This is a genomic window from Rhodococcus sp. NPDC003383 (assembly GCF_053589115.1).
The window spans coordinates 1-56,066 of record NZ_JBSFRG010000034.1; the positions used below are offsets into that span (position 1 = coordinate 1).

Sequence of the window (56,066 nt, forward strand, 5' to 3'; positions counted from 1 at the left end):
GGGTCAGCGGCAGGGATTCGACCCGGTCCGGGCCGATGCGGTGTGCGGCGGAGGTGTTGGAGGTGCCGAAGTCGACCGCCAGGACCCAACTCATCGTGTGCTTTTCCCCCTCGAGAATGTCCGGTTCGGGCCGGATGCCGTAATCGGGCGGCAGCCTATGGGACGCGGCGCCGCCGGCACCCGCGGGGCCCGCAGGTGCCGGCGGCGCCGGAAACGACAGCCCGATCAGGCCGGTCAGGCCAGGTCGGAGTAGTCCGCGTCCGAGGACGCACCGGAATCGAACGCGCTGGTGTCGATGTAGTCGTCGGCGATGCCGTCGCCGTCGTAGTCGACGGCACCGGTGCCGAGATCCACGGTCGCATCGATTCCGCCGTCGCGGTCGAGATCGAAGACCGCCTCGTCGAAGGTGCCGTCGCCGTCGACGTCGATCGCGGCGGCGTCGATGTAGCCGTCGCCGTCGGTGTCGGCGCTGATCATGTCGACGGTGCCGTCGCCGTCGAGGTCGATGACCTCCGCGTCGCCGACCCCGTCTCCGTCGGTGTCGAGAACCTGCACGGTGCTGCCGTCCTCGTCGACGATCTCGTCGAGGACGACCGGCTGACCGGCACCGAGGGCATCGGTCGAGGTGGAGCCCGTGCTGACGGCGTTGCTGCTCGAGGCGGAAGCCGACGACGCGCTGTCGGAGGAATCGGAGGCGGACGAGTTGCGGCCGTACGACGAATCCGCGCCGGAGGCCGCCGAGGAACCGTAGGACGAGTCCGAGCTGGACGAGCCGGACGAGTCGTAGCGCTCGTAGCGCTCGTAGGACTCGTAGCTGGTCGAGCCTTCCTGAGCGGCCGAGGACGAGCCGTAGGAGGAGTCGTGGTCGTACGACGAATTGTCGCCGTACGAGGAATCCGAGCTGGTACCGGCAGTGGACTGCGAGTCCTGGCGGTTCGCGTTGCTCGAGCTGGTGCTGTCGGAGAAGGATCCGCGGTTTGCCATGTCGGTGCTGCCTTTCGCTCGTCGGGTATCGGGGATAGGAGCAGCCGGCAGGGCGGAAAGTTCCGGCCGGTTTCACCGAAAATTTCCTGCGGCGTGGACCACGCAACGAAATCCCAGGTCAGCGCAGGAAACACAGCCGAAGCTGTGTCGCAACTCACAGAATTCGAGCCGATCGGGCGGGAGATTCGCGCGATCCGCGCACCTGGCCCCGCACAAGACGCGAACCGTCCAGTAAGTTACACCCGGAAAGTTACGGAGGGGGCCGTCATGAGTGAAGCGGAATTGATCGAGCGGAGCCGGGCAGGGGACCAGGCTGCCTTCGCCGAACTCGTCGCACGGTCACGCGACCAGACCTGGGCGGTGTGCCTGCAGATCACCGGTCACCGGCACGACGCCGAGGACGCCCTGCAGGACACTCTGACCGCGGCATGGCAGAACCTCGCCTCGTTCCGGGGCACCGCCCGTTTCGGAACCTGGCTGTACCGCATCGCCACCAACGCGTCGCTGGCGATCGTGCGCAAACGCCGCGAAACCCCCGAGGACGAAATCGACAACGGCGAGCACACGGGACGATCCGTCGCCGACAGCATCGCCGATACGGACATGGTCCGGCAGGCACTGGCAGCGCTGCCCGAGCAGTTCCGCGTCGCCGTGGTGCTGCGCGAGTACGCCGACATGAGCTACGCGGAGATAGCGGAGCATCAGGGCATCCCGGTCCAGACCGTCAAGAGCCGGATCAACCGGGCACGGGCGCAACTCGTCGAGAAGCTGGCACCGTCGATGCTCGACGTGGACGCACTCGAGCCCTGAGCCCGCTGCCCGGCACTCGCCCGGCGCATCGACTCCGGCGACGCCCGCGGCAGCGCCGGGTTCGGCAGGTGTACGCTGCCCGGGCTCGCGCGCGCTAACGTCGTCGGTGTGCGTGCACCTGCACAGGGGCGAGTCGGGAATCGGAGGACGTGGTGACGATGACGAACGACCGGGAGCCGTCGCTGTGGGACCTCCTCGGCCTCGATCCGCAGGCGACCGTCTCCCCGCTGCCCGACGACGCATGGGCTCGTGCCGTGCGGATCGCGACCGACCCGGACACCCCGCCCGCCGGCGCCGATCTGATCCCGGCCGACGATCCGGACGATCTCGACATCGATCCGATGGTGGTCGACGTCGACCTCGACGCCGACGAGGATGTGCCGGACCTGCAGGGTCACCACGAATCGACATTCGACCCCGAGGACACCGCATTCGACGACGCCGCGACCGGCGACCTCGACGAGCCCTACGCCCACCCCGAGCCGGGCTACCCAGGCGACCCGGACCTCGCCTGAGGGCCGGGTCCCCGTTCACACCGTCGGTTCCAGGACCGGACGATCGACGTGTAGGCCTGGGTGAGCGACACCAGCGCCGCGTCCTCGGCCGCCGATCGGGTGCTCAGACTCTGCGTCTGCACCGACACGAGGCGTTCCTGCGCGATCGTCCGCAGCTGCTCCGGCGGGGCCGACGGATCGGCGCCGAGGGCCTCGGCGACGGTGGCGCCGCGCAGCAGCTGCGTCAGCTCCGTCACCGCGGGCGCGGACGGGTCGGTCTCCAGCAGGGACCGCAACGACCGCAGCAGACCCACCTGGACCAGCGCCGGATCGGACTTCAGCTCGGAGACGATCTGCCGGATACCGTCCCGGGCAGGATGGGTGTACGCCAGCGCGTCGAGTTCGGCGACGATCCGCCCGGCACGGTGCAGGACCGCGAAACGCCGCAGGGACCGGTCGAGCACCGCGCGCAGCGGATCGATGCCGGAGGCCGCGGTCAGCCACTGGTTGACCTGATGGGCGCCGCCGCGCGCCGGACCGCGGCCGTGCACGAGCCCGTACTCCCCGACCATGTCGATGAGCCGGAACACGCGGTCCCGGGGAACGGGAAGCGCACCGTCGCCGACGTCGAGCAGATCGAACAGCTCGAGCGGCGCGAACGGCGCCAGGGCGGCCAGGTCCCGGGCGTCGTTCTCGGTGAACGCACCGGTGTGCGAGGTCTGGGCGAGCAGGCCGGCCACCGGAACCACCGCGCCGACCACGTCCGCGAGCCGGCGTGACAGCACCCCGGCGTGCTCGACGGCATGCCCGATCGGGTCGCGGTGGCCGAGCACGCCACGCCCGAAGCCGTCGGCGCGGGACAGCACCCCGAGCGTGTTCAACGGGGTGAACCCGAGTCGCTGCAGGAACGAGATCTCGTCGGCGCGGGGCATCGAATCGAACAGGAACACCGCGGCGTCGGCGTCGACGGACGCCGAGCGGGTCTGTTCGAACCCGTCGATGAGGGCGCGTTCGGTCGCCGCGGCGTTCGCGACGGTCAGCGTCGCCAGGCCCGGGGTGTCGACGAGCGTGATCCGCGTCAGCGCCTGCGACGGCAGGTGCCGGTGCACGTAGGCGACCTCGGTCTCGGGCACGCCGAGGTCGGCGGTCGCGCCGAAGGTCAGCCGCACCGGCCGGCGGGATCCGTCGAGCTTCACGACCTCCGCGCGGGAGGGCGCACCGTTCTCGTACACGGTGACGACGCTGGTGGCCTCGAGCGCCGCGGTCTCGGCGACCGGCGCCCCGATCAGCGCGTTGACCAGCGTGGACTTGCCGGCCTTGAGCCGGCCCACGACGACGATGCGCGGCGGCGACCACAGGATCGCGCCGATCCGGTCGGCGTGCCCGACGAGATCACCGCCGAACGACGCGAGCCGGTGCAGCGCGGCGTCGATGCGGTGGTGGATCGGGTCGGTGGCGTCGGTGACCGGCGCGTTCATGCCGGGACCGCCGTGGTCGACGGGGCACCGAGCGCAGCCTCGATGGGCGTGATCTTCCCGCGCGTGATGCGCAGGTTCTTCTCCAACCGGGTGACATTCGCCTCGCGCGCGGCGGCGTCGGCCTGCGCGGACCGCTTCGCCTCCTCGATCTGCTTCTGCAGCACGGTGATCCGCTCCTGGAGGTTGCGGCGACGGCCGAGCACGATCTCGGGGCGGGTCGTGGCGAGCGTCGCATCGAGCATGCGGGTCGTGGCGGTCCGGGCGGTCGCGATCGTCTCCCGCAGCCAGGTGAGCAGGTTCGTCTTGCCGGCCCGCATCGCCCGGAATCCGAGGTTGACGGCCACCCACACCACACCGGCGACCGCGCCGACGCCGATCACCGCACCGAGCATGGTGGTGCCGATCATGCCCATCGACAGGACGCTCGGATCGAGCAGACCCTGGCGTTTCGAGGTGACCTCGTTGGTGACGAGGGGGTCGGTGCGCATCGACGCGACCGCGATCTCGCGGATGCGTTCCCACTCCTCGGTGCTGTCGAACAGTTCGGTGGTGATCCGCTCGAGGTCGGTGAGGAACCCTTCTGCGGTCATGGCCATCGCCTCGAGCAGGTCGGTCTGGATGCGGGCGGTGAACACCTGCGGCGACTTGCGCAGCACCTCCATCGACGACTTGTTGATGCGGGTGGTCCAGTCCTCGCGGACCCGGGTGAGGTGTTCGTCGAGCCGGGTCGCGGCCTGCTGCCGGGCCAGCGTGAGGTCGCGCTGCAGATGCTGCTCCCAGTGCTGCGCCTCGTCCTTGAGGTTGCGGAGCCGTTCGAGTTCGGCGCTCAGATCCGGGATCGCGGCCTCCCCCGCCCTGACGACGGCGAGTTCGTCCTCGATGGCGCGTTCGACCTCCCGCAGTCCTTCGAGGCAGATGCGCAGGGCGTCGGTTGCCGGTGACTGTTCCGCGGCGGTGAGGCTCTTCTCGATGGCCGACCACAGCGCGGGAATCCCGGAGAACGTCACCGCCCGGTCGCGCAGTGCGTCGGGGAGCCCGGCGTCCTGCGCGGCGAGCGCGCGGACGCTCGAGACGGGCACGACCGGGATGTCGCGGCCGACGTGCTTCGCGATCGAGCGCCGGTTCTCGGCGACGATATCCGCCCAGCGGGTGGTGGCCTTGTCCGTCTTGGTGACGGCGACCACGACGTTCTCGACGCCGGCGGCGCTCTCGCGCAGGAACTGCATCTCCGGTTCGGTGATGGTGGTCGAGGCGTCGCACACCATCACGAGCACGGCGGCCTGATCGGCGGACTGGCGGGCCAGTCCCGCATGCCGGGGGTCGAGGCCGCCGACGCCGGGAGTGTCGACGATGGTGGCGGTCTCGAGCCGCCGCGATGCGACGGGCACCACCGCGGCGACCGGCAGCGCCTCGACCGCCGGATCGGTGACGTACCGCCCGCCCGTGGTCGTCCAGTCGGCGAGCTCGGCGTGCGGGATCCGCCGGTTGCCGTCCGGGAACACCAGTTCCGCTGTGCCCTCCGGGTTCTCGGCGTCGGCCGGCACGAACCGGATGGACACGGCGGTGGCGTTCTCCACGTCGTCCACCGTGATGCCGTCGCGGCCGATCAACGCGTTGACCAGCATGCTCTTTCCCCGTTTGATCTCGCCGACCACGACGACCGATCGCGTACGCCCTTCGCCCGACAGCTTGCGTTCGGCACGGTCGGCAAGTGCGTTGCGGCCGTAGGCCCGCAGCACCTTGCCGGCCCCGGTCACAAGGTCGGCCACCCCCGATTCAGCAGACACGGATCACGACCCTACCGAGTCCCGCGGTTTCGGCAGCGGTGCGTACCCGTGGAAAGCTGGGACCATGCGGATGGAGCGACTGGGCGACGGAGGCAGCCCCGCACGAGTGCTCCGAGCGCTCGGCGTCCGCGCCCGCGACCTCGGAATCGCCCCGCCCGCTGCGCTGACCGGCTTGTGGTTCGGCGCCGCCGCCGTGATCGCGCCCAGTCTCGCCACCTCCCCCGCCCCGGTCCGGGGCACCTTCACCCGGGCGGATCGGACGACCGGTCGGATCGCCCGGGAAGACGGGCCGCTGATCGGGGGCGGATGGATCGGTTATCTCGCGTATCCGGACCGGGTCCCGACGACCCCGGCACTGCCGGTCGCGGCGGGCGGGTGGACCGACGTCGTGCTGCGGCTCGACGACTCCGGCTGCTGGTGGTACGAAACGCTGACGGACGAGCCGTGCCCACCGGATCTGGCCGCCGCCGTGCACGATCCGGATCCTACGGTGCCGGACTGGCGGATCGACTGGACCCCACCGGACCGGGCGACGCACCGGCACGGCGTCGAACAGTGCCTCGACGCGATCCGGGCCGGGGAGGTGTACCAGGCGTGCGTGTGCACCCGCTTCACCGGCACCTGGTCAGGGAACCCGCTCGCGTTCTTCGCCGACGCCGTCGAGACCACCCGCCCGAATCGGGCCGCCTACCTGCAAGGACCGTGGGGCGCGGTGGCGTCCCTGTCACCCGAACTGTTCCTGGCCTGCCACGGCGACCGCGTCGAGTCCTCCCCCATCAAGGGCACGCTCCCGTTGCACCGCGACCCCGCCGATCTGCGAGCCTCCGTCAAGGACGTCGCCGAGAACGTGATGATCGTCGATCTGGTGCGCAACGACCTCGGCCGGGTCGCCGAGACCGGCACCGTCACCGTCACCGACCTGCTCGGCGTGCATCCGGCACCCGGCGTGTGGCATCTGGTGTCGACCGTCGCTGCGACTCTCGGGCCGGACGTCACCGCCGACGCGCTGCTCGACGCCGCGTTCCCGCCCGCGTCGGTCACCGGATGCCCCAAGCTCCGGGCGCGAGACCTGCTGCAGGACTGGGAAGAGCTGCCGCGCGGCGTGTACTGCGGCACCGTCGGCATGGCGAGTCCCGTCGCCGGGCTCGAACTGAACGTCGCCATCCGCACCGTCGAATTCGCCGGGAACGAGTGCGCGCTCGGCGTCGGCGGCGGCATCACCATCGATTCCGATCCGGACGCCGAATGGCAGGAATGCCTCGACAAGGCCGCGAGCATCCTGCAGCTCAGTCCCCGCACACGTCCAGTCCCCCGGGCAGCTCGAACTGCAGGAACACCGCGCTGATCTCTCCGGCGGTCGACGAACAGATGCGCTCGGTGATCTCGTCCGCGTCGAGACCCCACGTCCGGATCACGCCGTCGCCACCCGCCGCGGCGACCGTGCCGTCCGGCAGGAACCGCACCTGCCAGCGGCCGACGCCGGTGTCGGTGATCGGACCGCCCATCGCGTGCATCGCCCGCGGAGCCGCCACGTCCCACAACCGGACGGTGCCGTCGTCGCTGCCGCTGGCCACCACGCCACCGCCGGGTGCCACCGACACCGAATAGACGGTCCCGGTGTGTCCCCGCAGCGGTGTGCTCCGCGCGGTGAAACCGCCGTCGTCGCCGCGGTCCCAGATGATCACCGTGTGGTCGTCGCCGCCGGTCGCCAGCACCGAACCGTCCGCACCGAACGCCACGCCGTTGACACCGGCCGTGTGCCCACCGGTCACCGGCACCGCGACCGGCCGGTCCGGGTCCGTGATGTCCCACGCGTAGATCTCTCCGTCCGCGCTCGCGACGACGAGGCTGCGGCCGTCCGAGCTCACCGCGGCGCTCCGCACGAGGTTCGTCGGACCGGTCAACGGAGCGCCGCGCGGCACCGGACGCACCGGATCGGTCACATTCCACAGGGTCACCGACTGGTCGTCCGCGCCGGTCACCAACGTCCTGCCGTCCGGGGTGAACGCCAGCTCCGAGGTGAACCGGGTGCCGAGCCGGACGGGTTCACCGAGCGGCCGCGGACGTTCCGGGTCGGCCACGTCCCACAGGCGGACACTGCCCCCGGAGGTGGGAGCGGTCGCCAGGATCGTCCCGGCCGGTGACAATGCGACGACGTTCGCGCCGCCGAGCGGACGCGGCAGGTCGATCGCCGTGGCCTGGCTCCAGCGGCCGCCGTCGTCGATGCGCCACAGGTTCACCACCGAGTCGTAGCCCCCGGTCGCGGCGAGCCTGCCGGACCGGTCGACGGACGGCAGGGTCAGGGCGGCATCGGCGACACCGACGCGTTCGCGCGGCAACGTCCACATCCGGATCTTGGAATCCTGCCCGCCGGTGACGACGGTCCGGCCGTCGGGTGTCACGGTCAACACGGGCAATCCGCCGCCGTTGCCGGTCAGTCCCGGTTTCAGTTCGTCGACGATCCCGGCGACCGGGTCGACGGACCACAACTTCGCGGTGCCGTCCCACGACGCGGACGCGACCGTGCGCCCGTCGGGCAGGAACGTCACCCTCCACACGCCCCCGGTGTGCGCGCGGGTCGGGGCGCCCAGCAGTCGCGGCGCCGCGACGACGGTGGTGTCGAACAGGTGGAGCATGCCGTCGTCGCTGCTCACGACAAGTCTCGTGCCGGTGGGGTCGAAGTCCGCCGAGTGCGCGACGTCGCCGAACCCGGTGAGCGGCGCTCCGATCGGAGTGGGGTCGGTCGGGTCGCTGACGTCCCACAGCCGCACGCTGCGGTCGTCGCTGGTGGTCGCGAGGACCGAGCCGTCGGTCCGGAAGACCGCGGTGCGCACGGCGCCGTCGTGGGCGTTCAGCACGGTCACCGGGAAATCCGGGGTGGTCGTGTCGATGAGCGCGACGGTGCCGTCGTCGTACGGTACCGCCAGCAGCCGGCCGGTCGGCGAGTACCGCACGTTGTGCACGGCGAGGCCCTCGGGCCCGTGGTGTTCGAGCAGCAGGACCGGACGGGCGCGGTCGGTGACATCCCAGATCCACACGCTGCCGTCGCCACCACCGGCGGCGAGGCGCCGGCCGTCGGGACTGAACGACACCGACGCCATGTAGTCGGGCAGCGCGGTCAGCGGCTCCCCGATCGGTTTCGGGTCGGCGCGGTCGGACAGGTCCCACAACCGGACGGAACCGTCGTCGCTGGCCGAGGCGAGGGTGGCTCCGTCCGGTGAGACCGCCACCCCGTACACGGGTCCGGTGTGCCCGTCCAGGGTCCGCGCGAGCGGGGTCCCCTGGGTGGCGACGAGTCGGGAATAAGCGACATCGCTGTCGGGCTGCAGATGGGCCGCGACCAGCGACAGGTCCGCCGATGTCGTCGGATCGTCGTCGCGCATGGCGTCGGCGAGCGCGATGATCTGCTGGAACTCGGCGGCGCTGCGTTCCTCTTCGGCCCGGTTCTTCGCCGTCCACGCCAGCGTGCCCGTGACGAACGAGACGATCGTCGAGATCGCGAGACCGGCGAGAACCATCCGCCGCCACCGCGCGGCCCGTTCGATCTCCCGCCGGGAGGCGGCGAGGAAATCGACGGCGGTGGGGCTCAGGGCCGAGCCCACTTCCCCTCGGCCGTTGCCGACGCGGGTCAGCCGCGCGTCCTGCTCACGGACCAGATCCATGCGTCCGCGCTGGTAGAGCATGCTCTTGTTGCGGCCGGTCTCCACCCAGTTCGCGGCGTCCGCCTCGAGCTGCTGACGCAGTGCCGCCGACGAGCGGTCCTCCTGAATCCAGGACTTCAGGCGCGGCCACGCCTCGATCACGGCGTCGTGGATCAGCTCGGCATGTCCCGCATCGACGACGACCACGCGGGCGGACACGAAATGGTCGAGGACGCGGCTCGCGGTGGCGCGGTCGCCGAGAGCGAGCAGCTGGGCGAGCGGCCGGGCGATCTTCACGTCGGTGCCGGTGTTGGTGACGTACACCAGGTGCACCAGCATCTCCCGGGCCAGCTGCCTGCCTCGATCGTCGAGCTCCTCCCATGCGCGCTCGGCGCTCGCGGCGATCGAACCGCGCACCCCTCCGGTCGCGCGGTAGCCGGCGACGGTGAGGTTCCCGCCCCGGCGGCGATCCCACATGGTGTCGAGCAGGTGCGACAGCAACGGCAGTTCCGTGCCGCTGAGCTCACCCCCGGTGAGCACTCCGAGGTCGTTGAGGATGAGATCGGCCAGGCCGGATTCGAGTTTGACCCCGACGAGCTTGGCCGGTTCGGTGATCACCTCCTCGAGGTTCTCGCGGCGCAGCGGTCGCACCGTCTTGGTGCGGCGTTCGAGCGCGCGGGCCAGAACCGGATAGGACACCGCCTGCTCGTAGAAGTCCGAGCGCATCGTCGCCACGACGGTAGCCGGGGCGTCCTCGTGCTCGACGGTGGTCGAGGCCCGTTCGAGGACCCCGAGAAACTGGGAGCGTTCGTCGCGGTCGTCGCACTGGGTGAACAGTTCCTCGATCTGGTCGACGACGATCAGCAGCGACGAACACCCCATGCGGGTGGCCGCCGCCCGGATCGCCCGCTGGACGGCGACGGCGTCGGCACGCTGCGCGGCGGGGTCGGCGAGTTCGGGGATCGCCTCGGCGAGACGGCCGAGCGGGTGTCGCCCCGGGGTGAGCACGACGGGGCGCTGGTCACCGTCCCCGCACAGTTCCGGGATCAGCCCCGCCTGCACGAGCGACGACTTGCCGACGCCGGATGCCCCGGTCACGATCACCGGTCCGTGCCCGTGCGCCGCGACGGTGATGTCGGCGAGTGTGCGCACGCTCTCGGCGCGGCCGAAGAACAGCCACGCATCCTTCTCCCGGTACGCGGACAGTCCCCGGTACGGGCGCACTCCGGCCTGGGGCACCGGTGCAGGCTCGGGTGTTTCGGCCGTCCGGCCCGGTCCCGACGACGTTCCGCGGGCACAGTCCCACCAGTTCTGCCACTGCTTCAGCGAGTAGAGGCCGGGGGTGGGCGGTTCGGGGTTCAGGGCGCGGGCCGCCCGGACGAGTGCGACGAGCACGGGACGCACGGTCTCGAAGCTGGCGGGCAGACGCTTCCCGGAACGCCAGTCGCTGAGCCGCTGCACGGACACCGTGCGGTCGCTGCCCATGGCCCGGGCGAGGGCCGCGGATTCCGTTTCTACCTTCTTCAGGGGCGGCCGGCCCGCGGCGGCGAAGAGCATGCGCAACTGGTCCGCGAAGAACTGCCGAGGGTCGGGTTCGTCGCGGCCGTCGTCCTCTGCCATCCGCTTCCGCACCTTCCGGTTCGTCGGAGATTCCCCTGGGATTCCAGGAAAACTCCGCTGCGGAAAATTTCCTCACCCACTGTGACCTGGGATGATATCCGTTCCGCAGGGTCCGGTAGTTGGTCGGGTCGCATTTCGGCGGAAGAGTGGTCACCGAAGCGAGAACGGTCTCGCTACCAGCGTGGCCCCACGCCGGTGGGAATTGAAGTTCGAGGGGTAGTTCCTGTCGGCGTGGGGAAGCGGTGGATCGGGTCCTGAGGGTGACCATGATCAGAATCGTCGACCGGATTTCCGGCTGGGTGCCCCCGTCGTTCGTCGTAGCAGGTACGGTCGCTGCGTCGGTGGTGCTGATACTCGCGCTCGCCTAGGCGCACAGGGCTGCGCCACCCCGCCCGTTGCCGGGCGGGGTGCACACGAGGGTCTCGGAGCCGGTTCGGCTCCTTACACAGACCCGGGCATCCGGGTCAGCGCGTCGGTGTCATGCGACGCGAGCGCCCCATGAGATCGGTTCCCATCGCGGCGGTCGCGAGACCCAGCAGGCAGATCACGATGCCGCAGACGACGTTGGACCAGATCATCCCGGTGGTGGTGGTCACGCCGGCGACCACCCACGGGGAGACGATCAGCCAGACCCCGAGCAACGGTGCCACGAACGTCATCCCGTGGGTGCGGGCGAGCGCCGAGCCGAATGCGACTGCCAGCAGGGCGACGGCGAGGCCGGTGAACAGGTTGCTCATCGTCAGGTTCATCTCGCCGCTGAAGCCGACGATCCAGGCGGAGCACGCCGCGTAGAGACCGGCGATCATCAGCAGTCCGTCGGCCACCTGCGCCGGGGGCTGTTCGGCCGCCATGTCGTAGCGCGCGCGCATTTCGAGAATGTCCGGGTGGGTGCGCATCGCATCGTGTGCAGATGTCGACATCGTTCTCATCTCCCTGGCCGGCGCACAGGACCGCGGCCTTGTGCGCCGTATCGGTCGTTGGACGGGGAAGATTGCTCAGCGATCAGGAGGATCGCGAAGGAAGCAGATCACCCATAGACGCCTCCGGAGTCCGTTGTGTGGTAATTCAATTCCACACCTCACTGCGCCCGAGCGAAAGGGGTACGCGGCCCCGCTCGGCGATGCGCCGGCGCCGCTCAGTCGCGCGCCGCGTGTTCGGCCGCGGCCTCGTCCTCCAGGTCCTTGCGGAACGCGGCGTACCGGGCCCGATGCTCCGGACGACGACGGATCAGCGCCCACGCGACCGCCAGCACCACGAACCAGATCGGGGTCACCATCAGCGCCTCGCGGGTGTCCGTCTCCTGGGTGAGCGCCCAGACGATGAACGCGAAGAAGGCGTAGACGACCCACACCATCGGCACACCGCCGGGCATCTTGAACGTCGACGCCGCGTGCAGGTCCGGACGGCGCTTCCGGTACCGCAGGTAGCTCGCCAGGATGATCGACCACACGAACATGAACAGCAGCGCCGAGATCGTCGTGACGAGGGTGAACGCCTCGATGACCGAGTCACCGGCGAACAGCAGCACGATCGCGGACAGCAGGAACATGCACGAGAACATCAGCGCGTTCGCCGGGACCCGGCGCCGGTTGAGTCTGCCCAGCGCCGCCGGCGCGTCACCCTCCTGCGCGAGCCCGTACACCATCCGCGACGTCGAGTAGATGCCCGAGTTCGCGGACGACGCCGCCGACGTGAGCACGACGAAGTTGATGACCGACGCGGCGATACCGAGGCCGGCGAGGGTGAACATCGCCACGAACGGGCTGCGACCGGCCTCGATCTCCCGCCACGGCGTCACCGCCATGATGACGACCAGCGCGGCGACATAGAACAACAGCACGCGGATCGGGATCGAGTTGATCGCCTTCGGGAGGTTCTTCTCCGGGTCCTTGGCCTCGGCGGCGGTGGTACCGACCAGCTCGATCCCGACGAACGCGAACACCGCGATCTGGAAACCGGCGACGAACCCCATCGGGCCGGTCGGGAAGAACCCGCCGTCGTTCCACAAGTTGTCGAAACCGGCGGTCGCACCGTTGGGGGCCGTGAAGCCGTCGATGATCATGACCAGGCCGACCACGATGAGACTGACGATCGCGACGATCTTGATGAGGGCGAACCAGAACTCGGTCTCGCCGAAGGCTCGCACGGTCGGCAGGTTCAGCAGCAGCAACGCCAGGATCGCCGCCAGGGCGGGAATCCACAGCGGCACGTCCGACCACCAATAACGCACGTAACCGGAGATCGCGACGATGTCGGCGATGCCGGTGACGATCCAGCAGAACCAGTACGTCCAGCCCGTGAAGAACCCGGCCCACGGCCCCAGCAGGTCGGCCGCGAAGTCCGCGAACGACTTGTAGTGCAGGTTCGACAGCAACAGCTCGCCCATCGCCCGCATGACGAAGAACAGCATGAACCCGATGATCATGTACACGAAGATCACCGACGGACCGGCCAGGGAGATCGTCTTGCCCGACCCCATGAACAGTCCGGTTCCGATGGCACCACCGATCGCGATGAGCTGGATGTGCCGGTTGGACAGCTGCCGCGAAAGATGCGGTTCGTCGGTCGACAGGGGTTCGGGTGGAGCACTCACTGCGACGAGTCTACGGACGGGTTCATTCCTGCCGTGAGGCGAGTACCGCGTCGTACAGCTCGCGCTTCGAGACACCGGCGGTCGCGGCCTGCCCGCACGCGTCCTTCAGGCGCATCCCGCTCGCCACGAGGCGTTCGACCTCCTCGACGAGATCGGCGGGGTCGGCGACCTGCTGCGATGCCCCTTCGAGCACCACGGTGATCTCGCCGCGGGCACCGTCGACGGCCCAGTCCGCGAGCTCGGCGAGCGTGCCGCGCCGCACCTCCTCGTAGGTCTTGGTCAGCTCCCGGCACACCGCGGCGCGGCGGTCGCCGCCCAGCACCGCGACCGCGTCGGCCAGGCACGCCGCCAGCCGGTGCGGCGCTTCGAAGAACACCACCGCGCGCGGTTCCGTCACGAGCGTCTGCAGCCAGGCGCGGCGCGGACCGGACTTGCGCGGCGGGAAACCGTCGAAGCAGAACCGTTCGACGGGCAGCCCCGACAGTGCGAGCGCCGTGGTCACCGCGGACGGGCCGGGCAGGCACGTGACGGGCAGATCCGCGGCGACGCACGCGGACACCAGCCGGTACCCGGGGTCGCTGACCGACGGCATGCCCGCGTCGGTGACCAGCAGCACGGTCAGTCCCGACTCGATGTCCGCGATCAGCGCCGGGGCGCGCGTGACTTCCACCTGGTCGTAGAAGCTGACGACGCGACCGGTGATGGTCACCCCGAGGGCCGCAGCGAGCGACCGGGTGCGGCGGGTGTCCTCGGCGGCGACGACGTCGGCCGTCGCGAGGGCTTCGCGGAGCCGGCTCGAGGCGTCGCCGATGTCACCCATCGGCGTGGCCGCCAGCACGAGCCGTCCTTGTCCCGGGTTCTCTGCCTGCATGCGTATCAGCCTACGATCGGACCGTGACCGTGACGGACGAGCGCCCCGCCGAGGCCCCCGACCGTCGCCTGCTGAGTCCCGGGCCGCTGGTGCCCCCGGTCGATCCGGGTCCCACCGACCGCGCCCGCGGCTGGGTGGTGACCCTGTTCGTCACCGCGCTCGCCGCGATCACCCGGTTCGCGATGCTCCACTACCCCACCGACGCGAAGACGCCGGTGTTCGACGAGAAGCACTACGTGCCGCAGGGCTGGCAGGTGCTCACCGGCGGCTGGATCGAGGACAACCCCGGCTACGGACTGGTGGTGCATCCACCGGTCGGGAAACAGCTCATCGCGCTCGGCGAGGCCCTGTTCGGTTACAACGGGTGGGGCTGGCGGTTCTCGTCGGCGGTCGCCGGCACGATCCTGGTGCTGCTGGTGGTGCGCATCGTGCGGCGGCTGACCCGGTCGACACTGCTCGGCGCGCTCGCCGGGGTGCTGCTCGTCGTCGACGGGGTCACGTTCGTCTCGTCCCGGATGGGGATGCTCGACGTCTTCCAGGCGATGTTCGTCGTCGGTGCGTTCGGTTGCCTGATCGTGGACCGCGACGACGTGCGTGCCCGCATGGCGCGGGTGGCCGCGGAGGACCGTATCGGGGTCAGCACCTGGGGTCCGCGGCTCGGGGTCCGCTGGTGGCGGTTCGGCGCGGGTGTGCTGCTGGGCCTGGCCGTCGGCACCAAGTGGTCCGGGGTCTATTTCATCGCGTTCTTCGGGTTGATGTCGGTGGCGTTCGACGTCGCCGCGCGCCGCGCCTACGGGGTGCGGCGGCCGTGGGTGGGCACCGCGCTGCGCGATATCGGTCCGGCGCTGTACGCGCTGGTGCTGATCCCACTGGGTGTGTATCTGGCGAGCTACTGGGCGTGGTTCGCCAGTGAAACGGGGGTGGACCGGCACGCGGTGGGCACGAAGATCGGCACCGACGGCCCGTTCTCGTTCGTGCCGGATTCGCTGCGGTCGCTGTGGTACTACAGCGCGAACGTGCTCGAGTTCCACTCCGGACTGACCAATTCGGCGGGCAACCACCATCCGTGGGAGTCGAAGCCGTGGACGTGGCCGATGGGCCTGCGGCCGATGCTGTACTACTTCGCCGAGGGCGACCGCATCCGCGGGTGCGGCGAGGAACAATGCGTCAAGGCCGTGATGCTGATCGGCACGCCCGCCCTGTGGTGGGTGTCGCTGGCGATGGTCGCGTGGGGGCTGTGGCAGATCGTGGTGCGACGCGACTGGCGGTGGGCGGCCGTGTTCACCGGCTACGGCGCGGCACTGCTGCCCTGGTTCGCGACCCTCGACCGGCAGATGTACTACTTCTATGCGGTGCCGTTGGCGCCGTTCCTGGTGATGGGCGTGGCGCTCGTGCTCGGGGACGTGCTCGGCCCGGCCCGGGCGTCGCGGGAAAGACGCTCGACGGGTCTGCTCGTCGTGTGCCTGTACGTGGGTCTGGTGGTCGCGAACTTCGTGTGGTTGTGGCCGATCCTGACGGCGCTTCCGATCACGGTCGAGGAGTGGCACGACCAGCTGTGGCTGCCGAGCTGGCGCTGACCGCGCCCGGTACCGGTCCGCCCGATACCGGTTTGCTCAGTACCAGTCGTCGAACAACGCCGTGTCCGGTGTGCCGGGCCGGCGATCGTCCTCGGTGTAGTGGATGCCCCCGAAGTTCGTGGCGACCCTGCGGGCCACCGCAGGCATGAGCCGGCGCATCGCATCGATCCGCTCCTCCAGGTGGGCCGGGTCGAACGGCGCCGCCGGGATCTCCCCGGTCCCGACCAGCCGGTCCTCGACGACCAGCGCGCGCACGCTCGGCCCGCCGCGCAACCCGTCGACCCAGTGCGCGGCGCCGGTCCGATCGGCGATCCGGTGCAGCAGCGGGATCCACACCCGCACCGCGGGAACGGTGCGGTCGACGATCACGAAGATCACCTGCGAGTCGAGCACCAGCACGAAGTCGCCGTCGGCGTCGATGCTGGCGGGCCGGCCCAGCACGTGGGCGAGCGCGTCGCCCACGCGGCTGCGCAGCTCGTCGTACCATTGCCCGCCGTCGACACCCGGATACGGTCCGACCTGCACGAACGCCGGTTCGATAACGTCCCACCGGTCGCGCAGCACGCCCACCACCCAGGACGCGACGGCATCTGGGTCGCCGATCGTCGACGGCGTGTCGGGCGGGCACCGTCGCGGCGCGGACGACCCGCACTCCCACGGCGGGGCGAGGATGCGGGCGCCGACCCCGAGACCGGGGCGGTTCTCGATCCGCACCCCCGCGGCCGGTGTCAGCGCCGTGTCCGCGCGTAGCTCCAGACCGTCGCCGAGGGGCAGCTCGGCGATGCTCCCGGCCATCTGGGTCCGGAACCTGGCCCAGGCGAGCTCGACCGATTCGTCGAAGTGGCCGATGTCGTTCACGAACATCTCCTCTCGCAGTGAAACCGCGGGCAGCGTCACGGTACTGCGAGGGTCCGACAATCAGGTGGCGGCGCGCGTGCCGCGGAGCCACCGATCGCGGGTACGCGGCATCCCGCTGGCGCCGTCCGCGGTGGGACGCACCGCGAGGACCTGATGGACGGTGAGCCGGTTCGGTGCTTCGAACCCGAGGGCGCTCGCCGTCAGGTACAGCAGCCAGGTGCGGGCCCGTTCCTCACCGGCCAGCCGCACCGCCTCGTCCCACGATCCGAGCAGGTTCGACACCCAGGCGCGCAGGGTCAGCGCATAGTGTTCGCGCAGCGATTCGCTGTCGCGCACCTCGAGTCCGGCTCGTTCGAAGGCGTCGATCGTCTTACCGAGCGGCAGCACCTCTCCGTCCGGGAAGATGTAGTGGTCGATGAACGACGGGGCACGACCGGGCCTGTCCGGCAACGACCGCACCCGCGCGATCGCGTGGTTGAGCAACCGGCCACCGGGCCGCAGCAGGGCGTGCAACTCCGCCGCGTACAGCGGCAGGTTCACCAGCCCCACGTGCTCGGACATGCCGACGCTCGCGATCGCGTCGAAGGGACCGTCGTCGATGTCGCGGTAGTCCTGCAACCGGATCTCGATCCGATCGGACAATCCGGCCTCGGCGATCCGTTTCGTCGCCAGGTCGCGCTGTTCGCGGCTGAGCGTCACCCCGACCACGTCGACCCCGTAGTCGCGGGCGGCGTGCATCGCCAGCGAACCCCAGCCACAGCCGACGTCGAGCAGCCGCATCCCCGGAGCAAGTCCCAGCTTGCGGCACACCAGATCGCACTTGTCGCGCTGTGCGGTGTCCAGCCGGGCGTCGTCGTCCACCCAGTAGCCGCACGAATAGACCATGGTCGAGCCGAGGAACAGCCGGTAGAAGTCGTTGCCGACGTCGTAGTGGTGCGACACCACGAGCGAGTCGCGGTCGCGGCTGTGCCGGATCCCCCGGCGGCGGCGGATCTCGACGGCGGGTGGTCGCGGCGGCGGCCCGACCGCGCCGAGCCGCACAAGAGTCGCCGCGGCACGCGCGAGGGTGCGGGGGCGCAGGCCGGCGAGCCGATGGTCCCCGATCCGGTCGACCACTTCCGGGATGCCTAGCAGGGGGAACAGATCGTCGACGTCGAGATCACCGGAGATGTAGGCGCGGGTCAGGCCGAGTTCGTTGGGCGCCCACAGCATGCGACGCAGGGCGCGACGGCGGTTCACGACGACACGCGCGGCCGCGTCGGGCGGGCCGGCCTCGGACCCGTCCCAGCAGCGGACACGGACGGGTAGGTCGACACCGATCAGGGCTTCGAAGGCCGACAAGAGCCGGGGTGCTGCCGACTTCATGATCATCACTGTCGCGCACCGGCCACGGCGGCGCACGGTGAACGATCAACCTTTCTCGACCGACTCCGGCGGCGCCGCAAGGACCCCCACGGTCCGGCCCCGCTCGACCATGTCGACGATCGCGAATCCCGCCTCCGACAGCAGGGCGCTGATCCGCATCGAGATCGGTCCGGTCGCGGTGCCCGGCGGGGGTTCGTCGAACACCCACAGTTCACCGCCGGGGCGCAGCAGCGCGGCCGCTGCGGCGGGCACGGCCGGGTCGCCGGAACGGAAAGCGGGCACATCGATCGCGAAGATCAGGTCGAACGGACCGCCATCGACGTCCGGGAACCGGGCCACCCGCAACTCGACCCCGGCCGCCGCCTCGTTGCGCCGACGCGCGCGGTCGATCTGCGTCGCCGAACCGTCCACCCCGAGGATCGTGCCGTCGGGGCCGATGCGCTCGTGCACCAGCGACACGGCCACTCCTCCCCCGCATCCGATCTCGAGCACCCGCATGCCGGGACGCGGGGCCATCGCCTCGACCGCGAACGCGATACGGTCCGGGACGGCGGTCATCCGGTGCGCCGCAGCGTCGGCCGGCGCCCGCCGAGGAGCGGATCTCGCGACAGGTCACGGTAGAGGGAGATGCACAACCCGACCATGACGACCACGAACGGTGCCGCGGCGATGATCGTCATGGTCTGGAGAGCACCGAGCGCTTCCGACCCGCCGGTCCACAGCAGTAGCGCGGCCACCCCGCCGGTGAGCGCGCCCCAGAACACGACGATCCATCGGCCGGGCGAGAGCGTCCCGCGTTGGGTGAGGGTGCCCATCACCATCGACGCGGCATCGGCACCCGAGACGAAGAAGATCGCGACGAGCAGCATCACGACGAACGTCGACACCCCGACGAGCGGCAGGTTGCCGAGCATCCCGAACAACTGCCCCTCGAGGCTGCCTGCGCCGGCGATGTCGTGGCCGTCCTGCTGCTGGCCGATGGCCGCCCCGCCGAACACCGCGAACCACAACAGGCTCACGATGCTGGGCACGATGATGACACCGACGACGAACTGGCGGATGGTCCGGCCCCGGCTGATGCGGGCCAGGAACATGCCGACGAACGGGGTCCACGAGATCCACCACGCCCAGTAGAAGATCGTCCACGACGAAAGCCATTCGCCCGCTTCGGCGCTCGAGGCGGCAGTGCGTGCGGACATGCGAGCCAGGTCCGAGGCGTAGGCGCCGAGGGTCGTCGGGATCAGGTTGAGGATCAGCACCGTCGGCCCCAGCACGAACACGAACAGCGCGAGGCTCAGCGCCAGCACCATGTTGATGTTCGACAGCCACTGGATGCCCTTGGCGACGCCGGACACCGCCGAGGCGATGAACGCGCACGTCAGGATCGCGACGATCGCGACGAGCAGCAGGACGCCGGTCTCCTCCATCCAGCCCGTGACCTCGAATCCGGAACCGATCTGCAGGGCTCCGAGCCCGAGCGAGGCGGCGGTGCCGAACAACGTCGCGTACAGCGCGAGGATGTCGATGACCTTGCCGAGCGGGCCCTCCGCGCGGCTGCCGAGCAGCGGCACGAACGCCGAGCTGATCAGCTGCTTCCGGCCTTTGCGGTAGGTGCCGTACGCGATCGACAGACCCACGACCGCGTAGATCGACCACGGGTGCAGACTCCAGTGGAACATGGTCGTGGCCATCGCCGGTCCGGCGCCACCGGCGCTGCGGGGCGGCGGCGTCACGAAGTGCGAGAGCGGTTCGGCGACCCCGTAGAACATCAGGCCGATGCCCATGCCGGCGCTGAACATCATCGCGATCCAGCTCACCGTGCGGAACTCGGGCTTCTCGCCGTCCTTGCCGAGCGGAATCGTCCCGTACCTGCTCATCGCGAGCCACAGCGCGAAGATCACGAATCCGCTGGCGGTGAGGACGAACAGCCAGCCGAGGTCCACGACGAGCCAGTCCAGTACCCGGCCGGTCACCGTGTTCAGGTTCTCGGGGGCGGTCAGGCCCCACACGACGATCGCGACGACCAGGGCCGCGGCGACACCGAACACGACGCGGTCCGTCGAGGGTCGCCGGTCCCGGTCCGCCGCGGGTGACGCCGGACCGGGTGGGCCGACGCCGGGTGGTGTCTGCGGCCGGGGCGTCCCGGGCGCAGCAGTCGAACCGGTTCGATCCGCAGGCACGGCCATGGATCAACGCTCGCCCTCGAACGGGTGCGGCGCAAGCACCTGCGACCGGGAAAGGTCCTCCCGAACCGGTCGTTTCCGACTCGGGGAACGAATCGGACACTCGGGAGGTGTCAGGCTCCGCGGACCGCGGCGACCACGAACTCGAGGATCTCGTCGTCCGACATGCCGAGGGCCCGCAACTCCGCGACGTAGGCGGTGGTCGCGCGCTGGGCGAGGGTGAGCGTCGGATCACCCGACGCGGCCGTCGCGACGAACGTGCCCGCGCGCCCGCGCGTCTCGAGGACCCCGGCCTGTTCGAGTTCCCGATAGGTCTTCGCGACGGTGTTCGGCGCGATCCCGAGATGCTCGGCGAGAGCGCGCACGGTCGGGAGTTTGGTGCCGGCGATCAGTTCGTCGCGGCGGACCAGCTCGACGATGCGACGGCGCAACTGTTCGAACGGTGGGGTCTGAGAGCTCTGGTCGATGGCGATGTCGAGCACGCGAGCAATGTACCAGCGCACAACGCACCGGCCCCGGGCATGCTGCCCGGGGCCGGTGGGAAGTGCGTATGGAGTGTGACCGATCAGACACGCGCCTTGTCGTGATCGTCGTCGTCCGAACCCTTCGCGTACGTGCCCTTCTCGAGCAGGTCGCGGATCTGGATGAGCAGGTCCGTCTCGCTCAGCGGCTTGTCCTCGGACTCCTTCGGCGGAGCGAAACGGTTCTTCGCGGCGTTGACCGGGACGATGAGCACGAAGTACACGACCGCGGCGATGATCACGAAGTTGATCACCGCGGTGACGACCGCACCGATGTTGATGAAAGTCTCAGGGCTGGAAGTGATCTGGAATCCCCAGCCGTACTCGTTGGCACCACCGACCGCCGCGACGAGCGGGTTGACGATGTTGTTGGTGAACGCGGTGACGATCGCGGTGAACGCGGCACCGACGACGACGGCGACCGCCAGTTCCACCACGTTCCCACGCAGCAGGAAATCCCTGAACCCCTTGAGCATGTACCCGGCTCCTCCCAATCGGCATTACGCATGTATTGACGGCGGAAAATCGTAGGGGGCGGGCGGGCAACCTTCAAACGGGACATGCCACGGGTGACGGCGAACACGGCAAGCATTGCAGGGACGCCCGATGCGGCACGCGGCACAATAACGGCCATGGCCAAGACCGCGACGATCTACCACAACCCGCGCTGCAGCACGTCCCGCAACACCTTGAAGGTCCTCCAGGAGGCCGGCCTCGAACCGACCATCGTCAAGTACCTCGAGACCCCGCCGTCCCGCGACGGCCTGCGCAAGCTGCTCGACGATGCGGGCCTGAAGCCCAGCGAGGCGATCCGCCGGAAGGAAGCGCTGTTCACCGAACTGAACCTCGCCGACGCGTCCGAGGACGAACTGATCGATGCGATGGTCGACAACCCGATCCTCATCGAGCGGCCGATCGTCGTCACCGACAAGGGCACCGTGCTCGCGCGCCCGGTCGACAAGGTCCGCGAGATCCTCTGACGGCACGCGCCCACGTCTCCGGCCGGAGACGTGGGCGTTCTTCTCGGACTACGCGTCGTTCTACTCGGACTGTGCGTGCCGGCCCGCCCGGCTGCCCCGGTACGCGGCCCGGCGCGCCGCAGCGATCCACCCCGGCCACATGTCCACCTCGGCCGGGCAGTTGAGCACCGGATCGAACGCGGGTCGCTCACCGTCACCCGGCAGTGTCTCCACGACGAGCTGCCCGGCGGGTGCCACCTCGCCTCCCGCAGATTTCAGCGACAACCCGAAGCGCAACGTGCCGCTGTCGGCCAGCGCGTCCGCATCCGCCGACTCCGGGAGCCCGGCTTCCGGTTCCGCCACCACCCATCGCAGATCCGGGTGCTCGCGCGTGCGGAACGCGGTGACGCTGCTGTAGTGGGCGCCCGACCAGCTCCGCGCCGGCGACAACAGCACGGGCACACGCCCGTGTGCGGTGACCAGCAGGATGTCCCACAGCCCGACGCTCAGGTGCAGCCGCACCGCCACGCCGAGGAAGTCGGGAAGCATTGCGGGAAGCCCGATTCCGCGGGACAACCGGACAGTGACCGGCACCTGCCCCTGCGTCGGCCACCAGCTCGACACCAGCTCGGCGTGCCCCCGAGCGAGAACGCCGTGCGGATGGAAGATGCGCGCGTGCCGCACCGCCGAGGCCGCCGCGAACGGCGCCTCGAGGACCGCGTCGAGCTGTTTCATCCCACCCAGATACCCACCCGACGCGGTTTCAATCACCCGCCCCTTTTCCCGAGCGCACCCGCCCCCTTTCCCGAGCGCCCACCTCCTTTTCCCGAGCGCCCGCCCCCTCTTCCCGAGCGAATGTATCGCTCGGTCGGTTGAAGGAGACGAGCGATACATTCGCTCGGAAGAAGTAAAGGGGCGGAGGGTCAGAGCACGGCCCGTGCGAGCGGGCACGACATGCACCGCGGCCCGCCCCGGCCCGATCCCAGTTCCGACCCGGCGATCCGCAGCACCTCGATACCCGCTGCCTCGAGCCGCGCGTTCGTCTCGACGTTCCGCTCGTACGCGACGACCACTCCCGGCGCGACCGCGAGGGTGTTGTTGCCGTCGTCCCACTGTTCCCGTTCGGCGACGACCGAGTCCAGGCCGGTGTCGATGACACGGAGCTTGTCGATACCCATCGCCTCGGCCGCGGCCTCGAGGAACGGTCGCGGCCCGTCGATGCGGGCGTCGCCGTCGTCCCGGCGGATCGTGAAGGCCTCGAGCGTGTCCCGGATCGCCGGATACATGACGACCGCGTCGATGTCGACCATCGTGCACACGGTGTCCAGGTGCATCGACGCCCGCTGCTGCGCGATCGGCACCGCCAGCACCGTGTGTGCCAGGCCGTCCTCGAACACACTGCGCGCCAATGCTTCCGCACCGGCCGGTGAGGTGCGCTCCCCCACGCCGACGGCGATGACCCCCGGCGCGAGCAGCAGCACGTCGCCGCCTTCGACGGGCGCGGTGTGCGATTCGTAGGCGCGGCGCACCCCGAGGAACCGTGGGTGGAACGCGTAGATGAGGTCGGTGAGCGAGGCCTCGCGCCGACGGGCGGGCAGCGCGAGCGTCGGGATCGCGACGCGCGGCCCGATCCAGAACGACGAGTCGCGGGTGAACAGCAGATTCGGCAGGGGATCGATCACGAAGTCGCCGCCGTGGTGCATGAGCCGCACCAGCGACGGCGGGCCGGCCGTGCCGGTTTCGGGCAGTTCGTCGAACGTCATTCCCGCGACCAGAATCCGGGTCAGTTCCGGGGCCGGCAGCGTCCGCAGGTGCGCGGCCAGGTCCTGCGCGAGCGCGTGCCCGAGCCTGCGCGGGTCGACGGCCGAGGAAATCCCCTGGATGCGCGCGGCGCCGCTGACCTCGAGGGTTTCGCGGAGCAGATCTGCGAGCAGCAGCACCTCGACCCCACGGCTGCGCAGCAGCTCGGCGAAGGCGTCGTGTTCCTCCTGGGCGCGCGCCACCCACGGCAACGCGTCGAACAGCAACTGGTCGTTGTTGCGGGGCGTCAGCCGCTCGAGTTCCGCACCGGGCCGGTGCAGCAGGACCGTCGTGAGGGCCCCGACCTCGGAATCGACACACAACTGCGCATTCATGCGTCAACGGTAGTGCCGCTGCCCGGCGGGTGGGAGGATCGACGTGCCCATACGCGAGCGAGGAGCACCACACGTGACGGATTCGGACCCGCTCGGCGAACTTGCACCGTTCGCCGGCCGATGGGTCGGCGGCGGCGACGGCCACTACCCCACCATCGACGACTTCGCCTACGACGAGACGATCGAGTTCACGTCGATTCCCGGAAAACCGTTCCTGATGTACGTCAGCCGCACCCGTGCCCGCGACGACGGGCGCCCGCTGCACACCGAGAACGGCTACCTGCGCCGCAGTGGTCACGAAGTGGAACTTCTGGTGTCGCAGCCCACCGGCTTCGTCGAGATCCAGCGGTCGCGGCTCACGCACGGCGTCCTCGATTTCACCGCCGTGCATCTCGAGCGGTCACCGGACGCGAAGCCCGTGCACGAGCTGCGCCGCCGGTTCGTCCTCGACGGCGACACCCTCACCTACGACCTGTGGATGGCGCACGACTCGACGCCGCTGACCCATCATCTGCACGCACAACTCACGCGGCACACGACGAGCTAGACCCGGTGTGCCGTTGTGGCGGTGGGAGGCGCCACAAAGGCACACGGGGCGCGAAGCGCCCGGCCGCTCACACCGGCGGCAGCAGCACCTTGCTGAAGTAGTCGTTGGCCTTCTGCATCGTGTACTCGTACGGGGGCGCGAACTTGCGGGCCCACCAGTAGCCGAACCGGATGTCGAACGACGTGTAGACGAGGAATCGGTTGCGCTTGACACCGGCGAGGATCCGCTTCGCCGCCAGCTCCGGGGTGATCCCGTGCGCCGAGAACCTGCGGGTGAATGCCTGGATGCGCGGATCCTTGCGGTCGAACCCGGCGATCTCGGCGGCGTCGACGAGGGGCGTGCGCACCGCACCGGGCACCACGAGGCTCACCCCGATCCGGTGCCGTTTCAGGTCGTGGCGCAACACCTCGGAGACACCGCGCACCCCGAACTTCGCGGCGCTGTACGCGGCGTGCCACGGAAGCGCGAGCAGTCCGGCCGCGGAGGACACGTTGACCAGCTGCCCGCCACGGCCCGCCTCGATCATCGACGGTACGAAGCACTCGATGACGTGGATGGGCCCCATCAGATTGACGTCGACCATCTTCTTCCAGTGCCGGTGCTCGAGGTTTTCGACGGTGCCCCACACCGACGTGCCGGCGATGTTCATCACGACGTCGACGCTGCCGAACCGCTCGTGGACCTCGTCGGCGAAGGCCCGCACGGCCTCGAAATCCGTGATGTCGAAGGCGCTGTGGTGCAGGACCTCTCCGCCGCGGGAACCGATGAGCGCCACCACGTCGTCGAGGCCCGCCTCGTCGATGTCGGTGAGCAACAGACGAGCGCCCTCGTCCGCGGCGGCGATCGCGACCGCCCTGCCGATACCGCTCGCAGCACCGGTGACGACGGTCAGTGCCCCCTTGAACGACTTGATCCCCAACTCGTCTCCTCAGTCACGAAGGTGCGGAGTCGCCAGCCTACGTGACCCCCGAGCGCTACGCAGGACCGCTCGGACGCCGTGGGCGCGGCGTCAGCGAGAGGCCCGCGGGCGAGAGACTGAGCCGTTCGTGGATGCGCAGCCGATAGCCGGGATCGGGCACGAGGTCGTACTCGCGCAGGATCGTGCCGAGCACGAGAACTGCTTCGTGCACTGCGAATTGCCGTCCGATACAGGCCCGGGCACCGGTGCCGAACGGCTTGTAGACGTGCGGTGGGCGCAGCCGGATCCGATCGGGAAGAAACCGGTCCGGATCGAATCGGTCGGGGTCGTCGCCCCACACCGGATCACGGTGCAGCGCAAGCACGAGAACCACGACCCAGTCGCCGGCCTGCATGCTGTACCGGCCGCCGAGCACGGTGTCGGTGCGAGCCTCGCGGGCGAACGCCGGAACCGGGGGCCACAACCGCAGTGTCTCGTCGACGATCCGTCGGAGCAACCTCAGCTTGGGCACCTGCTCGAATTCGGGGGTCCCGCTGCCCCACACCGCGTCGACCTCGGCACGGGCCGACGCATACAACTCCGGATCCTGCGAGAGATAGTGCAACGCGAACGCGAGCAGAGCGGCGGTGGTCTCGTGCCCGGCGAGCAGGAACGTCAGCGCCTGGTAGCGGATGTTGTCGCGGTCCAGGCGGTTCGGGTCGTCCCGGCGGGCCGCGTCGAGCATGATCTCGAGCAGATCGGTGTCCGGCGCGGGACCGGACCGGACTCGCGCGCGAATGATCTCGTCGATCGAGTCGTGCAGGAACGCCAGATCGGCGGCGTTCCTGCGATCCGCGAACCCGTAGGCGATGCGGCGCAGCCCCGGGACGTTCCGCAGCGTCCGGCGCTGAGCATGAACGAGGCTCCGGGCCATCGCCGCGCGTGCGGGATGGGCACTGGCACGGTCGAACGAGCCGAACGAGTGCCCGAGTCCTGCCCGCCCCACGGTCTCGAACGCGACCTTGATCATGTCCTCGACCACGTCGACCGGCCGGCCGGCGCTCCGGTTCCAGTACCCGACCAGGTCGGACGCGACATCGCACATCACCGCGTGATAGCTGCGCATCGCCGACCGGGTGAACGCCGGCGTCAGCAGCGCATGGGCACGGGCCCAGTTCTTTTCGTGGTTGTAGGCGGTGAACAGTGCGTCGCCACCGATCCCGCGTAGCGCCTCCACACCCGGCGCGACGTGCTTGGCGAATCGCGTCTCGTCGGACAGCTCGGCGACCAGGTCGACTCCCGACACCAGGACGAAGCGGTGCCCGAGGGCGCGTCGCTCGAAGATCGGCCCGAGCCGGCGACTCATCGTCCAGGAATCCTGGATGGCTCGGTGCGGTGACACCACGAGCACGTCCCCCAGTATCGGCACCCGCCACCGTGGGTGCGGCAGACCGGTCGATTCCATGGTCAGTGCGACCATCGGAGCCCCTTCCCCCTGCAAATCCGGACCCGGCTCTCGAGGACGGTACGCGGCTTTCCAAGAGCAGAGAGGCGCATTCCGCCATTTCGTCCTGAATTCGCCCCCGGCGCCGGTAGCCTGGGCCCACCTTCGCCCCTGCCATCCGAGGACGGCCACATGGCGTCAGACCTGTGGGTTGTGATCCCGGCCTACAACGAGGCCCCCGGCATCACAGCCACCCTCACCGCACTCCGGCACCAGCGCAATCGCGAGTTCCGCGTGGTCGTCGTCGACAACGGCTCGACCGACTCCACCGTCGAGATCGTCGACGAATTCGCCTCCGCACACCCGGACCTGGACCTCACCCTGATCCACGAACCGCAGAAGGGCACCGGAGCCGCCGCGGACACCGGCATGCGCTACGCCATCGAGGCGGGGGCCGTGCGGCTGGCACGGACCGACGCGGACTGCGTGCCCGAACCCGACTGGACCGAGCAGATCGAGGCGGCCTTCGACGGCGGCCTGCGCAGCATCGCGGGACAACTGCTGCCCCGCACCGACGAGGGCCTGTCCCCCGCCCGGCTGGTGCTCATGCGCATCGTCATCGAGATCGGATCGCTCGTCGCCAAGGTCCGGAGGATCAACCGCGGCCCGCAGTTCCTCGGAACCTACGTCCTCACACCCGGATGCAACATGGCGATCACCGCGGAGCTGTACGAGGCCGCGGGGGGCTTTCCGCGCACCCGGATCCAGGACGAGCACGAGGACCGGTACCTGCACAACCGGGTGCGCACCCTGACCACCGACTACGGTCTGCGCCGCTCGGTCCGCGTCCGCATGTCCACGCGACGGTTCTCCGCCTGGGGAATCCGCAACACGCTGCGCTGGTACGCCGAGCATCGGTTCCGGCCGGAGGCGGTGGACATCCGGTGACAAGGGGGGACATCCGATGAGGGGGACATCCGATGACGGATAACCGTTCGGGAAGTGGCGTGGCCGATCTGTGCGTGGTGATCCCGGCCCTCGACGAGGAAGCCCGCATAGGGCAGACGCTGAGCGCGCTGGCCGCGCAACGGTACCGGGACTTCGACGTCGTCGTCGTGGACAACATGTCCACCGACCGCACGGTGCAGCGGGTACGGGAGTTCTCCGCCGCCCATCCCGACATGTCCGTCGAGGTCGTCGAGGAACCGGAGAAGGGCACCGGGGCGGCTGCCGACACCGGGATGCGTTTCGCCGCGGCACGCGGCGCGACCCGCCTCGCGCGGACCGACGCCGACTGCCTCCCCGATACGAACTGGACCGCGGAACTCACCGCGGGGTTCGACGCGGGACTGCGGATGATCGCCGGCCGGATGCGTCCCCGCACCGACGAGGGGCTGTCGTGGTCACAGATGCTCGGGATGCGCACGATGTTCGTGCTCGGTACCTACCTCGGCAAGCTGAACCCCGACTTTCGCGGCCCGCAGTTCCACGGGCCGTACATCCTCACCCCGGGCTGCAACATGGCGATCACCGCGGAGCTGTACGAGGCCGCCGGCGGGTTTCCGCGCACCCGCATCGAGGACGAGCACGAGGACAAGGCCCTGCACGGCAGGGTGCGCACGCTGACCTCGGAATACGGCAAGCGCCGCGGGGCGGTCGTCTACGGGTCGTGCCGCCGCATCGCGGCGTGGGGGTACCGCAACACCTTCCTGTGGTACTACGACCACCGCTTCCGCCCGGAACACGTGGACATCCGGTGAGGTGCGCGGTGGCCGTCAGAGACGCTGCGCCATCTCCTCCTGGTACTGGCGGATCGTTTCCTCGATCTGCTCGGCGTCGTCTGTTCGGTTCTCGTGCCGTGCTGTCTCGGCGCGCTCGCGGAGCACCCGAATCGCACGCCGAAGTTCGTCGTCACTCATTCTGTGTTCCATGTCACCCAGTCTTCCCAATTTCGTTGTGACCTGCCACCGGATCGGATGCCGTTGCGATAACGGTCCAGCCGGCGGTCACGGATCGGGACGCCGAGCGCGAGGCCGGGACTACTCGGCGGCAGCGGCTTCGGTCTGCGCGTTCCAGACGAGTTCCCACAGGTGGCCGTCGGGGTCGGCGACGTATCCGGTGTACGAGCCGTCCTGCTCCTCGGCGGGGCCGGGCACCGAGCCGCCGGCCTCTCGCGCCCGCTCGATGGTTCGGTCCACTTCCTCCTTGTCGGCGATCGCGCAGGAGAAGATGCAGGTACCCGGCACCGGCTGTCCGCCGTCCTCGACGCCTCCGCGGACGGCGTACAGCGCGTACTCCTGCCGTTCGATCAGGAACAGTGAGAGGTTCGGCAACTCGATCGGGATGATCCCCTCGTCGATGCCCGGCGTCTCGAGCCCCAGTCCGTCGCGGTAGAACCGCAGCGTGCGCGTCAGATCGGTGACCGGCACGGAGACGACAACGGTTATGGGCCTCACGACGCGTCCTCCTCGATCGGGGTCTCGGGTGCCACCCAGTACACCCCGGTCGAGACAGCGGCGCACGATATCCGCCGTTCCGGGCAAATACATCGCACCGGTCCGACTGGGCCGAATACGAAGAAACCCTGCGCCCGTATCGGGCGCAGGGTTGAAACCTCGTCGAGATGGTGGAGCTGAGGGGAATCGAACCCCTGACCTCTTCGATGCGAACGAAGCGCGCTACCAACTGCGCCACAGCCCCATCGGTCCCTCTCGGAACCGCTCGCAAACTCTAGCAAACCGATTGCCCATGCACGAAATCGCCTGGTCAAATGCGGTAACAGCGACAAGGATGAAGGACATGACCAGGCGTGAAACGTTCCAGGTCTCGTCCGATGCCGCCGAAGTCTACGAATCCCGATTCGTGCCGGCGCTGTTCGCCCAGTGGGCTCCACTCGTCGTCGAACAGGCCGCGGTCGCCGAGGGTCAGCGGATCCTCGATGTCGCCTGCGGGACGGGGGTGGTGGCCCGCGTAGCCGCCGACCGGGTCGGACCGCACGGCCGGGCCGTCGGCCTCGACCTGAACGCCGGCATGCTCGCGGTGGCCCGGCGCATCCGTCCCGACCTCGGGTGGTGCCTCGGCGACGCCGGCGCACTGCCGTTTCCCGACGACACGTTCGACGCCGCGCTGTGCCAGATGGCGCTGATGTTCTTCCCCGACCGTCGGCGAGCACTGACCGAGATGAACCGCGTCGCACGCGGATTCACCGTGTGCGTGCCGGCGGCCCTGCCGGATCAGCCCGCCTACCGGCTGCTCGTCGAGGTGGCGGCGCGTCACGCCGGTCCCGACGCGGTGTCGCTGCTGAACACCTACTGGAGTTGCGGTGACCGCGACGAACTGACTGCGCTGGTCGGCGAGGCGGGCGCGAGCGTCGACCGGTGCACGACACACACCGGCACCGCCCGCTTCTCGTCACCGGAGACGTTCGTGGACACGGAAATCGACGGGAGCCCGCTCGCCGAGCGGATCGAACCTGTAACCCGCGAGGCCATCCGCCGCGACGTGAGGACCGAACTGGCCCGGTACGTGGAGGCGGACGGAACGGTGTCGGCACCCCTGGTGGCCCATGTCGTCACGGGCCGACGCGGTCACTGACCGGACGCGCGGCGCACTTCGTAGTCCGACTCCTCGCGGGGTTCGCGAGGTTCGTGGGTGTCGACCTCGTCGGCGTAAGTGTCGAGATGTTCGAAGACCGGGTCCTCGTCGTCCACCTCGAGGACGACGGCACCGGGGCGCCGCAGCCGCGACGGGATCAGGCGCAGTTCCTCGTCGCTGCGCGATTCGACGCCGAGCCGCGACCGCGCGAGACGGGCCATACGGCGACGACGGATCTCCTGCTCGAGCCGCACCTGCCGGCGCAGGTAGAACAGGTAGCCGATCAGCGCAGCCGTCGCCAGCGCGCACAGCCACCACAGGGCCGGCGAGGCGATGAGGGCGAGCGCCGCGGTCATGATCGCCGCGAACAGCAGTCCGAGCACGGCGCGCTGCCGGAACTCGTACCGCGCCGCCCGGGCGACCGCGTCGGCGTGCGGATCGAAGCCGCCGCGACCGCGACGTGCGGGCACGAACTCGCGGGCGGGAGCTCGATCGGCTTCTTCGGGTGGCCGCTCGTCGAGATCGACGAGTTCCTGAGTGTCCATGCTGTCCTCCGCGGGGCGGTCCACCCGACCGGCTGCCAGCGGTGCGCGGCGACGGTCGCGACTGGGACGCCAGTTCGGGTCGCTGCGGTGACCGGCGGCCGGACCACGCGGGGTGATCGGGTCGTCGTCACCACGGTGCAGTACACGCGTAGCGAGCGCGGCGTCGGTCGTCTGGCGGATACGGGGGCGCTTCGTGACCAGCATCGGCACCAGGACGAACAGCCACACGGCAACGAGTCCGATCCACAGGAGCGAGTTCGGCATACCGGCGGCCCTCCTCCCAGTTGTCGCCTACCAGCCTGTCGACGCCACTGACCTAGTCAGGCTAATGGCATCCGCTCGGTCACCCCGACAGAAACGCCGGACTCATGTGATAACTACTGCAACACGAGTCACGCCGAATCATGTGACACTTCCTTCACTCTAGTCACACGAATATATGTCCGCATGGGTATTACTACGCGGTATGACCGTAATCTCCGTTACAGGTGGATATAGTGATCCGCCGATTCACGCCCAGCTGGCGCGACCGCTCCGGACGAGCCGGTCCGACACCGAACCCGGCACCTCCTCGACGGTCATCGCGACCAGCAGGTGGTCGCGGAAGGCGCCGTGCACGTCGAGATAGCGCCGCAGCAGCCCTTCCTCACGGAATCCGACGTTGCTGAGCACCGCGCGGCTCGCCGCGTTCTCCGGGCGCACGGTCGCCTCCACACGGTGCAGACCCACCGGGCCGAAGCAGTGGTCGAGCCCCAGCGCGACCGCCGCGGTCGCGACACCCATCCCGTTGACGTCCTTGCTGACCCAGTAACCGATCCAGGCGGACCGCAGAGCGCCGCGGACGATGTTGCCGACGGTGAGCTGCCCGCAGAACTGTCCGTCGAGTTCGATGGCCATCGGCAGCATGTGCCCCTTGCGGGCCTCGGCACGCAGACTCCGGTACATCCCGGGCCACACCGAGATGTGGTGCCGCGCATCCCACGGCGCATCGCCCGTCGGCTCCCACGGTTCGAGGTGATTGCGGTCGGCGATCCGCAGCCGGCTCCACGCGGCAGCGTCGCGCAACCGCACGGACCGCACCGTCACCAGACCGCCGCGGACCCGCAACGGACCCAGATCCGCCGGCCAGCCCGGATGAGCCCCGATCAACCGCGCTGCCCGAGGAACGCCACGTCGACGGGGTCGCCGGTGCGAACCTCGGAGACATCGGGATCGATCAACACCAGGCAGTTCGCCTCGGCGAGCGTGGCGAGCAGATGCGACGACGCGCCCGCCGCCCCACCGAGCGCCTGCACCAGGTAGTCGCCGGTCGCCTCGTCGCGCATCAGCTGGCCGCGCAGGAATCCCTTCCGGCCCGGGATGGACGTGATCGGCGAGACCGTGCGTGCCGGGACGACCCGCCGCATCGGGTGCCGACGGCCGAGTGCGATGCGGATCAGCGGCCGCACCATCACTTCGAACACGACGAGCGCGCCGACGGGGTTGGCGGGCAACAGGAATGTGGGCACCTCGTCGCGGCCGAGCTGACCGAAGCCCTGCACGGACCCGGGATGCATTGCGACACGGTCCACTTCGAGTGGGCCGAGTTCGGACAGCGCTTCGCGCACGTCCTCGAGGGCACCGCCGCCGACCGCCCCCGCGATCACGACGATCTCCGAGCGGATCAGCTGTCCCTCGACGACCTCGCGCAGCGTCTTCGGGTCGGTGCCGACGATGCCGACACGGTTGACGTCGGCGCCCGCATCCCGCGCGGCGGCGGCCAGCGCGTACGAGTTCACGTCGTACACCTGTCCCGGTCCGGGCGTGCGGTCCACGTCGACCAGTTCGCCACCGACGGAGATGACCGACAACCGCGGTCGCGGGTGCACGAGCACCTTGTCGCGTCCGACCGCGGCGAGCAGGCCGACCTGCGCCGACCCGATGATGGTCCCGGCGCGGACCGCGACGTCCCCGGGTTGCACGTCGTCGCCGGTGCGGCGCACGTAGTCGCCGCTGCGGACCGCCTTGTGCACCTTGATGCGGGCGGTGCCGCCGTCGGTGAACTCGAGCGGGAGCACCGCGTCGGCCAGGGTGGGCAGCGGTGCGCCGGTGTCGACACGCACCGCCTGCCGGGGTTGCAGCCGGATGGGCTGGCGCGAGCCGGCGCGAACCTCCCCGACGACGGGCAGGCTCAGCTCGGCCGCCGGTTCACCGTCCTCCTCGGTGGCGGTGACCCCGGCATCCTGCACGTCGACGCTGCGCACCGCGTATCCGTCGATCGCGGCCTGGTCGAAGCCCGGCAGCGGCCGTTCGGTGACCACTTCCTCGGCGCAGAGCAGGCCCTGCGCCTCGGAGATCGCCACCCGAACCGGCCTGGGTGCGACGGCTGCCGCCGTGACCCGTGCCTGCTGTTCCTCAACCGACCGCATAGCGTCTCTCGTCCTCCAGCCGCGACCCGTGGACCGTCAGCGCTCGAGGCGCTCGATGAGCCATTCACGCAAAGACGGACCGTATTCCTCGGTGTTCAACGCAGAGTCAACCGCAGCGCGCAGGTAGCCCCCGGGATTTCCGAGATCGTGTCGAGTGCCGCGGTGCACGACGACGTGCACGGGGTGCCCTTCCTCGATGAGCAGGGCAATCGCGTCGGTCAGCTGGAGTTCGCCGCCGGCGCCGGGTGTGATGCGGCGCAGGGCGTCGAAGATCGCGCGATCGAGCAGGTAGCGGCCGGCGGCGGCGAACGTCGACGGCGCGTCCTCGACGGCCGGCTTCTCGACCATGCCGAGGACCTTGAGCACGTCGGGGTTCGTGGCGTCGGGCACGACCTCGACGTCGAACACGCCGTACGCGCTGATCTGTTCCTTGGGCACGTCGATCGCGCACAGCACCGAGCCGCCGCGCTTGGCGCGCACCCGCTGCATCGTTTCGAGGACGCCGACGGGCAGCACGAGGTCGTCGGGCAGCAGCACCGCGATCGCGTCCTCGTCGGGGTCGAGGGCCTTCTCCGCGCAGGCGACGGCGTGGCCGAGGCCGAGCGGCTGTTCCTGGACGACGGACTGGACCTCGAGCAGGCCCGGAGCCTTGCGGACCTTGGCGAGCAGTTCGTACTTGCCCTTCTCCTCGAGCTTCGACTCGAGCACGAGATCCTCGACGAAGTGCGCGACCACGCCGTCCTTGCCGGGGGACGTGACGATCAGCAACCGTTCGGCACCGGAATCGGCAGCCTCCCCGGCCACGAGTTCGATGCCCGGGGTGTCCACGACCGGAAGGAGTTCCTTCGGCACGGTCTTGGTCGCCGGGAGAAACCGGGTACCCATTCCTGCCGCCGGCACGACTGCCGTCCGGAAATGTCGGACGCCGTCGGTCGTATTGTTCGTCATAGACTCCCACCCTAACGTTCGCTACCACGCGGTAGCCCCTCACGATCTTAAGGTGGCCGGTGTGCAGGCACGATCCAAGGCCGTCTGGCGAACATCGGTCCTCGCCGCCCGGCGCGACCGCAGCGACGCCCAGCGTCGCGTCGAGGACGATGCGCTGACCGCGTCGGCGCGCGCACTGGCCACATCCGGGGCGACGGTCTGCGCGTACATTCCGGTGGGTACCGAACCCGGGTCCCTGGCACTGCTCGACGCCCTGCGGGACGGCGGAATCCGGGTGCTGGTGCCACTCACCAGCAAGGACAGCATCCTGGAGTGGGCCGAGTACACCGGCGAGGACGACCTCGTGGCGGCGGACTACGGTCTGCGCGAACCTCGCGGTCCGGTGCTGGCCGCCGAAACCGTGGCGCAGGCGTCGGTGGTGCTGGTGCCGGCGCTGGCAGTCGACCGGCGCGGAGTGCGCCTGGGCCGGGGTGCCGGGTTCTACGACCGGACCCTGCACCTTGCCGACCCGTCGGCCCGGCTGATCGCCGTGGTGCGCGACGAGGAGCTGGTCGACGAACTGCCCGAGGATCCGCACGACATCCGGATGACGCACGCCCTGACGCCGAGCCGCGGGCTGACCGCACTGGTGGAATAGTTCTCACACTGGCGCCGTTGGCACTGTCGACTGTAGAGTGCTAAAGCTGCGATTTATTTTCGAACGCGCGGAGGATTCACCGGTGCCCACCTATTCATATGCCTGCACGGCTTGCGACAACCGCTTCGACATCGTGCAGTCGTTCAGCGACGACTCCCTCACCGAGTGCCCGGAGTGCACCGGCAAGCTGCGCAAGCTGTTCAACTCCGTCGGTGTCGTCTTCAAGGGCAGCGGCTTCTACCGCACCGATTCGCGCGGTGGCAGCAGCACCGCGAGCGAGCCGGCCAAGTCCGACTCCTCGAGCAGCAGCTCGTCCAGCTCGACTCCGGCGGCCGCCGCGAGCTGATCGCGAGTTGTCCACAGGCGGGCTGTTCATCCACAGATCGCCTCGAATTCGCGCTTCACGAGGCCGACAGGCATGGCCGAACTCGTAGGGTTCGGCCATGCCTGCCGGTCTTTTTCCGTTCCCGCCCCGATCGCGCCTCCGTCCCTCCGGCGGGCCTCGGGCCACGACCTCCCTGCAGCCCACACTCGTCGATCGCGCGAGCACGCTGCTGCGACCGGGCTGGGCGCGCACGGTCGCGGCCCGGCGCGGCGCGGCCGCACTTCTGGCGCTGATCGCCGTCGTCGCGGCGCTGCGGGACGGGCCTTCGAGCGACCGCTCCCCCGCCGTCGTCGCCGTGCGCGACCTGAGCCCCGGGCACACACTCACCCTCGACGACGTCGAACTCGTCGACCGCGAATCCGCGGCGGTGCCGTCCGGCGCGCTCACCCTTCTCTCCGACGCGGTCGGCCACACCCTGTCCGGCCCTGTCCCCGCCGGCGAAATCCTCGTCTCGGTGCGCATGCTCGGTCCACGCCTGGCGAGTGCGGCCACGGGGAATCCGGATGCGCGCGTGGTTCCGATCCGGCTGGCCGACGCGGGTGTCGGCGATCTGCTGCGCGAGGGCGACCTCGTCGACGTGCTCACGGTCGCGCCGGGATCCGAAGACCGGTCCCCCGACGCGCAGGTGCTGGCGACGGGCGCGACCGTCGTGCTCGCACATTCCGCAGAAGGTGCTCGTGACCAGCGTGAACGCGTGGTTCTGCTGGCCCTGGCACCGGATCAGGCGACGGCGGTCGCGGCGGCGTCGCTGGTGAGCGCGCTGACCGTGACTCTGCACTGAGCTCCGCGAACCGGACGCACTGAGCCGCTGTGCAAACCGTGGAGTTGGTTTAGGGTTCCCTCGAAGCTACATGTGATCGGCACCACATACACGAGGAGAGCGGACCATGCTGAAGGGCTTCAAGGATTTCCTGCTGAGAGGCAATGTCCTCGACCTCGCCGTCGCGGTGGTCGTGGGCACCGCGTTCGTGGCCATCGTGACGGCCTTCACCGAATACATCATCAACCCGCTCATCGCTGCCATCGGCGGCGACAACGACATGGGCTGGGGCTTCCAGATCCTTGCGAACAACCCGGCCACGTTCGTGAACATCGGCGCGGTCATCTCCGCGGCGATCAACTTCGTCATCATCGCGGCGGTCGTGTACTTCGTGCTCATCGTTCCGGCGAATGCCGCCAAAAAGCGGTTCGCGACGGAAAAGTCCGACGAGAAGGCCAGCGCGGAGGACCTACTCATCCAGATCCGCGACATTCTCGAGGCGCAGGCGGGTCAGGCCGGTGCGCACGCGAAGGACGCCCCGAAGTCGTAATGCTCCTCTTTCCGTGGGCCTGGCACGAAAAGGGCTGAGCCCCTCGGAGATTCCGAGGGGCCCAGCCTTTGTTCGGCGGTTGCCGGACTGTCGTTGTTTAGACGGTCCAAGCCTTGCCGTAGGTGGTGACGTTGTCGCCGTTCGCGGTGATCGCGCGGACGAACGGGCGGACCTGGACGGAGCCGATGACGCCGGAGGCAACACCGTGGACGTTGGCGAACTGGACGGTCTTGAAATCACCGTCGAACTCGCCCTCGGCGACGACGAGCTCCTCGATGCCCGGAGCCGGGGTCAGGGCCAGCTCGGCGTGAGCCTGCGGGAGGACGTCGGTGACTCCGAGCTCGAAATCGGTGAGCTCGGCGAGATTCGTCGGATTCAGGTTCATAGCTGCTTCGAGCTGCGGCGTCGAGTAGGTCACCCCGATGGAGCCGTCGATGCTGCCGGCCCACGCGAACTGGTAGCCGAACTGGAAGGTGGTGCCCTCGGCGTCGGCAGCGCCCTCGCCGATCAGGTTCGCGGTGCCGCGGCCGTTGTGGAAGAACTCACGGTTGAACGGGCTGCCACCGAGCGCGGGAACACCCTGGATGTTGGTGTCCTCCTGCGTCACGACGACCTCGAGGCCATCGGAGATGATGCGGTTCTGGTCGTCGACAGCGGCCTGCGCGGTGCCGGTCGCACCCAGGACGAGGCCGAGAACGGCGGCACCGGACACGGCGGCGTTACGGGCGGCCTTGAAGCCACGCGACTTGATTCCCATGATTACTCCGTATTTCGTGGTGGGGATGTACTGCGAGGGGTGGCGGAAGCCGACCTAGATGGTCCAGACCTTGCCGTAGGTGGTGACGTTGTCGCCGTTCGCGGTGATCACGCGGACGAACGGACGGATCTGGACCGGCCCGATGACGCCGGTGGCGGCACCGTGGACGTTCGCGAACTGGACTTCCTTGAAGTCGCCGTCGAACTCGCCCTCGGCGACGACGAGCTCGTCGATACCCGGGGCCGCGGTCAGCTCGACACCCGCGGTGGCCTGCGGAAGGATGTCGGAAACGCCGAGCTCGATATCGGTGAGCTCGATATCGCCGCCGTCCGGATCCTCGACAAAGACATCCTTGCCGTCTTGCTTGACCGGGACCGGCTTGCCAGCGGCATCCTTGACGATGTTCCCGGCTTCGTCCTTCTCGTAGACAGGCACAAAACGCGGGGTACGTTCGCTCGTTGTATCGGCACCCAGGCCCGGCGAGGTCCAGCTGACGCCGACCGAGCCGTCGATGCTGCCGGCCCACGCGAACTGGTAGCCGAACTGGAAGGTCGAGCCCTCGAAATCGGCCGCGTCGGGGCCGACGATGTTGGCCACACCGATGCCGTTGTGGAACCACTGACGGCTCAGCGGGCTGCCGCCGATCGGAGGCACACCCTGAATGAACGTGTCCTTCTGCGTAACGATCACCTCGTTACCGGCGGACACGATCCGGTTCTGGTCGTCGACGTCGGCGCTGGCCACACCCGACGATCCGAGGACCAGACCAGCCACGGCGGCCCCGGCCACCACGGCGTTGCGGGCAGCCTTCAGGCCGCGTCGCGTCTGAATCTTCATGAATGCCTCATCCATTCTCTGCGTGCCGGGTTCAGCACCCGCGTCCGACAAGTTGTCGTGTCGCCCGCGAGGCGTGTCACACCGAGCGCCGCCGAGGCAGATCCCCCGTCGATGCCGATGCGCACATCATCCGCACGGTAGCTGTGTTACCGATTCGTGATAAAAGACCCGGAATTGATGCCCGGGTCTTTACTCTTTCGAACCTGTGCAGAGATTAGACGGTGACCTAAACGCGGGCAATGGCTACCCTCACATGCCCTGGCAGGAGGCGGTGCGGGGCCATTCCGGCAACGTTTCGGGAAAGTGAACGATAACAATCAGGTAACGGTATGACATCCGTCACGACAGGTATCGGGTCGCAGGCCCTTCGCGGTCAGGGCAATTCAGACATAGACACTGGTCGGGCCCTATCCGTAGGAGACCGGGGAGCCCGGGCGTGACAGCCGGACAGGATCGCATTCCTTGCGTACGCGCGCAGGATTCCCACCATGTGGCATTTGCGAATGTTTCGGAAAGGTTTCGCAAAGGCGAATCCGAGTTGAAGTCCGACCCGACACGGAAATGGACGAGTGTCCGAGATCACACTCTGCCGTGGTGTGGAGGGACCTGTCTGCGGAGCCATTCGTCGGATTCCGACCGCTCTTCGCCCGGCTCCCGCTCGTCTCGCGCCGTCTCCGGAAGCACCTCTCCGAAGATGCGCGCGAGCCGAGCCCTGTCGATCCGACCCTTCCTACCTGGGGTTTCACCCTTCGTTTCACCCCGGGCGGTGTCCTTACCGGTGTCGGCACCCTCGACTTCGTCGGCCACAGCGGTCACTCCTCCAGCCGGGACAGTTCCTGGATGACGTGCGCGGCCAGCGGCGTCAGGGTCGCCATGCCGTCGCGGATCGCGGCACGCGACGACGCGAGGTTCGCGACGAGCGTCGAGCCGGACACGCCGACCAACCCCCGCGACAGTCCGGCATCGAGGGCGCCGGCCGACAGTCCCGACGACCGCAGCGCCTCGCTGATGCCCTTCAGTTCGTGATCGAGGACTTCCTCCGTCGCGTCGGGCGTCACGTCGCGCGGCGACACCCCGGTACCGCCGACCGACACCACCAGGTCGACGCCACCGATCACCGCGGTGTTGAGCGCGTTGCGGATCTCGACCTCGTCGGCCGCGACCGTCACGACGCCGTCGACGACGAAGCCCCCTTCCTGCAGCAGCTCCGTCACCAGCGGGCCTGCGGAATCGGGATTGTCTCCGTGCGCAACACGATCGTCGACGATCACGACGAGTGCACGGCCGGTCCTGGGCGCTTCGAGTTCCATGGATCCCACGGTAGTTCCCAAGTCGAGGAGAAGAGCGGTATCCGTAGCCGACGGCCTGTCGTTCACGGTCAGCGCTCCTCGGCGGCGACGAGCTGCACGTCGACGCTGTTCTCGTTCTTGCCCTGGGCATCTGTGTAGGTGATGCGAACGGTCTCGCCGGGCGCGTGGGACCGGATCGCAGCGATGAGCGAATCCCCGTCGGTGACGAGCCGGTCGTCGACCTTCGTGATGATCGAGCCGCGCGGGATACCGGCCTTCTCCGCCGGGCCGCCGGCGGTGACCTCCATGACGGTTGCGCCGCGCGCGTTGTCCTGCGACGGCACCTGCACACCGATGATGGCGTGGGTTGCCGAGCCGTTGTCGATGAGTTCCTGCGCGATCCGGCGAGCCTGATCGATGGGGATGGCGAAGCCCAGACCGATGGATCCGGACTGCCCTCCGGACGTGGCGATGGCGGTGTTGATGCCGACCAGCTGGCCGTCCATGTTCACGAGGGCACCGCCGGAGTTACCGGGGTTGATGGCGGCGTCGGTCTGGATGGCGTCGATCACGGTGTTCTGGTTACCCGTCTCCCCGCTGGTGGACACCGGCCGGTCCAGGGCGGACACGATGCCGGAGGTCACAGTGCTCTCGAGGCCGAGCGGCGAACCCACCGCGACGACGGCCTGTCCGACCTGCAGCCCGTCGGACGAGCCGAGCTCGATCGGGGTCAGGTCCGTGCGACCCTCGGCGCGTACGACCGCGAGGTCCGAGATGGGATCGGCACCGACGACCGTGGCCGGCGCGGAACTGCCGTCCGCGAAATACACGGTCAGTTGCGCGCCCGGGCCGCCCCCGGCGGCGACGTGGTTGTTGGTGAGGATGAGCCCGTCGGACGAGAGGATCACGCCCGAGCCCTCCCCCTGCGTGGTGCGTCCGACGATTCCGATCCGAACGACGCTGGGCACGACCTTCTGCGCGACCGCCTGCACCGATCCGGCCGGCGCGTTCGCGATCGTCGTGGTTTCCGGTTTCGATGCGTCGAGCGAGTTGACGACCGCCGGTGCGTCGTTGTTGCCCACCGCCAGCGCACCGACGACCCCGCCGACACCGCCGCTGAGCAGGGCCAACGCAATCGCGCCCGCGGCCAGTACACCCCGGCCGGGTCGAGCGGGCTGCTGGTGCCCCGTCTGATGGGGAGGCTGGGCTGTGAACCCGGACTGCGGAATACCGGGGTGTGGCGTGCCCGGCTGGTGCGGTCCCTGCTGCGGGGTCGCGCCGAAGGGTTCGGTCCGACCGTATCCCTGGTATGGGGTGGTCGGCGGCTGGTACGGCTGTCCAGGGTTCTGGTCGTCGCTCATCTCGTCCCCGTTCGTCCAACTTCCGGATTCCTACATATTCCAGATTGGACCCGATCGCTGAGAAGTCACTTAGAAGACGCAAAGGAATTTGCTGTCAGTCCCCTGCGGAATAGCTGTCAGGAACCTCGTCCGACAGTTCGGGGGTTCCCGGCAGCACGATGCGGATCAGCGCACCGCCGCGCGAGGACCGGTCGACCGCGATCGTGCCCCCGTGTTTCATCACCACCTGTCGCACGATCGCCAGGCCCAGCCCGGAGCCGGGCATCGAACGCGCGGTGGTCGCCCGGTAGAACCGTTCGAACACGAGCTCGCGTTCCTCCTCGGGGATGCCCGGGCCGGCGTCGTCGACGGTCAGTTCCATCAGGCCCGTGCCGATCTGACGCATCCCCACGAGCACCTCGGCGCCCGACGGGCTCCACTTCGCGGCATTGTCGAGGACGTTGAGGACGGCGCGCGACAACGTCGCATGATCGCCGTACACGAACCACGGTTCGGTGGTCGCGGTGAAGTCGATCTCGGTGCGGCGACGCCGGGCCCGTTCCAGGCTGCGTTCGACGACGTCGGCGATGTCGACGGGCTCGAACACCGTCTCCGGGGCGTCCTCGCGGGCCAGGTCCACCAGGTCGCCGACCAGTGTCGACAGTTCCTCGATCTGCGCGATCACGTCTTCACGCAGTTCGGCCATGTCCTCGTCCGGCAGCTGCGGCGCCCCGGGCCGGCTCGCCGCGATGAGCAGTTCCATGTTGGTGCGCAGCGACGTCAACGGGGTCTTCAGTTCGTGCCCGGCGTCGGCGACGAGGCGGCTCTGCCGTTCCCGGGACTCGGCCAGCGCCCGCAGCATCGTGTTGAAGCTCTCCGTCAGGCGGGCGAGTTCGTCGTGCCCGGTCACCCGGATGGGTCGCAGGTCGTCGGTGCGGGCGACGCGTTCGGCGGCGGCCGTGAGCCGCGCGACCGGTCTCAGGCCGGTGCGGCCCACGGTCGCGCCACCCGCGGCGGCCAGCACGACCCCGCAGCCGCCGACGACGAACAGCACGCTGGCCAGGCGATTGAGGATCTGCGCGGTCGGTTCGAGGCGTTGGGCGATGACGACGGTGCTGCCGTCGGGGATGCGCTGCGCGAGCACCCGCTGCTGCGACACCGTCCGCAGCGACGATTCGGCCTTGCCTTCCGCGACCGCGAGTTCGGGTTCGCCGATCGGCACCGTCGAACCCGGCGGCACGTACCGGCCGAGATCCGGATAGATGAGCGCGACGCTGATGACGGAGCTGTAGAGCTTGGCGCCGCCGATGTAGCGGGGGTCGTAGGTGATGAGGGTGCTGGACTCGACGAGGGCGGACGCACGCGCCCGCAACTGCTGGTCCACGTCCGAATACAACGCCCGCGCGACGACCGCGTACGCGGCGATGGACGTCACGGCCACCGCGAGCGCGACCGCGCCCGCTGCCAGCAGCGTCACCCGGACGCGCAGGGGCACCGAGCTGGTCAGCAGCATCGGAGGGCGCATGGGTCGCTTCACCGCGACCGTCCGTCGCAGATCACGGTGGCGTCGCGCCCGATCACGGCGGCGTCTCGCGCAGGACGTAGCCGACCCCGCGAACCGTGTGGATCAGACGCGGCTCACCCTCGGCCTCCGTCTTGCGACGCAGATACCCGACGTACACCTCGAGGGCGTTGCCGGAGGTCGGGAAGTCGTAGCCCCACACCTCCTCGAGGATGCGGCTGCGGGTGAGGACCCGGCGCGGGTTCGCCATGAGCATCTCCATCAGGGCGAACTCGGTACGGGTGAGGCTGATCGAACGGGTGCCGCGGGTGACCTCGCGGGTCTCCGGGTTCAGTGTCAGGTCTTCGAAGCTCAGCGTCTCCTCGGTGGTGCGGCTCGGGTCGGGCCCCGCACGCCGCAGCAGCGCGCGCAGTCGCGCGAGCAGTTCCTCGAGCGCGAACGGTTTCGGCAGGTAGTCGTCGGCGCCCGCGTCGAGCCCGGCGACCCGCTCGGACACCGAGTCCCGGGCGGTGAGCACGAGGATCGGCAGGTCGTCGCCGGTGCTGCGCAGTCGACGGCACACCTCGAGCCCGTCGACGCGCGGCATCATCACGTCCAGCACCATCGCGTCGGGCCGGCTCACCATGACCTGATCGAGGGCGTCCTGCCCGTCGGTGGCCAGGTCGACGGTGTAGCCGTTGAAACTGAGGGATCGACGCAGCGACTCCCGCACTGCTCGATCGTCGTCGACCACCAGAATCCGCATGCCCACCAGTGTGGCCCGAACCGGCTGAGAACTCGCTGAGAGGTGTCAGTCCTCGCGTGGCACCCGCGCCTGCGGCAGGCTCCATCCGCGCCACAGGGCGAGCAGTCGCAGGCCGGTCGCGAGGACGGTACCGAGCACCAGCGCGATGTTCTGTCCGACGCCCAGCTCGCGGGCAGCGACGAGAACCGCGGAGCCCAGCAGCGCCGGGATCGCGTAGAGGTCGCGATGCAGCAGCAGCGGCACCTCGTTGACGAGGACGTCGCGCAGGATGCCACCGCCGATCGCGGCGGTCGCACCGATCAGCGCAGCCGCGAGGGGTTGCGCTCCGGCCTCGATGGCGATGGTCGCGCCGGTCGTCGCGAACAGCCCCATGCCCAGCGCGTCGAGCACGAGGATCTCCCGGTTCAGCTTCGACACCACCGTGTGCAGGTAGAAGACGAGGACCGACGCGGCGAGTGCCGATCCCAGGTACCGCCAGTTGCTCAGCGACGACGGCGGGTGGATGTCGAGCAGCAGGTCGCGGACGATACCGCCGCCGACCGCCGTGAACACCCCGACCAGGCACACCCCGAACAGGTCGAGCCGCTTGACGACGCCGACGAGCGCACCCGACATCGCGAACGCCACGATGCCCACCAGCTCGAGGATTTTCAGAAGCACCCGGTAACCATGCCATCCGCGTTCCCCCGCACCTCCGGGATCGGGTCGACGCGAGTTCCGTCACCCGGGGGCGCGGGGGTCGGTCAGAGTTCGCGCGGATCGAGGAGGCCGCGGGCCACCGCGCGCACCAGCCGTCGGGGCACGCGGTGGGTCACCCCGCCGACGCTGACCGGGACCAGCTCGGGTGCCTGCGCGTTCCACCGGGACCGCCGGGTGCGGGTATTCGACCGGGACATCCGGCGCTTCGGAACTGCCATGTCTTCCTCCGTCTCAGGCGCGGCGCTGCCGCTTGCCGTACTTGCGTTCGAACTTCTCGACCCTTCCCGCGGCGTCGAGCACCCGCGCGGTTCCCGTCCAGAACGGGTGCGACTCGCTCGTGACGTCGACGACCACCAGCGGGTAGGTGTTGCCGTCGGACCATTCGACGGTTCGGTCCGAGGTCAGGGTCGAGCGCGTCAGGAACGTCGATCCGGTGTTCGCGTCCTGGAACACGACCGGGTGGTAGTCGGGGTGGATGCCGGGTTTCATGCCTGTCCTTCTTTCCTGTGTGTTGCCGGTTCGATCGTGAGGTCCTCGCCGGGCTCGCAGGGCTCGCGGTGGTAGTCGCCGAACGGGTCTTCCCAGGTGGCCCAGCTCGCGGGGTCGGCGAACTCGGCATCCGTGAGCAGTGCCGCATGCAACACACCCAGAATCTCGTCGGGGTCGGCGTCGTGAACGAGGACGACGAGTGAGCTGTCGCGGTCGCCGTAGTTGTCGTCCCAGCGCAGCGCGGCCATGGCCCGTCGCGTCGCGGGCACGCGTTCCTGCTGGTCCGGGGTCATCGACACGAGCCACGGCCCGGCATGCGCGACCCGCAGGCCGCCACCGGCGGACTCGAGCAACAGCGCGTTGCCCGGTTGGGTGGCAACCCATGCGCGACCTCGCGCCCGTACGACCCCGTCGAGGAGCACGTCGATCGCCTCGTGCAGCCGCTGCGGATGGAACGGCCGGGCCGCGGTGAATTCGAGGAGTCGCACTCCCCACTCCTCCCCGAGCGGCGGTTGCCCGCGCAGCAGTGGGGCGTGTGCGTCGTCCACACCCCCACGACGCGCGGTCGCCGGGACCTGCGCGAGCAGGGCTTCGACGTCGGGCCGGTCCGTCCAAGCGATGGGCGCACCGGGCGCGAGGCGGGCGAGCACGGCCTGCAGCCGGGCCTGCTGCCGGTCGTCTGCGCCGGGTGCGACGACGAGTGCGTCGGCGAACTCGACCTGGCCCACGACGACCTGCGCGACCGTGCGGTCGTCGTCGGTGCCGGGCCGCAGGTCGACGTCGCCGGTGGCGTCGTCGAGCCAGGTCCGCCCGTCGATGCAGGTCACGACGGCCTCGACGCGCACGTCGCGGGCGGCCGGCCCGTCGATCTGCCCGACCACCCCGGCGACCACGACGTGTTCGACGGCCCAGCACAGCGCCTCTGGTTCGAGCTGCGGATCGAGGTGCAGGACGATCCTGTCGACGGTGCTGCGGGTGTGGAGGCGGCGTAGCAGCGGCAGGAGATCTTCGCGCAGGGTGCAGGAGACGCATCCGTGGGCGAGTTCGAGAACGTCGAGTTGTTCGCTGTCGACGGTCGTGAGGGTGCGCCGCAGGACGCCTTCGCCGAGGTGATCGAGGTCGTGGTGCACGACGACGGTGCCGGGCCGCAGCAGTGCTCGTGCGGCGCGGTGGGTCGGACCGCGCAGGCCGGACACGACGATCAGCGGTGTCCTGGTGTCCACCGAATCCACCTTTCGATAACGATTGTCATTAGCTGGACGGCAGCGTACAGTCGGATAGGCCATTTGTCGAAAATGATTGTCGTTACGCTCAGCGTGTCGGCGAGGAAGGACACATCGTGTCGGCGCACTGCCAGGTCACCGGACGCGCTCCCGGCTTCGGGAAGACCGTCTCCCACTCCCACGTCCGAACGAACCGCCGCTGGAAGCCGAACATCCAGCGCAAGACGTACTTCGTGCCCTCGGAAGGCCGGCGCGTCACCCTCACCGTCTCCGCGAAGGGCATCAAGACCGTCGACCGCGACGGCATCGACGCAGTCGTCGCCCGGCTGCGAGCACGGGGAGTGCAGCTCTGATGGCCCGCAACGAGATCCGCCCCATCGTCAAACTCCGCTCCACCGGCGGCACCGGATACACCTACGTCACCCGCAAGAGCCGCCGCAACGACCCCGACCGTCTCGTCCTGCGCAAATTCGACCCGGTGCTGCGCCGGCACGTCGACTTCCGCGAGGAGAAATAGCGCGTGGCCAAGAAATCGAAGATCGCTCGCAACGAGCAGCGCAAGCTCGTCGTCGCCCGCTACGCGCAGCGCCGCGCCGAACTGAAGGACGTCGTCAGGCGGCCGTCGAGCACCGACGACGAACGCCGCGCCGCGCAGGCCGCACTGCAGAGACTGCCCCGGGACGCGAGTCCGGTAAGATTGCGCAATCGAGACGCTGCGGACGGCCGCCCGCGCGGCCACCTGCGAAAGTTCGGGCTCTCACGCGTGCGTGTGCGCGAGCTCGCCCACCGCGGGGAATTACCCGGCGTCCACAAGTCGAGCTGGTGAGGAGCACCGAATGGCAGTCAGGCGAGGACCGTCCAAGAAGGCACGCGCGCAGGAAAGCCGCCGCCCCAAGAAGAACCCGCTCTTCGCGGCGAAGATCGAGTACGTCGACTACAAGGATGTGAACCTGCTCCGCACGTTCATCTCCGACCGCGGCAAGATCCGCAGCCGTCGCGTCACCGGCCTGACCCCGCAGCAGCAGCGTCAGGTTGCCGTCGCGGTGAAGAACGCCCGCGAGATGGCACTGCTCCCCTACGTCAGCAGCAAGTAGGACAGCATTCCGACGCCGCCCCGTCCACATTCGGACGGGGCGGCGTCGTCGTTCCCGGGCACGAGTGTGCAGTTGTCGTCGACCTCCTGAATCCGCCTGGCAACCGACCACCATTTGTGCACACTCACACCGAATTCGGGCACGAAAAATCGGACGACAATAGGGGTGGGCGCCGTCTACGGTCCGTCGCGGTACACCGACGACCGAGGAGGAAGCAGCAGTCATGTCCGAGTTCCCGCTCTCACTGAGCGGTCAGCCCATCGTCCGGCTGTGGGCGCACGAGCACGAGATCGAACCGCAGGCCCTGGCCCAGCTGCGCAACATCGCGCGGCTCGACCCGGTGCGCATTGTCGCGGTCATGCCCGACGTGCACCTCGGCAAGGGCGCCACCGTCGGCTCGGTCATCGCCATGCACGACGCGGTGGCGCCGTCGGCGGTCGGCGTGGACATCGGCTGCGGGGTCGCCGCGGTGAAGACATCGCTGACCGCGGCCGACCTGCCCGGCGATCTCGGTCCCCTGCGCGCGGCGATCGAGAAGGCCATCCCCGTCGGCTTCTCCGTCCACAAGAGCCCGGTCGAGACCCGACGGCTCGGCGGGACGATCGAGAGCCGGTCCGCCCGGCTGTGGGAGCGCTCGAAGGAACTGCGCGCCCCGGTTGCGCGTGCACTGGCCAAGGCACCGTGCGCGGTCGGCACCCTCGGCGGCGGCAACCACTTCATCGAGTTGTGCCTCGACGCCGACGACGCGGTGTGGCTGACGCTGCACTCCGGGTCGCGCAACATCGGCAAGGAACTGGCCGAACGCCACATCAGCGTCGCCAAGCACCTGCCGCACAACCGCGACCTTCCCGACCGCGACCTGGCCTACTTTCTCGCCGGGTCCCCCGAGATGGACGCGTACCTGTTCGATCTGCGCTGGGCCCAGGACTACGCGGCCCTGTCCCGCGCGGTGATGGTCGCGCTGTTCCGCGACGTGGTGACCGAGGCGTTTCCGCAGGTGCGGTTCACCGACGAGATCAACGTCCACCACAACTATGTCGGGACCGAGACCGTCGACGGAGTCGAGTACGTCGTCACCCGCAAGGGCGCGATCCGGGCCGGCTCCGGCGACCTGGCGCTGATTCCCGGATCGATGGGGACCGGCTCGTACGTGGTGCGCGGCCTCGGCAACCCGCGGTCGCTGTACTCGGCGTCGCACGGGGCAGGCCGCCGGATGAGCCGGGGCGCCGCGAAGCGCGCCTTCACCGTCGACGATCTGCGTGCCCAGACCGCCGGAGTCGAATGCCGTAAGGATTCCGGTGTGGTCGACGAGATCCCGGGTGCCTACAAGGACCTGAACGAGGTGATCGCGGCGCAGGACAACCTCGTCGAGGTGGTGACCCACCTGCGTACGGTTCTGTGTGTGAAGGGCTGAAATCCGGGCGGACACCGGGTGTGACCTGGGTCATCGGGGTGTGATCTCTAGACTCGGCCGTCGTGTCTGGCGTGGTTGCGGGGTTCAGTGTCATCTTCGTGATCATCGCGATCGGATTCGTCCTCGGCCGCACCGGAACGCTCGGTCCCGAGGGTCAGGTGGTGCTCAGCCGCCTGGTGTTCTTCGTCGCGACCCCGGCGCTGCTGTTCGACGCACTCGCCACCTCCGATCTTTCGGTCATCTTTTCCCCCACGCTGTACGTCGCCGCAGCTACCGCGTTCGCGATCGCCGCGTTGTACCTGGTGATCGCGAAACTGTGGCTGCGGCGACCGCTGCCGGAACTCACCATCGGGGCGCTCGCCGCGTCGTACGTGAACTCCGCGAATCTGGGCATTCCGATCGCGGTGTTCGTCCTCGGCGACGCGTCGTTCGTCGCGCCGCTGCTGCTGTTCCAGATCGTGCTGTTCTCCCCGATCGCGCTCACGATCCTGGACCTGTCGACGATGCGGGCCGGTGCGTCCCGCATGGAGACCGTGACCGCGCCGTTCAAGAACCCGATCGTGCTGGCCGGCGCAGCGGGCCTGATCGTCGCGGTCACCGGGGTGACGCTGCCCGCCGCTGTGCAGCAACCGTTCCACCTGCTCGGCGGCGCGTCCGTCCCGGGGGCGCTGCTCGCGTTCGGGTTGTCCCTGCAGGGAGTGAAGGTCCTCGAGAAGGGCCAGAGCCCTCGCCGCGACGTCGCGCTCGCCTCGGTCCTCAAGATCGGTGTGCAGCCGGTGCTCGCGTATCTCATGGCGCGCTGCCTGCTCGGGCTCGACGGTCACGAGTTGTTCGCGATCGTCGTGGTCGCGACCCTGCCGACCGCGCAGAACGTGTTCGTCTACGCGAGCCGCTACGGCCGCGGGATGGTGCTGGCCCGCGACGCAGCACTCGTGACCACCCTCGCATCGATCCCCGCCATCGGCCTCGTCGCCCTCCTGCTCGCATGAGGGCGAATAACGTGGGGTCCGTGCGTCTGCCGTCGATCCTCGCCTGCGCCCTGACGATTGCCGCGTGCGCTGCCGGCGACGCCGACGCGCCGCCGCTGCCGCAGGCGCCGACACCCGCCGGGGCGACCGTGTTCACCGCACGCCCCGACCTGCTCGACCCGCATCCCCTGGCGATCACGTCGTGGTCTCCGGCGGGCGACGGCATCGCCGTGCACTTCGAAACCGGAACGCCCGAGTGCTACGGCGTCGACGCGACCCTGACCGAAACCGACAGCGCGGTCGCGGTCACGCTGGAAGGCGGAACGCTCCCGGAGGCCGCGGACCGCATGTGCATCCAGATCGCCGTGACCGGCGTCCTCGAACTGCCGCTGCGGGCACCGCTCGCCGGCCGCACCGTGACGGCCGGTTGAGCCGTGCCTTCCGTATCCCGCCACTGGCTGATCCACCTGTGCACCGCGACCGCGCTGCTGCACGCCGCGTTCCAGTCCGTCCGCGTGCTGGTGTCCTATCGGGTGCTCGCGCTCGGCGGGGACGCCACCACCATCGGCGCGATCACCGCGCTGTACGCGATCGTGCCGCTCGTCGCGGCCGTCCAGTTCGGACGGGCGGTGGATCGACATCACGCCGCGGGCATCCTGCGTTCGGGTGTCGTCCTGACGACGGCCGGTGTCGCGGTGATCGCCCTGAGCCCGAACCTGCCGGTGCTCGGCGTCGGCAACGTCGTACTCGGGCTGGGCCAGCTGCTGGTCACCGTGTCGGGACAAGCTTTCGTGTCGATCCTGTCGCCACCGGACCGCCTCGACCGCGGCTTCGCCTGGCTCACCCTCGGGGTGTCGGTCGGGCAGGCCGCGGGCGTGCCCCTCGCCGGGGCGATCGCCGCGGCGGGCGGGGACGATCCGACGGCCGTGAACACCACCCCGGCGCTGCTGGTGATGACCGCGATCTCCGCGGTGGCGCTGCCGTTCGTCGTCGGACTGCGCGAACCCCCCGAGTCCGGACGCCGCAGCGGCGACGACGCACCGCAGTCGGTGCTGTCGATGCTGCGCACCCCCGGCATGAAACCGGCGATGCTGTCGAGTCTCGTGGTGCTCGCGGCCGTGGATCTGGTGGTCGCATACCTGCCGCTGCTCGGCGCCGAATTCGGGTTCGGGGTGCTGCTCGTGTCAGCTCTGCTCACCGCCCGCACGGTCGCGTCCATCGCGTCGCGCGCGTTCTTGCCGTGGGCGTTGCGCCGGGTATCGCGTCGGGCGCTGCTGATCTCCGCGACCGCCGCGACGATCGTCCCCGTCGCGCTGATCCCACTCGTTCCGAACCCGTGGGTGATCGGTGCGCTCCTCGCGATCTGCGGCATGTTCTGGGGTGTCGGCCAGCCCCTGACGATGACGTGGGTGGTCCAGTTGGTCTCGGAGCAGGACCGCGCCTCCGCCCTCGCGGTCCGCCTGACCGGCAACCGCCTCGGTCAGGTCGCGGTCCCGCTCGCGGCCGGCGCGGTCGCGGGGGTGGCGGGCACGGCGTCGGTGTTCCTGGTGACCGCCGCCCTGCTGTCCGCCGCCGCCACCAGCACGTGGCGCGCGACCCGCGCCCGTGTGCCTTTCCGGCGGCCCTGACCGCCACAAAGGCACACCGGCGCGTCAGCGCCTCCGCGACCGCACGTAGTCGCCGACGACCGCCGCGCCCAGCCCGTCGAGATCGGGGGCGACGACGCGACCGCCGACGCGGCGCGCCATCCGGTCCACGATCCGGGCCAGGCCGGGATCGTCGCCGAGCCGGAAGATCGTGATCTGCGCACCCAGCCGCGCCAGATGGTCCAGTTCCCGGACGGTCAGCCCCAGGGTGCGGGGGCTCGGCGGGTAGTCGAACATCGCGTATCCCTCGGGTTCGATGTGCGCGGTCGGTTCCCCGTCGGTGACCACGAGCACCACCGGTTGCGCGTTCGAATGCCGACGCAGGTGCCGGCCGGCGAGCATCAGCGCATGATGCAGATTGGTGCCCTGCTCGTACACACCGTCCAGGCCCGCCAGCTCCGTCGGGGTGACCACACGCGCGTGCCGCCCGAACGCGATCAGCTGCAGCGCATCTCCGCGGAACCGCGTCGACACCAGGTGGTTCAGGGCCAGCGCGGTGCGTTTCATCGGCACCCAGCGACCGTCCATCACCATCGAGAACGACGTGTCCACCAGCAAAGCGACCGCCGCCTGCGCCCGCTGCTCGGTTTCGACGACCTCCACATCCGTGACCGCCATCCGCACCGGTACCCGGCCGGGATCGCGCAACGTCGCGTTGGTGAGTGTGCGTACCACGTCCCAGGATTCGGTGTCCCCGAATTCCCACGGCCGCGACGCCCCGGTCGGTTCACCCATCGCACCGGCGCGACGCGTCTCGCGCTGCCCGCCCCGCGACGACAACCGGTTCATCACGTCCCGCAGCGCGGTCTGCCCGAGCTGACGCATCGCCTTCGGCGACAGCCGCCACTGCCCGTCCGCGCCGCGGTCGAAGAAACCCTGCCGTTGCAGTTCCTTCTCCAGATCGGCGAGGGTGCGCGCGTCGGCGGCGGCCTCGTCGCCGAGCTGCCGTGCGAGCATGTCCAGATCGATGTCGTCGAGGGCGGCACCCGCATACTGCTGCGACAGTTGTTCGGCGAGCGCGTCGAGTTCGGCGATGTCCTGCAACGCCCCGGTGGCTTCGCCCAGACCCATCCCCTGGTCGCCGCGGAACCGTTCGGACCCGGACCAGTCCTCGCCGGGCCGCGCGGCCTGCAGGTGCGCGTCGAGCCGGTTCAGCTGCTGCATCAGCGACGGCGTCCCGAACGCCTGCTGCGCGAGCGCATCCAGTTCGTCGCGCTGCTCCTGCGTCATCGAGTTGCGCAGCCGCTGCGCCGCCGCCGCACGCTGCGCCAGCGAATCGAGCAGTTCCTCGACGTTGCGCGGGTTCTCCGGGAAGAAGTCGCCGTGCTCGGCCATGAACTGCTCGAAGTCCTCGGGCGTGTCCTCGCCGCGAGAGTGCTTGTCCAGCAGGTCGTTCAGGTCCTCCAGCATCTCGTTGACGCGGCGCCGGTCCTCGTCGGTGGCACCCTCGAGCGCCTGTTTCATCCCGGCGAAGCGCTGATCGAGGACCTCCCGCCCGAGCAGGTCGCGGATCTTCTCGTAGTCCTCCCGCGCCTCGGAACTGCGCCAGTCGTAGTCGGCGAGTTCCTGCACGGCCTGCGCGGTCGACGACGGGAGTTCCTCGATCCGCATCTCCGCGAACCGCGCATCGTCGTCGAGGGCACGCGCGAGTTCCTTGCGTTCGGCGAGCACCGCGCGATCGAGCAACTCGCGCACCTCCCTCAGGGTGCCGTCGAGATTGGTGCGGTTCAACAACTCCCGCTTGCGCCGGTTCGCCTGCGCCGCAAGCTGATCCAGACCTCGGATGTTGCCACGCCCGCGGCGCAGCAACTCCCGGAGCGCCCGCCGCGGTGAACTGCCCGCGAGCACGTCGTCACCGATCGCGGCGAGCGCGTCGCGCAGATCCACCGGCGCCGCCAGCGGATCACCGCCGTCGTACGGCCCGTACTGCGCGCCTCTGCTCATCGCGAGTACACCGCGGTTCCGTCGTCGGCGTCGTGCTTGGCGATGCGCCGGGCCAGATAGAGACCTTCCAGAGCGAACTCGACTGCGGCAGCGCGGGTTCCGATATCGTCGGCGCCGAGCCGGTCGGCGACGACGTCGAGCACCGGAAGCTCCGGCAGTTCGTCGAGCAGCACCTTCGCCGTGATCCGGTCCCCGGTCGTGACCGGGCGCCCGTGCTCGATCGCCTCGACGAGGGTCGCCAGGTCGACACCGGCGAGCCGCTCCCGCGCGGTGTCCGCGGTCGCGCGGCGAAGCAGGTGTTCGAGCACCTCGAATTCGCGTCCCTCCTCACCGGATTCGAATTCGACCTTGCCGCGCAGCACCTCCACCACCGTGCCGAGGTCCACGGGCCGGGCGACCGGGTCGTCCTCCCCGAGAACGGCGCCGCGGTGCATGGCCGCGGCCGCGACCGTCTCCGCCCCCGCGACCGCGAAGCGCGCGGACACCCCGGACCGCTGGTCGATCGACGTCGACTCGCGCAGCAGCCGGGTGAAGCGGGCCAGCACCTCGAGCAGGAAATCCGGAACCCGCGCCTGCAGTACGGCTTCCTGCTCGATCACCGCGATCTCGTCGTCGAGTTCGACCGGGTAGTGGGTGCGGATCTCCGCGCCGAACCGGTCCTTGAGCGGGGTGATGATGCGACCGCGGTTGGTGTAGTCCTCCGGGTTGGCGCTGGCGACGAGCAGCACGTCCAGCGGCAGCCGCAGCGTGTAGCCGCGAACCTGGATGTCGCGCTCCTCCATGACGTTCAGCAACGACACCTGGATGCGTTCGGCCAGGTCGGGCAGTTCGTTGATCGCGACGATGCCGCGGTGCGCGCGCGGCACCAGCCCGAAGTGGATCGTTTCGGGGTCGCCGAGACTGCGGCCTTCCGCGACCTTCACCGGGTCCACGTCGCCGACGAGGTCGGCGACGGACGTGTCCGGGGTCGCGAGCTTCTCGGCGTACCGCAGCGACCGGTGCCGCCAGTCGACGGGCAGGTCGTCGCCCAGTTCGGCGGCTCGACGGATCGACGCCGGGGTGATGGGTTCGTAGGGATGTTCACCCAGTTCGGACCCGGCGATCACGGGGGTCCATTCGTCGAGCAGCAACGGCAGCGTCCGCAGCAGCCGGGTCTTGCCCTGTCCGCGCTCGCCGAGCAGAACCACGTCGTGGCCGGCGAGCAGGGCCCGTTCGAGTTGCGGGACGACGGTGTCGTCGAATCCGACGATGCCGGGCCACGGGTCGATGCCGTCGCGCAGGGCGGCGAGGAGGTTCTGCCGGATCTCGTCCTTGACCGATCGCTGCACGTGCCCGGACGCGCGCAGCTCACCGAGGGTGGACGGCCTGGTTGTGGTTGACGTCACCTCACCCAAGGTACGAGGATCCGCCGGATTCGGCATCTGCTCGCGGCGAGCCTCTCGCGTGCGCAACCGTTTCCCGTCCGCACCGCCCTACACTCGGGCCGTGGAGATCTGGATCCTCGCGGCGTTGCTCGGCCTCGGCCTGGCGGCCGCCACCGGCCTGCGCACCTTCCTGCCGCTGCTGATGCTCAGCGCCGCCGTCCACTTCGGATGGTTCGGGATCGTCCTGAACGAGTCGATGCAGTGGATCGGCTCGTCCGCCGCTCTGATCGCGCTGGCGATCGCGACCGTCGTGGAGGTCGTCGCGGATCTCGTCCCGCTGGTCGACAACGCGATGTCGGCGATCGGCACCGTCACCCGGCCGGTCGCGGGTGCGGTCGCGGCGTGGGCCGCGTTCGCCAACCTCGATCCGGCGATGGCGGCGATCGCGGGCATCGTCATCGGGGCCCCGACCGCGCTGGCGGTGAGCACCGCGCAGACGGGCACCCGCGCGGTGAGTACGGCGACGACGGCGGGTCTCGGGAACCCGGTGATGTCGGTGATCGACAGCGTCACCTCGTTCGTGACGTCGCTGATCTCGATGGTGCTGCCGCTGCTGGTCATCCCGTTGCTCGCGCTGCTCACGTGGTTCGGATACCGCGGCTACCGCCGCTTCCGCCGCGTCCGCGGAGCGTTCACGAGGCCGGCCGCGTAGATCCGCGCCCATCGCATGCACATCGAACACCGCATGCACATCGAACACCGCATGCACGTCGAACACCGCATGCACATCGAACACGCCGGCGACACAGCCCTCCGGTGGCCGCGACGTCCGGAACTTCTGATAGACACATGTCATGTCGGAAACCGAGATCACCTTCACCAGCGGCGACGTGACGCTGTACGGCAGCCTGCGAGTACCCGCTCTCGGTGACACCCCGGTTCCGGCCGTGCTGCTGCTGGCCGGCAGCGGCCCGACCGACCGCAACGGCGACAGCGCGCTGCTGCCCGGCCCGATCGGCACCCTCCGCCACCTCGCGGACATCCTCGAGATCAACGGATTCGCGAGCCTGCGCTACGACAAGCTCGGCAGCGGCCTGACCGGGCTCGGCCCGTACGCGGTCGAGGACGTCGCCGACCTCGGCTTCTCCACGTTCATCGACGCCGCCCGCGACGGCCTGCAGTTCCTCGCGGACCAGCCCGGCGTCGACCCCGAGCGCGTGTACGTCGTCGGGCACAGCGAGGGCGCGCTCATCGCCCTGTCGCTCGCGCACGCCGGTGAGCGGGTCGCGGGTCTGGCCCTGCTCGAACCGCTGGCGGTCCGTCTGCTGGACCTGCTGACCGCCCAGATCGACGCGCAGCTCGACGCGGTCGTCGCGGCCGGTCAGCTGGCCGTCCAGGTCGCCGACGAACTGCGTGTCGCGCTCACCGGGGCGGTGGAGTCGCTGCGCGCCGACGGCACCCTCAGCGACCGCCTGCCCGAGCCGCTGCGCAACGCGGGCCTGGTCCCGACGAACGCGAAGGCGCTCGCCGAGGAGGACTCGCTGGATCCGCGCATGCTCGCCGCGCAGATCGACAGCGCACTACCGGTGCTCACCAGCGTCTCCGACAAGGACATCCAGCTGCGCGTCGAGGACGTCGACGCCCTCGACGAAGCGCTCGTGCACACCAAGCTGACGTCGCTGCGGCTGCGCAACGCCAACCACGTGCTCAAGGACATCGGAGACCAGCAGTCCACCGGCGCCGATTACATCGCCGACCTGCCGTATTCGACGGAGTTCACCGACGGATTCGTGGCCTGGCTGCGGGGTCTGTGACCTCACCGCACGAAAATTGGGGATGTAAAACTCTCGTCATTGGGGTATGGTTCCCCGTTAACCCGCTGGATACTCGAGAAAGGTACGGTCCGATGCAGCATCGCAAGCGCACATATCGATTCGTACCCGAGTTCCACTTCCACTGCGCCGCAAGGCGATCCCGGGAATAGAGTCACATCCGACTCGCTTCTCGGGCACCCCAGGCACATCGCCTCGGGTGCCCTTTCTTATCCCCATTCTTTTCGAAGCAAGGAGAACCACATGAAGTTGCGACTGGGAGCCACCGGCTCCGTCCCGAAGGACCTGCCCACCGATCTGACCGGGCACGC

60 protein-coding genes and 1 tRNA gene (1 of these 61 running past the window's edge) are annotated in these 56,066 nt (G+C 69.4%); 24 read left to right on the forward strand and 37 right to left on the reverse strand.

Annotation, left to right across the window (positions count from 1 at the left end):
• Positions 1-234: 234 nt before the first annotated feature.
• Positions 235-984 (reverse strand): hypothetical protein, encoded by a 750-nt coding sequence (locus tag ACWDTS_RS23645; RefSeq protein WP_197257007.1) that lies wholly within the window; start codon positions 982-984, stop codon positions 235-237.
• A 267-nt stretch (positions 985-1,251) separates the two neighbouring features.
• On the opposite strand from ACWDTS_RS23645, the gene ACWDTS_RS23650 reads away from it, so the two are divergent.
• Both ACWDTS_RS23650 and ACWDTS_RS23655 read left to right on the forward strand, forming a co-directional pair.
• Positions 1,252-1,794: an RNA polymerase sigma factor gene (locus tag ACWDTS_RS23650; protein ID WP_450119137.1), complete on the forward strand. Its 543-nt coding sequence runs from the start codon at positions 1,252-1,254 to the stop codon at positions 1,792-1,794.
• 158 nt (positions 1,795-1,952) lie between these two features.
• Positions 1,953-2,309: a hypothetical protein gene (locus tag ACWDTS_RS23655; protein WP_197257011.1), complete on the forward strand. Its 357-nt coding sequence runs from the start codon at positions 1,953-1,955 to the stop codon at positions 2,307-2,309.
• On the opposite strand, the gene ACWDTS_RS23660 is transcribed toward ACWDTS_RS23655, so the two are convergent.
• Together ACWDTS_RS23660 and ACWDTS_RS23665 are read right to left on the reverse strand one after the other, a co-directional pair.
• Complete coding sequence (locus ACWDTS_RS23660) at positions 2,282-3,766, reverse strand: GTPase (RefSeq protein WP_450119138.1); 1,485 nt, start codon at positions 3,764-3,766, stop codon at positions 2,282-2,284. The two genes, ACWDTS_RS23655 and ACWDTS_RS23660, sit on opposite strands and share 28 nt — an antisense overlap.
• On the reverse strand, positions 3,763-5,553 hold the full coding sequence (locus ACWDTS_RS23665) for a dynamin family protein (RefSeq protein WP_450110568.1): 1,791 nt from the start codon (positions 5,551-5,553) through the stop codon (positions 3,763-3,765). Before ACWDTS_RS23665 ends, ACWDTS_RS23660 begins: the two co-directional genes overlap by 4 nt.
• Positions 5,554-5,617: 64 nt before the next feature.
• Here ACWDTS_RS23665 and ACWDTS_RS23670 point away from each other — a divergent pair, with 64 nt between their 5' ends.
• A complete protein-coding gene (locus ACWDTS_RS23670) occupies positions 5,618-6,898 on the forward strand; it encodes an aminodeoxychorismate synthase component I (RefSeq protein WP_450119139.1) in 1,281 nt (426 codons plus the stop codon).
• On the opposite strand, the gene ACWDTS_RS23675 is transcribed toward ACWDTS_RS23670, so the two are convergent.
• The 4 genes from ACWDTS_RS23675 to rsmI form a co-directional block, all read right to left on the reverse strand.
• A complete protein-coding gene (locus ACWDTS_RS23675; RefSeq protein ID WP_450119140.1) occupies positions 6,840-10,814 on the reverse strand; it encodes an nSTAND1 domain-containing NTPase in 3,975 nt (1,324 codons plus the stop codon). The two genes, ACWDTS_RS23670 and ACWDTS_RS23675, sit on opposite strands and share 59 nt — an antisense overlap.
• A 464-nt stretch (positions 10,815-11,278) precedes the next feature.
• Positions 11,279-11,734 (reverse strand): SPW repeat protein, encoded by a 456-nt coding sequence (locus ACWDTS_RS23680; protein ID WP_197250017.1) that lies wholly within the window; start codon positions 11,732-11,734, stop codon positions 11,279-11,281.
• 215 nt (positions 11,735-11,949) lie between these two features.
• The gene (cycA, locus tag ACWDTS_RS23685; RefSeq protein WP_197250016.1) at positions 11,950-13,407 is read right to left on the reverse strand and encodes a D-serine/D-alanine/glycine transporter; all 1,458 of its coding nucleotides are present in this window, start codon (positions 13,405-13,407) and stop codon (positions 11,950-11,952) included.
• A gap of 22 nt (positions 13,408-13,429) precedes the next feature.
• Positions 13,430-14,278, reverse strand: a complete 849-nt coding sequence (rsmI, locus tag ACWDTS_RS23690; RefSeq protein ID WP_197250015.1) for a 16S rRNA (cytidine(1402)-2'-O)-methyltransferase — start codon at positions 14,276-14,278, stop codon at positions 13,430-13,432.
• Positions 14,279-14,301: 23 nt separating this feature from the next.
• On the opposite strand from rsmI, the gene ACWDTS_RS23695 reads away from it, so the two are divergent.
• Positions 14,302-15,855 carry a dolichyl-phosphate-mannose--protein mannosyltransferase gene (locus tag ACWDTS_RS23695; RefSeq protein ID WP_450119141.1) on the forward strand — a complete coding sequence of 518 codons (1,554 nt, stop codon included), beginning with the start codon at positions 14,302-14,304 and terminating at the stop codon, positions 15,853-15,855.
• Positions 15,856-15,891: 36 nt separating this feature from the next.
• Here ACWDTS_RS23695 and ACWDTS_RS23700 read toward each other — a convergent pair whose 3' ends face one another.
• The 6 genes from ACWDTS_RS23700 to mscL (ACWDTS_RS23725) form a co-directional block, all read right to left on the reverse strand.
• Positions 15,892-16,713, reverse strand: coding sequence for a T3SS (YopN, CesT) and YbjN peptide-binding chaperone 1 (locus ACWDTS_RS23700; RefSeq protein ID WP_450119142.1), 822 nt, complete (start codon positions 16,711-16,713; stop codon positions 15,892-15,894).
• Between the two features lie 60 nt (positions 16,714-16,773).
• On the reverse strand, positions 16,774-18,078 hold the full coding sequence (locus tag ACWDTS_RS23705; RefSeq protein ID WP_450119143.1) for a class I SAM-dependent methyltransferase: 1,305 nt from the start codon (positions 18,076-18,078) through the stop codon (positions 16,774-16,776).
• Between the two features lie 45 nt (positions 18,079-18,123).
• Positions 18,124-18,636: a class I SAM-dependent methyltransferase gene (locus ACWDTS_RS23710; protein WP_197250011.1), complete on the reverse strand. Its 513-nt coding sequence runs from the start codon at positions 18,634-18,636 to the stop codon at positions 18,124-18,126.
• A complete protein-coding gene (locus ACWDTS_RS23715; protein ID WP_450110574.1) occupies positions 18,633-20,264 on the reverse strand; it encodes a BCCT family transporter in 1,632 nt (543 codons plus the stop codon). The genes ACWDTS_RS23710 and ACWDTS_RS23715 overlap by 4 nt, the downstream gene beginning before the upstream one ends.
• Positions 20,265-20,374: 110 nt before the next feature.
• Positions 20,375-20,743, reverse strand: a complete 369-nt coding sequence (locus ACWDTS_RS23720) for a GntR family transcriptional regulator (RefSeq protein ID WP_197250009.1) — start codon at positions 20,741-20,743, stop codon at positions 20,375-20,377.
• An 83-nt stretch (positions 20,744-20,826) separates the two neighbouring features.
• Complete coding sequence (gene mscL, locus ACWDTS_RS23725; RefSeq protein WP_197250008.1) at positions 20,827-21,258, reverse strand: large conductance mechanosensitive channel protein MscL; 432 nt, start codon at positions 21,256-21,258, stop codon at positions 20,827-20,829.
• A gap of 156 nt (positions 21,259-21,414) precedes the next feature.
• On the opposite strand from mscL (ACWDTS_RS23725), the gene arsC reads away from it, so the two are divergent.
• Positions 21,415-21,762, forward strand: a complete 348-nt coding sequence (gene arsC / locus ACWDTS_RS23730) for an arsenate reductase (glutaredoxin) (protein ID WP_420750878.1) — start codon at positions 21,415-21,417, stop codon at positions 21,760-21,762.
• A 60-nt stretch (positions 21,763-21,822) separates the two neighbouring features.
• Here arsC and ACWDTS_RS23735 read toward each other — a convergent pair whose 3' ends face one another.
• Complete coding sequence (locus tag ACWDTS_RS23735; RefSeq protein WP_450119144.1) at positions 21,823-22,512, reverse strand: phosphodiesterase; 690 nt, start codon at positions 22,510-22,512, stop codon at positions 21,823-21,825.
• Between the two features lie 152 nt (positions 22,513-22,664).
• Entirely contained in the window at positions 22,665-23,876 is a 1,212-nt protein-coding gene (gene arcA / locus ACWDTS_RS23740; RefSeq protein ID WP_450110576.1) for an arginine deiminase, read from the reverse strand.
• A gap of 73 nt (positions 23,877-23,949) precedes the next feature.
• Between arcA and ACWDTS_RS23745 the strand changes: the two genes are divergently transcribed.
• Positions 23,950-24,423, forward strand: a complete 474-nt coding sequence (locus tag ACWDTS_RS23745) for an FABP family protein (RefSeq protein ID WP_248675977.1) — start codon at positions 23,950-23,952, stop codon at positions 24,421-24,423.
• 67 nt (positions 24,424-24,490) lie between these two features.
• Here the strand turns inward: ACWDTS_RS23745 and ACWDTS_RS23750 are convergent, their stop codons facing one another.
• Together ACWDTS_RS23750 and ACWDTS_RS23755 are read right to left on the reverse strand one after the other, a co-directional pair.
• A complete protein-coding gene (locus ACWDTS_RS23750; protein WP_197251647.1) occupies positions 24,491-25,342 on the reverse strand; it encodes an SDR family oxidoreductase in 852 nt (283 codons plus the stop codon).
• A 55-nt stretch (positions 25,343-25,397) separates the two neighbouring features.
• Complete coding sequence (locus ACWDTS_RS23755; protein ID WP_450110578.1) at positions 25,398-26,801, reverse strand: cytochrome P450; 1,404 nt, start codon at positions 26,799-26,801, stop codon at positions 25,398-25,400.
• Positions 26,802-26,957: 156 nt separating this feature from the next.
• Between ACWDTS_RS23755 and ACWDTS_RS23760 the strand changes: the two genes are divergently transcribed.
• Both ACWDTS_RS23760 and ACWDTS_RS23765 read left to right on the forward strand, forming a co-directional pair.
• Entirely contained in the window at positions 26,958-27,713 is a 756-nt protein-coding gene (locus ACWDTS_RS23760) for a glycosyltransferase (protein WP_450119145.1), read from the forward strand.
• 32 nt (positions 27,714-27,745) lie between these two features.
• Positions 27,746-28,525: a glycosyltransferase gene (locus tag ACWDTS_RS23765; protein WP_450119146.1), complete on the forward strand. Its 780-nt coding sequence runs from the start codon at positions 27,746-27,748 to the stop codon at positions 28,523-28,525.
• Positions 28,526-28,540: 15 nt separating this feature from the next.
• Here ACWDTS_RS23765 and ACWDTS_RS23770 read toward each other — a convergent pair whose 3' ends face one another.
• The 3 genes from ACWDTS_RS23770 to ACWDTS_RS23780 all read right to left on the reverse strand — a co-directional run bounded on the left by ACWDTS_RS23770 (position 28,541) and on the right by ACWDTS_RS23780 (position 29,465).
• A complete protein-coding gene (locus tag ACWDTS_RS23770; protein ID WP_197252478.1) occupies positions 28,541-28,684 on the reverse strand; it encodes a hypothetical protein in 144 nt (47 codons plus the stop codon).
• Between the two features lie 120 nt (positions 28,685-28,804).
• Positions 28,805-29,221, reverse strand: coding sequence for a VOC family protein (locus tag ACWDTS_RS23775; protein WP_197252444.1), 417 nt, complete (start codon positions 29,219-29,221; stop codon positions 28,805-28,807).
• Positions 29,222-29,389: 168 nt separating this feature from the next.
• A tRNA-Ala gene (locus ACWDTS_RS23780) sits at positions 29,390-29,465 on the reverse strand.
• Between the two features lie 99 nt (positions 29,466-29,564).
• Between ACWDTS_RS23780 and ACWDTS_RS23785 the strand changes: the two genes are divergently transcribed.
• Positions 29,565-30,359, forward strand: coding sequence for a methyltransferase domain-containing protein (locus ACWDTS_RS23785; RefSeq protein ID WP_450110582.1), 795 nt, complete (start codon positions 29,565-29,567; stop codon positions 30,357-30,359).
• Here the strand turns inward: ACWDTS_RS23785 and sepX are convergent.
• The 4 genes from sepX to ACWDTS_RS23805 form a co-directional block, all read right to left on the reverse strand.
• Complete coding sequence (gene sepX, locus ACWDTS_RS23790) at positions 30,353-31,168, reverse strand: divisome protein SepX/GlpR (protein WP_450110583.1); 816 nt, start codon at positions 31,166-31,168, stop codon at positions 30,353-30,355. The genes ACWDTS_RS23785 and sepX overlap by 7 nt on opposite strands.
• 246 nt (positions 31,169-31,414) lie before the next feature.
• The gene (locus ACWDTS_RS23795) at positions 31,415-32,050 is read right to left on the reverse strand and encodes a GNAT family N-acetyltransferase (protein ID WP_248675979.1); all 636 of its coding nucleotides are present in this window, start codon (positions 32,048-32,050) and stop codon (positions 31,415-31,417) included.
• Positions 32,050-33,312 (reverse strand): molybdotransferase-like divisome protein Glp, encoded by a 1,263-nt coding sequence (gene glp, locus ACWDTS_RS23800; protein ID WP_450110584.1) that lies wholly within the window; start codon positions 33,310-33,312, stop codon positions 32,050-32,052. The genes ACWDTS_RS23795 and glp overlap by 1 nt, the downstream gene beginning before the upstream one ends.
• 36 nt (positions 33,313-33,348) lie before the next feature.
• On the reverse strand, positions 33,349-34,260 hold the full coding sequence (locus ACWDTS_RS23805; protein WP_450110585.1) for a UTP--glucose-1-phosphate uridylyltransferase: 912 nt from the start codon (positions 34,258-34,260) through the stop codon (positions 33,349-33,351).
• A gap of 61 nt (positions 34,261-34,321) precedes the next feature.
• On the opposite strand from ACWDTS_RS23805, the gene ACWDTS_RS23810 reads away from it, so the two are divergent.
• The 4 genes from ACWDTS_RS23810 to mscL (ACWDTS_RS23825) all read left to right on the forward strand — a co-directional run bounded on the left by ACWDTS_RS23810 (position 34,322) and on the right by mscL (ACWDTS_RS23825) (position 36,592).
• Positions 34,322-34,897, forward strand: coding sequence for a 5-formyltetrahydrofolate cyclo-ligase (locus tag ACWDTS_RS23810; protein ID WP_450110586.1), 576 nt, complete (start codon positions 34,322-34,324; stop codon positions 34,895-34,897).
• Between the two features lie 82 nt (positions 34,898-34,979).
• Complete coding sequence (locus ACWDTS_RS23815) at positions 34,980-35,243, forward strand: FmdB family zinc ribbon protein (protein ID WP_197252449.1); 264 nt, start codon at positions 34,980-34,982, stop codon at positions 35,241-35,243.
• 97 nt (positions 35,244-35,340) lie between these two features.
• On the forward strand, positions 35,341-36,063 hold the full coding sequence (locus tag ACWDTS_RS23820; protein WP_450110587.1) for an SAF domain-containing protein: 723 nt from the start codon (positions 35,341-35,343) through the stop codon (positions 36,061-36,063).
• A gap of 106 nt (positions 36,064-36,169) precedes the next feature.
• Positions 36,170-36,592 (forward strand): large conductance mechanosensitive channel protein MscL, encoded by a 423-nt coding sequence (gene mscL, locus ACWDTS_RS23825; RefSeq protein WP_420750863.1) that lies wholly within the window; start codon positions 36,170-36,172, stop codon positions 36,590-36,592.
• A gap of 97 nt (positions 36,593-36,689) precedes the next feature.
• Here mscL (ACWDTS_RS23825) and ACWDTS_RS23830 read toward each other — a convergent pair whose 3' ends face one another.
• The 11 genes from ACWDTS_RS23830 to mrf all read right to left on the reverse strand — a co-directional run bounded on the left by ACWDTS_RS23830 (position 36,690) and on the right by mrf (position 45,493).
• Complete coding sequence (locus tag ACWDTS_RS23830; RefSeq protein WP_450119147.1) at positions 36,690-37,349, reverse strand: MspA family porin; 660 nt, start codon at positions 37,347-37,349, stop codon at positions 36,690-36,692.
• A 54-nt stretch (positions 37,350-37,403) separates the two neighbouring features.
• Complete coding sequence (locus ACWDTS_RS23835; protein ID WP_450110589.1) at positions 37,404-38,186, reverse strand: MspA family porin; 783 nt, start codon at positions 38,184-38,186, stop codon at positions 37,404-37,406.
• Between the two features lie 579 nt (positions 38,187-38,765).
• On the reverse strand, positions 38,766-38,993 hold the full coding sequence (locus ACWDTS_RS23840) for a hypothetical protein (protein ID WP_450119148.1): 228 nt from the start codon (positions 38,991-38,993) through the stop codon (positions 38,766-38,768).
• 5 nt (positions 38,994-38,998) lie between these two features.
• Positions 38,999-39,496, reverse strand: coding sequence for a MogA/MoaB family molybdenum cofactor biosynthesis protein (locus tag ACWDTS_RS23845; RefSeq protein ID WP_197252453.1), 498 nt, complete (start codon positions 39,494-39,496; stop codon positions 38,999-39,001).
• A 68-nt stretch (positions 39,497-39,564) separates the two neighbouring features.
• The gene (locus tag ACWDTS_RS23850; protein ID WP_450119149.1) at positions 39,565-40,836 is read right to left on the reverse strand and encodes a trypsin-like peptidase domain-containing protein; all 1,272 of its coding nucleotides are present in this window, start codon (positions 40,834-40,836) and stop codon (positions 39,565-39,567) included.
• A gap of 94 nt (positions 40,837-40,930) precedes the next feature.
• Positions 40,931-42,340, reverse strand: coding sequence for a HAMP domain-containing sensor histidine kinase (locus tag ACWDTS_RS23855; protein ID WP_197252454.1), 1,410 nt, complete (start codon positions 42,338-42,340; stop codon positions 40,931-40,933).
• Positions 42,341-42,392: 52 nt separating this feature from the next.
• Entirely contained in the window at positions 42,393-43,082 is a 690-nt protein-coding gene (locus ACWDTS_RS23860) for a response regulator transcription factor (protein WP_450119150.1), read from the reverse strand.
• A 45-nt stretch (positions 43,083-43,127) separates the two neighbouring features.
• Entirely contained in the window at positions 43,128-43,742 is a 615-nt protein-coding gene (locus ACWDTS_RS23865; RefSeq protein ID WP_450119151.1) for a trimeric intracellular cation channel family protein, read from the reverse strand.
• Between the two features lie 83 nt (positions 43,743-43,825).
• Positions 43,826-43,999 (reverse strand): 50S ribosomal protein L32, encoded by a 174-nt coding sequence (rpmF, locus tag ACWDTS_RS23870; RefSeq protein ID WP_450119152.1) that lies wholly within the window; start codon positions 43,997-43,999, stop codon positions 43,826-43,828.
• Positions 44,000-44,012: 13 nt separating this feature from the next.
• Complete coding sequence (locus ACWDTS_RS23875) at positions 44,013-44,270, reverse strand: type B 50S ribosomal protein L31 (protein ID WP_450119153.1); 258 nt, start codon at positions 44,268-44,270, stop codon at positions 44,013-44,015.
• Positions 44,267-45,493 (reverse strand): ribosome hibernation factor-recruiting GTPase MRF, encoded by a 1,227-nt coding sequence (gene mrf / locus ACWDTS_RS23880; RefSeq protein ID WP_450119154.1) that lies wholly within the window; start codon positions 45,491-45,493, stop codon positions 44,267-44,269. Before mrf ends, ACWDTS_RS23875 begins: the two co-directional genes overlap by 4 nt.
• Before the next feature lie 116 nt (positions 45,494-45,609).
• On the opposite strand from mrf, the gene rpmB reads away from it, so the two are divergent.
• From rpmB to ACWDTS_RS23920, 8 genes are all read left to right on the forward strand, one after another.
• Positions 45,610-45,846, forward strand: coding sequence for a 50S ribosomal protein L28 (gene rpmB, locus ACWDTS_RS23885; protein ID WP_248675965.1), 237 nt, complete (start codon positions 45,610-45,612; stop codon positions 45,844-45,846).
• A complete protein-coding gene (gene rpmG, locus ACWDTS_RS23890) occupies positions 45,846-46,010 on the forward strand; it encodes a 50S ribosomal protein L33 (RefSeq protein WP_450119155.1) in 165 nt (54 codons plus the stop codon). Before rpmB ends, rpmG begins: the two co-directional genes overlap by 1 nt.
• Positions 46,011-46,013: 3 nt before the next feature.
• Positions 46,014-46,319, forward strand: a complete 306-nt coding sequence (gene rpsN, locus ACWDTS_RS23895) for a 30S ribosomal protein S14 (RefSeq protein ID WP_450110596.1) — start codon at positions 46,014-46,016, stop codon at positions 46,317-46,319.
• Positions 46,320-46,329: 10 nt separating this feature from the next.
• Positions 46,330-46,587, forward strand: coding sequence for a 30S ribosomal protein S18 (gene rpsR / locus ACWDTS_RS23900; RefSeq protein WP_068161411.1), 258 nt, complete (start codon positions 46,330-46,332; stop codon positions 46,585-46,587).
• Positions 46,588-46,810: 223 nt separating this feature from the next.
• Positions 46,811-48,001 (forward strand): RtcB family protein, encoded by a 1,191-nt coding sequence (locus ACWDTS_RS23905; RefSeq protein ID WP_197252463.1) that lies wholly within the window; start codon positions 46,811-46,813, stop codon positions 47,999-48,001.
• Positions 48,002-48,063: 62 nt separating this feature from the next.
• A complete protein-coding gene (locus tag ACWDTS_RS23910; protein WP_450110597.1) occupies positions 48,064-48,990 on the forward strand; it encodes an AEC family transporter in 927 nt (308 codons plus the stop codon).
• A 20-nt stretch (positions 48,991-49,010) separates the two neighbouring features.
• Positions 49,011-49,400, forward strand: coding sequence for a hypothetical protein (locus ACWDTS_RS23915; protein WP_197252465.1), 390 nt, complete (start codon positions 49,011-49,013; stop codon positions 49,398-49,400).
• Positions 49,401-49,403: 3 nt separating this feature from the next.
• Positions 49,404-50,597: an MFS transporter gene (locus tag ACWDTS_RS23920; protein ID WP_197252466.1), complete on the forward strand. Its 1,194-nt coding sequence runs from the start codon at positions 49,404-49,406 to the stop codon at positions 50,595-50,597.
• 24 nt (positions 50,598-50,621) lie between these two features.
• On the opposite strand, the gene ACWDTS_RS23925 is transcribed toward ACWDTS_RS23920, so the two are convergent.
• Both ACWDTS_RS23925 and ACWDTS_RS23930 read right to left on the reverse strand, forming a co-directional pair.
• Positions 50,622-52,559, reverse strand: a complete 1,938-nt coding sequence (locus tag ACWDTS_RS23925) for a vWA domain-containing protein (RefSeq protein ID WP_248675958.1) — start codon at positions 52,557-52,559, stop codon at positions 50,622-50,624.
• Positions 52,556-53,944 (reverse strand): ATP-binding protein, encoded by a 1,389-nt coding sequence (locus tag ACWDTS_RS23930; RefSeq protein WP_248675957.1) that lies wholly within the window; start codon positions 53,942-53,944, stop codon positions 52,556-52,558. Before ACWDTS_RS23930 ends, ACWDTS_RS23925 begins: the two co-directional genes overlap by 4 nt.
• A 100-nt stretch (positions 53,945-54,044) precedes the next feature.
• Between ACWDTS_RS23930 and ACWDTS_RS23935 the strand changes: the two genes are divergently transcribed.
• The 3 genes from ACWDTS_RS23935 to ACWDTS_RS23945 form a co-directional block, all read left to right on the forward strand.
• Positions 54,045-54,635 carry a DUF4126 domain-containing protein gene (locus ACWDTS_RS23935; RefSeq protein WP_197252469.1) on the forward strand — a complete coding sequence of 197 codons (591 nt, stop codon included), beginning with the start codon at positions 54,045-54,047 and terminating at the stop codon, positions 54,633-54,635.
• A gap of 142 nt (positions 54,636-54,777) precedes the next feature.
• The gene (locus tag ACWDTS_RS23940; protein WP_197252470.1) at positions 54,778-55,737 is read left to right on the forward strand and encodes an alpha/beta hydrolase; all 960 of its coding nucleotides are present in this window, start codon (positions 54,778-54,780) and stop codon (positions 55,735-55,737) included.
• Between the two features lie 261 nt (positions 55,738-55,998).
• Positions 55,999-56,066 carry the 5' portion of a hypothetical protein gene (locus ACWDTS_RS23945; RefSeq protein ID WP_248675956.1) on the forward strand. Its footprint extends 172 nt past the window's final position, so 68 of the gene's 240 nt are visible here — the first part of the coding sequence; it begins with the start codon at positions 55,999-56,001; its stop codon lies beyond the right edge, outside the window.

Bases quoted from the DNA above. Each gene is read 5' to 3' on its own strand.
- rpmG (WP_450119155.1), top strand. From the start codon at position 45,846: ATGGCCCGCAACGAGATCCGCCCCATCGTCAAACTCCGCTCCACCGGC.
- ACWDTS_RS23770 (WP_197252478.1), bottom strand. From the start codon at position 28,684: ATGAGTGACGACGAACTTCGGCGTGCGATTCGGGTGCTCCGCGAGCGC.
- ACWDTS_RS23835 (WP_450110589.1), bottom strand. From the start codon at position 38,186: ATGAAGATTCAGACGCGACGCGGCCTGAAGGCTGCCCGCAACGCCGTG.
- ACWDTS_RS23845 (WP_197252453.1), bottom strand. From the start codon at position 39,496: ATGGAACTCGAAGCGCCCAGGACCGGCCGTGCACTCGTCGTGATCGTC.
- ACWDTS_RS23875 (WP_450119153.1), bottom strand. From the start codon at position 44,270: ATGAAACCCGGCATCCACCCCGACTACCACCCGGTCGTGTTCCAGGAC.
- ACWDTS_RS23660 (WP_450119138.1), bottom strand. From the start codon at position 3,766: ATGAACGCGCCGGTCACCGACGCCACCGACCCGATCCACCACCGCATC.
- ACWDTS_RS23905 (WP_197252463.1), top strand. From the start codon at position 46,811: ATGTCCGAGTTCCCGCTCTCACTGAGCGGTCAGCCCATCGTCCGGCTG.
- ACWDTS_RS23940 (WP_197252470.1), top strand. From the start codon at position 54,778: ATGTCGGAAACCGAGATCACCTTCACCAGCGGCGACGTGACGCTGTAC.
- ACWDTS_RS23675 (WP_450119140.1), bottom strand. From the start codon at position 10,814: ATGGCAGAGGACGACGGCCGCGACGAACCCGACCCTCGGCAGTTCTTC.
- rsmI (WP_197250015.1), bottom strand. From the start codon at position 14,278: ATGCAGGCAGAGAACCCGGGACAAGGACGGCTCGTGCTGGCGGCCACG.
- ACWDTS_RS23830 (WP_450119147.1), bottom strand. From the start codon at position 37,349: ATGGGAATCAAGTCGCGTGGCTTCAAGGCCGCCCGTAACGCCGCCGTG.
- ACWDTS_RS23855 (WP_197252454.1), bottom strand. From the start codon at position 42,340: ATGCGCCCTCCGATGCTGCTGACCAGCTCGGTGCCCCTGCGCGTCCGG.
- mscL (WP_420750863.1), top strand. From the start codon at position 36,170: ATGCTGAAGGGCTTCAAGGATTTCCTGCTGAGAGGCAATGTCCTCGAC.
- ACWDTS_RS23710 (WP_197250011.1), bottom strand. From the start codon at position 18,636: ATGACCGCCGTCCCGGACCGTATCGCGTTCGCGGTCGAGGCGATGGCC.
- glp (WP_450110584.1), bottom strand. From the start codon at position 33,312: ATGCGGTCGGTTGAGGAACAGCAGGCACGGGTCACGGCGGCAGCCGTC.
- ACWDTS_RS23820 (WP_450110587.1), top strand. From the start codon at position 35,341: ATGCCTGCCGGTCTTTTTCCGTTCCCGCCCCGATCGCGCCTCCGTCCC.
- mscL (WP_197250008.1), bottom strand. From the start codon at position 21,258: ATGCTCAAGGGGTTCAGGGATTTCCTGCTGCGTGGGAACGTGGTGGAA.
- ACWDTS_RS23760 (WP_450119145.1), top strand. From the start codon at position 26,958: ATGGCGTCAGACCTGTGGGTTGTGATCCCGGCCTACAACGAGGCCCCC.
- ACWDTS_RS23645 (WP_197257007.1), bottom strand. From the start codon at position 984: ATGGCAAACCGCGGATCCTTCTCCGACAGCACCAGCTCGAGCAACGCG.
- sepX (WP_450110583.1), bottom strand. From the start codon at position 31,168: ATGCCGAACTCGCTCCTGTGGATCGGACTCGTTGCCGTGTGGCTGTTC.
- ACWDTS_RS23655 (WP_197257011.1), top strand. From the start codon at position 1,953: ATGACGAACGACCGGGAGCCGTCGCTGTGGGACCTCCTCGGCCTCGAT.
- ACWDTS_RS23715 (WP_450110574.1), bottom strand. From the start codon at position 20,264: ATGGCCGTGCCTGCGGATCGAACCGGTTCGACTGCTGCGCCCGGGACG.
- ACWDTS_RS23785 (WP_450110582.1), top strand. From the start codon at position 29,565: ATGACCAGGCGTGAAACGTTCCAGGTCTCGTCCGATGCCGCCGAAGTC.
- ACWDTS_RS23805 (WP_450110585.1), bottom strand. From the start codon at position 34,260: ATGACGAACAATACGACCGACGGCGTCCGACATTTCCGGACGGCAGTC.
- ACWDTS_RS23705 (WP_450119143.1), bottom strand. From the start codon at position 18,078: ATGAAGTCGGCAGCACCCCGGCTCTTGTCGGCCTTCGAAGCCCTGATC.
- ACWDTS_RS23755 (WP_450110578.1), bottom strand. From the start codon at position 26,801: ATGGTCGCACTGACCATGGAATCGACCGGTCTGCCGCACCCACGGTGG.
- ACWDTS_RS23850 (WP_450119149.1), bottom strand. From the start codon at position 40,836: ATGAGCGACGACCAGAACCCTGGACAGCCGTACCAGCCGCCGACCACC.
- ACWDTS_RS23680 (WP_197250017.1), bottom strand. From the start codon at position 11,734: ATGTCGACATCTGCACACGATGCGATGCGCACCCACCCGGACATTCTC.
- ACWDTS_RS23860 (WP_450119150.1), bottom strand. From the start codon at position 43,082: ATGCGGATTCTGGTGGTCGACGACGATCGAGCAGTGCGGGAGTCGCTG.
- ACWDTS_RS23765 (WP_450119146.1), top strand. From the start codon at position 27,746: ATGACGGATAACCGTTCGGGAAGTGGCGTGGCCGATCTGTGCGTGGTG.
- rpmF (WP_450119152.1), bottom strand. From the start codon at position 43,999: ATGGCAGTTCCGAAGCGCCGGATGTCCCGGTCGAATACCCGCACCCGG.
- ACWDTS_RS23925 (WP_248675958.1), bottom strand. From the start codon at position 52,559: ATGAGCAGAGGCGCGCAGTACGGGCCGTACGACGGCGGTGATCCGCTG.
- ACWDTS_RS23670 (WP_450119139.1), top strand. From the start codon at position 5,618: ATGCGGATGGAGCGACTGGGCGACGGAGGCAGCCCCGCACGAGTGCTC.
- arsC (WP_420750878.1), top strand. From the start codon at position 21,415: ATGGCCAAGACCGCGACGATCTACCACAACCCGCGCTGCAGCACGTCC.
- ACWDTS_RS23650 (WP_450119137.1), top strand. From the start codon at position 1,252: ATGAGTGAAGCGGAATTGATCGAGCGGAGCCGGGCAGGGGACCAGGCT.
- arcA (WP_450110576.1), bottom strand. From the start codon at position 23,876: ATGAATGCGCAGTTGTGTGTCGATTCCGAGGTCGGGGCCCTCACGACG.
- rpsR (WP_068161411.1), top strand. From the start codon at position 46,330: ATGGCAGTCAGGCGAGGACCGTCCAAGAAGGCACGCGCGCAGGAAAGC.